Here is a 57671-nt window from a genome sequence, read left to right as displayed (position 1 = left end):
CCAAATATTGGTTTCAGTATGATAACATAATGATCAACAACTTGTTTATTTCTTGCTAGGTTTGCCAAGATGAGTATTGCAGCACAGTTATCGCCACAATTATTAGCTCAATTGACCGAAATTGTCGGTGAAAGTCGAGTGAAAACAGATGCCAGTAGTTTAGAAAATTGGGGTAAAGATTACACCAAACATTTTGAACCGAATCCATCCGTTATTGTTTTTCCTTCATCTACAGAACAGGTACAGCAAATTGTTCAGTTTGCCAATGCAAATCAAATTGCAATTACGCCATCGGGTGGTCGTACAGGGTTATCTGCAGGGGCAGTTGCAAGTAATGGTGAAATCGTTGTTAGCTTAGATAAGATGAGCCAAATTTTAGATTTCTTCCCAGCAGACCGTATGGTTCGTATTCAAGCAGGTGTAGTGACTGAGCAACTTCAAGAATATGCTGAATCTAAAGATATGTACTATCCTGTCGATTTTGCATCTGCGGGTTCAAGCCAAATGGGTGGCAATATTGCAACCAATGCGGGTGGTATTAAAGTCATTAAGTATGGCATGACACGCAACTGGGTGTTGGGCTTAACGGTTGTGACAGGCAAAGGTGATGTATTACGCTTGAATAAAGGCATGATAAAAAATGCAACAGGCTATGCATTACAACACTTATTTATTGGTAGTGAAGGTACTTTAGGTATTGTGACTGAAGCTGAAATTAAGCTAGAGCGTAAGCCACATGACCTACAGGTGATGGTGCTTGGTGTACCTGATTTCGATGCAGTGATGCCAATTTTACATGCATTCCAAAGTAAAATTGATTTAACAGCATTTGAATTCTTTGGTGAGGTTGCAATGCAAAAAGTACTTGACCATGGTCATGTACAACGCCCATTCGATACAGAGTGTCCATATTATGTGTTGCTAGAGTTTGAAGCACCATATGAGCCAATTATGGATGCAGCAATGGAAATTTTTGAGCATTGCATGGAAGAAGGTTGGGTACTTGATGGTGTTCTGAGTCAAAGCCTAGACCAAGTTGAAAGTTTATGGCGTTTGCGTGAAGATATTTCAGAGTCTATTGCACCATTTACACCATACAAAAATGATATTTCTGTGTTAATTACGCATGTACCTGCATTTATTAAAGAAATTGAAGAAATTGTAGAGCAGAACTATCCAGATTTTGAGATTTGTTGGTTTGGGCATATTGGTGATGGTAACTTACACTTAAATATTCTAAAGCCTGAAAATTTAGATAAAGATGACTTCTTTGCAAAATGCAAAGTGGTCAATGAACATGTGTTTAATACAGTTCAGAAGTACGATGGTTCAATTTCAGCAGAGCATGGCGTAGGTATGACGAAGAAGCCTTATCTTGCGATGACGAGAAGTGCAGAAGAAATTGAATATATGAAAGTATTGAAAAAAGTTTTTGATCCAAACTCAATTATGAATCCGGGTAAGTTATTTGACTAACCGAATCTAAATAAAAAAGAGCGATATGATATCGCTCTTTTTTATGTTTTAAATGGCTTTTGTATGTTGAATCAGCCAGTTTTTTGCCTCTCCTGTGAGGTGAGGGAGTAACGTATTTTGAACTTGCTCATGGTATCTATTGAGCCATTGTTTTTCTTGATCTGTTAAAAGATTTTGCTGAATGCATGCAGTACTAATTGGACAAAGTGTAAGATTTTTAAAACATAAAAATTCACCATATTCTTGTGTTTCATGTGGAACAACCTCATTTACAATAAGGTTTTCGATACGAATACCCCATTGTCCCTCTCTATATAGACCCGGCTCATTGGAAGTAATCATTCCTTCAAGCATCGCGGTATTTTTATTTACAGGTGCATAGTAAGAAATGCTATGAGGTCCTTCATGCACATTGAGTGCAAAGCCAACGCCGTGCCCTGTACCATGTCTAAAGTTTAAGCTTTCTTGCCAAAGGGGTTGTCGTGCAATGCTGTCTAATAGTGGTGCGGGTAAACCAATAGGGAAAATCGCTTGTGCAAGTGCAATGTGGCTTTTTAAAACAAGTGTGTAGTCATGCTTTTGTTCATCTGTTGGTGTGCCAATTGGAATAACACGGGTAATGTCTGTTGTGCCATCAATGTATTGTCCACCTGAATCAATTAAGAGTAATCCATTGCCTTGAATATAAGAAAACTGTTCTTTCGTGGCTCTATAGTGTGGCAGTGCCCCATTGGCATTAAATCCTGCAATAGTGGCAAAGCTTGGCCCAAGAAAACCATCTTGTTCTGCACGATAAGCAGTAATTTTCTCATCTATCGTGAGTTCAGAAATAACTTCCTGATTTTGAACCGCATGCTCAAGCCAACTGAAAAAATGGCATAAGGCAATACCATCTTTGAGCATCGCATTTTGAATATGCTGAATTTCACTTGGTGACTTGACTGCCTTAAAGCGTGTTGTTGGGTTAAGGTTTTTTACAATTTCTGTTGCTTGAGGTAATGCATTTGCATGGTAAATCGAGACTTTGTTGGGGTCGAGTAGAAGTGTTTTATCTGTAATTTGTGCAAGAAATTTTGCACTGTTTTCATACGGTAAAATCTCAATTTTATCTTTTAAAAGCGCTTGTTTAAGTTCGTGTGGTATTTTTTCTTCATAAATAAATAAAGTGGTCTCACCCTCTTTAGAAATATACATATGGGCGAGAAAAATAGGGTTATATTCGACATCTTCACCACGACAGTTAAGTAACCAAGCAATATCGTCTAGGCTAGAAATGAAGTGTCCATCTATATGTTCAGTTGAAAGATATTGGCTCACTTGTTGTATTTTTTCTAAACGAGTGAGGTGGTTTAAGCCTGCTTGCATTTCATACATAGGTTGTTTAGGCAGTGCAGGACGGTTTTTCCAAAGTGGTGAAATAAAATCTTTTGTCGTTTCGCAAGCAATATTTTTTTTACTCAATGCTGCTGAAAGTTGTTGGTATTGTGAGATTGAAAGGGTCTTTCCATCTGTTGCGACAATATCATTTGGATTTAGGTGTTTGGCAAGCCATGAAATATGTGTAGAGGCAGGGTCTGCATTCAATTTTTGTAATTTTATTTCTGTATGACGAAGTTGTTGCTCTGCTTGTACCCAATAGCGCCCATCTACCCATAGACCTGCTTCATTTTCGGTAACGACCAATGTACCGACGGAGCCTGTAAAGCCCGACAACCATACACGAGTTTGCCAATATTCAGGCAGATATTCAGACATATGTGGGTCTGCACTTGGAATGATATAGGCATGAATATGATGTGTCTGCATTTGCTGACGCAGTTGTTTTAATTTCTCTTGTATCGACATATCTTGCATAAAGCATCAGCCTTTATTTGTAAAATAATAAATAATATAACACTTAGTGATCTTACGATTTTGATCTCAATCGTATGCTTTAGAATATTAAAATTGGGTTGAACTCTAAGGTTAGGGTAGTTATAGCGATTCGACCTTTATATAAAAATATGCTAATGTTGCGCTCCTTGAATTGATCAAAAAATGTCACTGTTTAGTTCATATACATGAAAGCAAATTCAATGCCGCATTTATTTCCAATCAGTTGGTGCTGTATACGTAATTTGTGAATTCCCATAGTCTCTCGTTCAGCAAATGGCACCCTCTGACAGTTTTAAGATGCTCTTGCTGTACCTCGTTATTTTTTAGAAAAAAATGCAAAATACTCAAGCAAAAACATTAGGTCTTGCGACGTTAATGTTCCCTCTCGCGCTTGTTCTGTTTGAATTGGCGACTTACATTTGTAATGATTTAATTCAGCCTGCGATGTTGCCAATTACGCAGTATTTTGGCGTGAGTCCAACATGGGCTCCTTCTGCAATGTCATTCTATTTATTGGGTGGTGCAGGGGTTGCATGGCTTTTTGGCCCTTTGTCAGACCGTTATGGCCGTAAAAAAGTATTACTGGCAGGCGTATTATTCTTTACTGTCTGCTGTCTTGTAATTTTAGTCACCCAAAATATGTATCAATTCCTTATTTTGCGTTTCTTGCAAGGTTCTGGGTTGACCATTGTTTCAGCAGTAGGTTATGCGGCGGTACAAGAGTCATTTGAAGAGCGTGATGCGGTGAAAGTCATGGCGCTAATGACCAATATTTCATTGCTTGCACCTTTGTTGGGACCTGTTTTCGGTGCATTCCTCATTGATCATATTTCATGGCATTGGGGCTTTATCTTTATTGCATTGATGTCATTGGTAAGCTGGTTTGGTCTTAAGGCATATATGCCTGAAGTGAAGCCACCTGTTGAAAAAAAACCAATGAGCGATTTGTTTGGTGACTTTAAAAAAGTGTATGCCGATAGCCACTTTTTAAGTCTAGCCATTGCTTTACCATTGGTTGTTTTACCATTGATGTTATGGATATCCATCTCTCCTGTCATGTTGGTGAATGAGCTTGGTTTATCGAGTCTACAATATGGCCTATTTCAAATTCCTATTTTTGGTGGTTTGATTCTAGGTAACATTGTTTTAATTAAAGTTGTCGATCGTTACCCACTAGGTAAAACCATTCTTGCTGGTTTTCCAATTATGCTTGCAGGGGCAGTGATTGCTGCATTGGGGCTTGTTGTTCCATCGCTCACATTACCTTTCCTTTTAATAGGTTTAACACTTGTAAGTTTTGGGGAAGGGATTGCAGTATCTGTGGTTTTCCGTTTTGCATTTTCTTCGTCAGATATGCCAAAAGGAACCGTTGCAGCAGCAATGTCTATTTTAAATATGCTTTGCTTCTTTACAGGGATTGAAATTGTCCGTGAGCTATATAGTCACTTCCATATGGCGGCTTATTTACTTGCAAGTATTTTAATTATATTAATTTGGTTTACGTTCCCACGCCGTGCTTTGCTTAAAGGTATGCGTTTAAGAGCAGAGGCCGAAGCCAAAGAGCAAGCATAAATAATCATCATACAATGCTAAATAAAAGGGAGTCTTAGAACTCCCTTTTATTTTATCTCTTGTGCAAGAAGTGTCTGTTTTAGTGTGCTAATTTCAGGTAGCATTTCAATAAGTAAGGAAATTTGTTTGAGTGTGAGTTGAAGCTGTGCAGATAAATTTGCTTGAGACGATAGTTCTTCAATTTCTAAAATTTTTGCTTCAATATTTTGCTGAGATAGCGGATATTGCTTAATTAAAACTTCTCGAAGTATTTGACCACACCATTGCATGAGCGACAGAATCTTTTCATCATCGACAGTATGACGGTGTGCACCGAGTGCAGAAATATAGCTGAGTTGACTATGGCTTAAAATAAGATAACGAAAGGCATCATGAATGAGTGTTTTGTTAGGGTTCGGTTCGGTACTTAAACTTGAAATCATATTTGCAAGCTCAGTCTGCCTGTTATGCGCAAAACGCCGTGCGGTACGGTAGCTCATGCCATTATCACGACCATATTCATATTGGTAGCTAATTTCATCGAAGTAGTCGAGTGTTGCAATGTCACTATTAATAATATTTTTAGAAATATTACGACATTGCCAATCAGGCCAAATAAAACTCACAGCAAACCAAGCAATAAAACAGCCAAGCAATGTATCTATAATTCTAGGCAAAATAATATCGTATGCAGAGCCTTTTAGACTAAAAATAAGTAAGACCATGAGTGTTGCCATAAGTGTTGCCATGGCATATTTCTTGACACGCAAATAGAAAAATAGCACTGCACAAATGACTGTGAGCATAAGCTGGCTTTCTGTATTTTGTATAAAATACAGGATAGGAACACCAATAATAACGCCTGAAATAGTACCCAATGTTCGCATTTTTAGGCGACTTTTTGTTGCAAAATAACTGACTTGGCAAACGAAAAGACTTGTTAAAAGTATCCAATAACCATTCTTAGAAAATGGAAAAAGTGAAATGCTGTAACCTACACAAAAAACAAAAGCAATGCGTACTGCATGGCGGAATAAGGCAGACTGAGGTGTAAGGTGTTGTCTAAACTTTAGAACAAGATCTCCCCAATCTTGAATGTCATTGTCTAAGAGGTTTGTATTATCTGCGGTTATATTATGAATAGCGGGTGGGTTTTCTACCTGCTGTGTAAGTGTAAGCTGAAAGAGCTGTTCATAAATATTTTTTAAATTGTTGAGAATAAGGCATAAATTTTTTACTTCGCGGTTATTCGGGTTCTCTTCAATCCAATCATGCATGGAACTTTCTAGTTGAGAAAGTGCAATAGTATGTTCTTCTTTTACTTTATATGCAGTGTGCTGCAAAATAGATTGTGCAAGATCTGTACATGCTTGAGATGTAAGTTGAACAGTTTTTTGTATTCTAAAAATAAGGTCACTACGGCTAAAGTTTGTACCAATACGTTCGTAGTTTAAGTAGTTTGATGCAGCTTGTTCATGAATATCTTGTGCAAAAAAATGGAGGTGCAGCCATCTTAGGGTGTTTTTATTTGCACGTGATGCTTTAAGCCGTGTCAAAAGTGCACTTTTAGTTGTATCTAGATGCTGAACAAGGTTTGCATTTTTAATTGAAAGGGTTAAAAGAAGATTGTGAATCTGTTCTTTATTATTGTCTGGGTCAAAGAGTTTAGATTTATGGGTGAGAAGATCTGAAATGGAAAGAAAGGTTGTTGCTAAGCTATCTTGAACAAAAAGTGTGGGTTTTAATAAGTAGAATATAATGGAGGTGACGCCATACCAAAGTGCACCAAAGACAAAGCATGTGGGTTGAAAATACCAAATGGCATGGTCATCTAAACCGAACATTGTATAAATAGAAAGTAGAATTGTACCAAAGGAAATGACAGCGTAGCGTTGCCCTAAGCTTCCAAGCAAAATAAGAAAGCCACTAGAAAGTGAAAGATAGAGAATAAAAAATAAGGGGTAGGGTGCAAGAAACTCTAAAATACTACTGGTAATAAAAAATAAGATACACACATAGAGTAAGTTACGAAGCCTAATGCTAAGCCGATCATCAAAGTCGGTCAGTGCAGCCGCAATTGCGCCAAGGGTGACAGGCACAATATATTCGTTATAGCCTATATAGTATAAACCGAGTAGTGTGCCTGAAAACACAATAAAAATTTGTAGGCAATAAATGAAAAGTACATTCGATTTATACTGATTTAATTTCTCTAGAAAGCTGCTCACAGACGTTAAAACACCTTTAGTTTTTCTAAAGATTGTTCTTTTTTTAATGTGCTGTCAAATCTTTTAACGTCTAAAGAAGCATCAGTTTATTTGACTATATTTGCATTAATTACATTCCATGTTGTATCTGGTGTAAATTGTATTGCAGACATATTCATTTCTATGGGTGTACGTGCATTTACACCATTAATTATAACCTTTCCGGGAGTATCTGAGGAAATGTCATGGTAATTTAAGTCATGCCAATAGGCTTGATCATAACCAGATTTCTTTTCATAGACTGTATCAATCACAATAGGATATTTTACATCATGCATGTGCACATGATTGTATGAGATATTGGCAACTTCACCTGCAGCAGATTGATCACTTTTAATTCTTAACCCATTGGTTGTATGATCCATTGTTAAGTCATCGACTCGTATGTTAAATACGCCGCCATTGGTTTCACTTCCAATAGACATACCATGTCCTGTTCCGAAATAGTTATGGATGAATAGCATATTTTCTGCGGGTGCAGTATTGGCTTTAATTGCAACATTGTCATCGCCTGTACTAATTTGGCTATATGCAACGATCACATTTTTTGATGATCCCGGATCAATACCATCTGTATTTCGTGCATTTTCAGGCGTTTTTATATTTACCCCCCAAGCCGTTAAGCCATCACTTTCTTTAAATACGACATGAAAGTTAGGGGAGTTAATGAGATGAATATTATAGAGGGTAATATCTTGGCTATGATTCATTTGAATAAGCCGAGGATTATTTTGTTTGAGTTTCGCTTGTTTTGCATCGGTTGCCAATGACCACCATGTTGTACTTGGTATATCAGTGAGTGGAATGCCTCCCTGTCCATCAATTGTTCCCGGGCCATATAATCCACTATGTTTAACATGATCAAATGTAACGAATGGTTGGCAGCCACTGCCATGATGATCGAGTGTGCCACATGTTTCTTTACCTTTATCAAAAGAAGCAGCACGATTGATTGCTTTAAGTGTGACGCCTGATTGAATTACTAAGCTACGGTCAGATGGTATAAAGAGAGGACCACTAGTGAATAAATGCTGTTCACCATTTGGGGCTAAGTAAACTGCTTTTCCTTTTTCACAATGGTTTAAGGCTTGTTGAATAGTTTGTGTTGCATCTGTATTGTTTGCCATGAGTACATCGCAACTATTTGGCGTTGTAGGCTCTTGAAGTACAAGGTCTTTTGCAAATAATGAGCTTGTTGGTGAAAGTAGATTGATACAGGTAAATACAGATGGAATAAGAGTGCGATATATGGCTTTAAGCTTCATTTATAATGACAAGTAATATATTGAAAATAATAGCTTAAATGAGGAATATGTAGTGCTTAAGAGAATCACTTTATTTTTTGTAATAGATCAAACATGCTTAGGAAAGATGCTGTACTTTCTAAAAAGTACAGCATCTTTAAATGAAATTAGTAGCCAACAGTAAAGCGTTCGCGGATATATTGTTTTTTCTCTAAAGCATCAACAAAAGCAATTGCATAATCTTCCGCAGAAATTTGACTACCTTGCTCATTACTTATTAGCGTATCTTTAGCTATACGGAACTTTCCAGTACGTTCACCAGGTTGAAATAATGCAGATGGGGAAACAAATGTCCAATCTAGGTCTTGCACTTGTTTAAGTTGGTCTAGATACACACAACCCGGCTCTGCTTCACTGCGGTATTCCTGAGGAAAGTTTGGTGAGTCAATCAGACGTGTTTGATCTGGTAAAAGTAGACTGCCTGCACCACCAACAATAAGATAGCGTTTTACACCAGATTCTCTTACCGCATCAATGAGTGCTTCACCATCAAGGTCTGCAAAACGTACAGCGCTAATAACAGCATCGTGACCTTTTAAAACTTCAATCAGTGCTTTTTGATCTTTAATATCTACAGCTTTTGCTGTTACAGCATCATTTTTTTCAACTTTATCGACATTTCTTGCAATCGCAGTGACTTGATTTCCACGTGAAACAAGCTCATTGAGAATGCGAGAACCAGCCATACCTGATGCACCAATAATAGCAACTTTCATATTTCTACTCCTATATTTTATTCTTAGATTATCGTGTTGAATTTAAGATTTAAACAGACCAAATTAAGATAAACTGTTACATATATTGAAACAGTACTTTGCTTATTGGAAGTGGTGTAAATCTTTTATATTCTAGTGAATTTATGAGTATTCATTGATATTAAAGGGTGATAAGTACGTAGAAAAATGTAAATTATGATTATTTATTTTGTATGGTTAGATTCGATCTCTCAAAGGACTCTTTCCAAATAGCTAGTAAAATTGCAAGAATAACAGGCCCAAGAATAAGACCAATAAATCCAAAGCTTGTGACACCACCGAGCACACCAAACATAATAATTAAGAAATGAATATTTGTTGTTTTTGAAATAAAAAGTGGTCGAATAATATTGCTAGAGGGTGTTACAACACAGCAACCCCATACAAATATAATCAGTGCAGATACTGCTTGGTTTTGTGATAGTAACCAAAGTGCGATACTGCCGTAGCAGATAGGTGTGCCTAGAGGAACAAAGGCAAATAAAAATGTGAGTAAAGTGATGAGTAGGGTATTGGGGAGACCTACAAAAATATAACTGAGCCCAGCCAAAAGCGATTGGATAAAAGCAGTAAACCCAATGCCATAAATGACAGCATGTGTTGTTTGTGCAATTGTTTTTAGATAAGGTTTTGAACGTTCACCAAGTAAGTTTTCTAAAATAGAATAACTTTGCACACGTAACTTATCACCATCCCTATACAAAAAAAACAGTGAAATAAGCATGCAAAATAAATAAAAAACACGTTGGCTCAATTCACTTAAAATGATGCCACCATAATTTAAGTGGGCTTGAAGCCAAGACATAATTTTTTGAATAAAAAGATGCGGATTGGTATTTATTTGCAATACGAGCTTTTGTAATATTTCGCTGAGAATAGGGATATGCTGTAAAGAAGAAGGAAGAGCTAATTGACCAAGTTGTAAAGTATGTTGTGCCTCAATAAATAAAACTTGAGCTTCTTTTTGTAGTGTAAATAAAGCAATAAGGAAGGGAAAACCAAAAATAGTCATAAACAATACAAGCATGATTGACGCATTCATTATTTTATATTGGTGACCGAGTTTACGTTGAATAAGTGTATATAGTGGCCAAGTCATGTAGGCAATAATCAATGCCCATAATATAGGAAAAATAAAATATTTAAGAACAGAAAAACTCAAATATATAAAAATGAGCAGTATAAGAAGAATTACAATATGTTTGAGTGATGGGACTGTATCTTTTTGCATTTTTGCTCTGTTATTTTCTCAAATGGAAGTAAATAGGCAATAAGCAAGGCATAGAAGATAAGTCCCTTAATATTTATGAGTAATTTAGTGGCTTAAAACCATTCCGTATCATCTTCAATAATACGATCTAAAATGGGCTGCCATTGTTTTTGAATATCTACAAAACGTTTTTGTTGATGGTCAAAAATACTTAAACCTTGCATTGCTTGCTGTCCGTAAGCGGTACGTTCAGAAATCCATGCGATTGGTTCATGCTCAACCTTTTTAAAGAAATCTTGAACTTCTTGCGATTTCATACTGTGATATTTCACACGATTGGCAAGCAGTAAGATATCTACTTTTCCTTTACGAATTCTTTTAATATCTTGTAAACGTTTTAAGAATTTTTTTGTACTATTTAGATCGAAAAAAGAAGGTTGTAATGGTGTAATAATTGCGTGGCTTTCGCTAATAAGCTGTTCTGCATGTTCTCCAGAAACAGCACCAGGAGCATCAATAATCAGATATTCGATATCTTTAGGTACATCACCAATTGAATTCTCATTTCTCCAATCGAGTGAGCGAATCTTATATGCTGTATCTGGGCGTTGCTTCAGCCATTGTAATGTTGATTTCTGAGTATCTGCATCTGCTAAAGCGACTTGATAGCCTTTTGCAGCCAGTGCAGTTGCAATCGTAATTGCTGTATTGGTTTTTCCACATCCGCCTTTTTGGTTTGCAACTAAAATTGTTTTCATGAGAGATCGTATATTCTGATTTGTAATAATGTAACATCTTTTTAACAAAAAATTAACATTTATAACAACTGAGGATCTAGATTGTTGTGATGTTAAAATTTGGGAGATTAATTTCTTTCACTATGAATAACAGGAAAAATAACGAATGTCCATCTGGATTTCAGCATTAATTGGTGGCTTTATTGGGGCAATTCTAACAACAATATTTTTGTCTAGTTTCAGAAATGGAAAAATTCAGGCTGAATATGAGCAATATATTGCAGAATTAGAACTAGAACATCAGGAAGCTTTAGCAGAAGCTAGAAAAAGGAGTGTAAATACCAGTCGAGCTGTTTTAAAAGGAAAGATGGCAGAGCAATTTGCACCGTTATTTCCTGAGTTTGAATACTTACCTGCAGATGCTCGATTTTTAGGAGATCCAATAGATTATGTTGTATTTAATAACTATAGTGATTTTCGTGATGGAGAGGCACATGCTGATGAAATCGAAGTGGTGCTCATTGATATTAAAAGTGGCGGTGCACGCTTAACTAAAGGTCAGCAAGCTATTGCAAGAGCAATTCAAGCAGGTCGAGTGCGCTTTGAAATGATTAGAATTAACCAATTTTGATAGGTGAAATTTAATGTAAAAATAATCTATTTTTATTTACTCAAAAGTCAAATTTATAGATTGAAAAGTTTCATTGCTTGGGTTTAATGTATTATATTCTGAGAGTGTCGTAGGTCAGTGACGATGCTTTTAATAATGGAATAATGATATAAAAACGAGTGAGCAAAAATGAAATATGCACTTTGCATCAGCGCGCTCTGTATGGGATTGTTATTGGTTGGCTGTTACAGCAGTAGTCCAACTGTGGATGGGAAAACACATGTTTTCACATTAAAGCAAAAATGCCCTGCATTGCTAGAAATGAAAGTTGGACAAAGTTTAATGTTCCATGCGCCTGAAAACCCGAGTACAGGATATCAGTGGCAATTGGTTGAACCATTAAAACTTTTTAGTGTAGATGAAGAGGAGCAAAAGCCCAAACAAGAGGAAGATAAACCGCTTGTTGGACAAACCGCAGAAAAAATTTATCAGTTTGATGCAGAGCAACAAGGGGAGGAAGAAATACGTTTGGTATATGTCCGTCCATGGGAGAAAACTGCAGCTCCTGCTGAGAGCTGGCAATGTCGTATACGTATTTCTTAATGTTTAAGTCGTAGATTGTTTTTTCCAAGCAATAAGCTGTTGCTCTGCTTGAGTTAAAATTTGAATATTGGCAGGAGTAGGGTGCTCATTGGTCAGTTGAGTCTTACTTTTTAAAAAAGCCGCCTGCTGTTGCCAGTATTGATTTAATAAACCTTGAATATAGTGTCCTTGGTCAGTTTTTAAATCAAGATCATCTAACATATTTACTGCTGCACGTGCCTGCTCATATTTCCTTTGTAGTATATAGTCTTCTCTTAGAATATTTTGTTGTTTAAGTTGGACGAGTTCATTGTAAATACCTTGAGTGGTTGTACTAAAGTCATCATTGAACTGGTCAAGCTGCTGAATATCATCGATATCTTCTTGAGTCGCTTTAAATGAGCGTATATTTGTTTGTACACTAACTTCTTTTTTAGTTGGGTTAGCTGAAGGCTTTGTATCTTTTTCTTGGCAACCCCCAAGGTGAATTGCCAAGATACTGAATAACAAAGTTGTGTATATTTTTGGATGTTTCATAGAGCTATGTTCAAGAACCTTTAATTTATTCTAAACGGATAAAATCGTAAGTATAAGTACAGTATGGAAAGTCAATAATATCTGTAGGTGTCTTGTTAAGATAATCATAAACAATACTTTCTAATGTTTTCTGAATACGTTCTTGTTCGTTTAAAGGTAGGGCAGCAATAAAGCTTGTAGAGCGAAGGCGCTGACAAACAACTTTTTCCACTGTACCTGTATGAGTATAGCTAAATTCTTTCTCAGATTTTTTTAAAAATAAGTTTTGATGCTCGAAAGCATATTGCCATTTTTGGTGATGAAACCGAGGGGTATTGTCTTCAAATGAAGCGATTACCTCTGAAATGGCCTGCACCCATGGATATGATGTATCGCGATAATTCCAAATAAGACCAAAATGTCCTTCAGGCTTTAAAAGGCGATGTACTTCTTGTAAGGTATCTATATGAGCAAACCAATGAAAAGCCTGAGCAGATACAATGGCATCGACACTTTGGTTTTCTAAAGGAATATCATGACTAAAAGCTGAAATGAGAGGAATGTTAGGGTGTTGTTGCTCAAATTGTTCTGCCATTGCTTTGACTGGTTCAACAGCGATTATTTTACTTTGTGTTTCTGCTAAATAGTGTGTGAATTTACCTGTACCAGCTGCGAGATCTATAGCTGTTGTTGATGAGTTTAAACCGATATCTTCTGTTAACCATGAAGTAATAGCAGATGGATAGTTTGGTCGCGCATACTCATACATTGAGGCATCTTGACCAAAACCCTGTTTAGCTGTTGGATGAATTTCTTGTTTCATAATAATGTTTTTAACCTGTGTCTCTTATTTATTCTTTCATCATAATTGGTTAAGCTGAAATGAGGATTGATGTATAGAAATAAACAGGAACAGATATACTAAATATTCTTTAGCAGAGAATTTTATATAGTCACTAAAAGAAATATTACTTTTTTAATATATAAATGATGGAGTTGAATATGGCATTACAACAGAGTATTCCTGTTCATACATTACATGATGGATACGGTATTCCCGCAATTGGGTTTGGTACATACACTTTAAAGGGAAATAATGGTGTAGAAACGATGCTTGGCGCGATTGAGCAAGGTTATCGTATGCTAGATACAGCATTTAATTATGAAAATGAAGGTGCTGTGGGGCAGGCTGTACAACGCTCGGGTATAGAAAGAGAAGAGTTTATTATTACTTCTAAATTACCGGGAAGACATCATGCATATGATGCAGCACTTGAAACAATTGAAGAATCGCTCTTTCGTGCACAACTGAGTTATTACGACTTATACCTTATTCATTGGCCAAACCCAAAACAGGGGCTGTTTGTTGAAGCATGGCAGGCTTTAATAGAAGCACAGAAAAGAGGTCAAATTAAGTCGATTGGCGTAAGTAATTTTTTACCTGAACATATAGAGTTGTTAAAGCAAGAAACAGGAGTTGTTCCTGTTGTTAACCAGTTGGAAATCCATCCATTTTTTAATCAGCAAGAAACCAGAGAATATAACCAAAGAAATGGTATTGTGACTATGGCATGGAGTCCATTAGGTCGCGCCAGTGATATTTTACATCATCCTACATTAGAGAAAATTGCGGCAGATGTTGGTAAAACAGTGCCACAAATTATTTTAAGATGGCAGTTTCAGTTGGGTGTGATTACTATTCCAAAGGCAACCAGTACGAAAAATCAGGTTGAAAATAAGTCTATCTTTGATTTTGGTTTAACAGATGAGCAAATTACTGAAATTAATGCTTTAAGTAAATCGACTGGGCGTTTGCAAGACCAAGATCCAGCAATATATGAAGAGTTTTAATATATTAAAAAAGCAATGAGAGGAAAATCTCATTGCTTTGGAATCTTATAACAGTTTTTTATATGATGATTTATGCAGTTTCACTACTAAGTTGATAAAAACGCTGTAAAATTTTTGTTAGGCGGCGTATTTCAGGCTGAGGCATTCTGCTTTCTTGTAGTAATGTAACAACTGTCATATGTGAACGTTTTAGTTCTAAAATTGTAGTACAGCCATTAATATATCGAATATGTGCTTTACCCATTAAGCCACAATGTTTTTGCAGCGCATCGACCATCATCTGTTTCATGTTGTCGAAACTAAATTCAATATCATATTCTTCTGCATCTTTTGCAACAGGTGTTGCAATACTTGGTGCAGGTTCAGTTTTAATAGCTGCTGGTTGAGTTTCCTCCGTAAGAGTTGGTGTATTGACGACTTCTTTTGGCTTTTCAATAGGCTCTACAACAGCAGTAGTTTCCTGATTTTTTCGAATGAACCCTAGTGAAAGTAATCCACCTAGTACTTCAGAAGTACATAGTTTTTCTTTGACAGCAGATGAAAGTTTTTCGAAATCACTTGTGCCGATAAGAAGAAGTAGTTGTCTTTGTTTAGAGGAAAGAGCGCGGTCTCGATTTTGTAATGCCGCAAATCCTTCAGATGTTCTTATATATTGCATGCCCCAGATTCCAAGATGGACAGATGATTAACTTTGTAGCAATACTCTTACAAATTGATATGACATTTTCATGAAGTTGCTGAATTCCATTGTCTTTTTTATAGGGAAAAAATTGTATTTATTTTTTAAATTTGATGAAAATGTGTACTAGTATGCATTAATCTTGCTTTATGTGTGACTTCTTAGCAAGAATTTCTCTTTTACATAAGTTTGAGCAAAAATGTTATATTTATACAATTCATTTGATTTGGCACTATAAAAAAATAGTTTTGCCCTTATATCTTTCTATTATGGCATCTGATTTTTAGGTCGCCATTCATTTTTAAATTTCGGTGTGTAATGGATAAGCAAATAATTTTTGAAGACGAACAAATCAGAGTTATTTTTCTGAAAGGTAACTCAGAAGAGTTGATTTTTTCGTTTGGTGATTTAATCACTCGTGCGAAAGGCTTAAGTATTAATGCCGAAAAATCTTTAATGAAATATGACTACAATGTTATTGGCATTATGCCAAAAGAAAAGTCATGGTTTCCTGTAGAAAGCATGCAGAATATGATGGAGGCAGTCGCACCATATTTAGCCCAATTTAAAACGGTTGTTGGCTATGGCGGTTCAATGGGGGGCTATGCTGTCTTAAAATATTCCAAATTGTTGAATATGTCACGTGCAATTGCATTTGTTCCACAGTTTACGATTGATCCTCAAGAAGTTGAAGATCGCCGTTATGCAGAGTTTTTTGATGTCAGTCTGCATCGTGATATGAAAATACAAGAACAAGATGTCTCTAAAGACACGGACTATATTATTGTGTATGACCCATATTATGAGAATGACCGAGAGCATTATTTAAAAATAAAACAAATTTTACCTGCTGTGATGACACTTAATCTTCCATTTACAGGACATGAAGCTTTGTCAGTTTTGGCAAGTTCGAGCTTGTTAAATGATTTTATTCGACATGACCTAGACCAGCCTTATTTCTATGAGCAAATGCGTCAGGTGAAAAAGAAAAGTAAGTTTTACTATCGTAATGTAATTGGTAATTTGATGTCACGCCATAGTAAGGCACTGGGTCGTATTTTAAAGAATAATGATTTGCAACTCGATGCACAATATTTAGACCCAACCCTTAAACAGCTCATTACTCGTGTGATGCTAAGTCGCCGTCAGGTGACAGAGCAAGACTTACAAAAACTTGGAATTAAAGTTAATTTGCCACAAGAAAGTCGTCAACAGCTACAAGATAGCTTCGGCAGTTTTCTAGTATTTAATGTGATTAGTAATAAAGTGGAAAGTTATTCACAAGATGCGATTGATTTAAACCATAAATACTTACTTCCTTTAATGGCAAAATCGAGCTGTCTGGTGAAAGTAGAGCTAAATAGCGAGCGTTATTTAATTGCAATGAATGATCGCCGTGTCATGAAGTTATTTAAAGAAGATGATGCTCTGACAAGTGATATGAATCCGTTGGTACTTAAAAAATATTTAGATTATTATGTGATTAGTTATAAAAATTTAAATTTAAATACTGATGATCATGGACTATGCAGTTTTGTAGAAGCACCTGTCAGTGATAATGAAAAATTAATTTTAGTTTAATATTAAATATAGAAAAAAGCGCTCAGATGAGCGCTTTTTTACTGATAAGTATGGACTAGTTTTGTAAAACTGAGATGTCTGCAATTGCTGTAAATAACTGGCGTAGGCGAGTGAGTAAGCGTAAGCGGTTAGCTTTTAATGCTTCATCATCTGCCATAACCATTACATGATCAAAGAAAGCATCTACAGGCTCGCGTAATTGTGCAAGGTGTGTCAATGCCTCAGTGTAGTTCTGCTCTTTAAGTAATGGTTGAACAATTGGTTCAATATTCTGAATGGCAGCATAAAGAGCTTTTTCAGCATCTTCAATCAGCTTATCTTCAGCAATGTTGTCTTCAGCCACATTCTCTTTTGCAAGAATATTTGCAACGCGTTTATTGGCAGCAGCAAGGGCGCTTGCTTCGGGAAGCGTACGGAAGTGATTGACTGCATTTACACGGCGGTCAAAGTCTAATGGTGAGCTTGGAGAAAGAGCTTGTACCGCTTGAAGTACATCTACAGCCACACCTTGGTCTTCATACTTTGCACGATAACGTCCTTCTAGGAAAGAAACTGCATCGGTACGTGTTTTTTCATGGTCTTGAATTACGTCACCGTAAGCATTGAGTGCAAAGTTAACTAACGTTTCAATCGTTACATTCAACTTATTTTCAATAATTAAACGTAAGATACCAATAGCAGAGCGTCTAAGCGCAAATGGATCTTTTGAACCTGTGGGTGCTTGTCCAATGCCAAAGATACCAACAAGGGTATCTAGGCGGTCTGCAAGCGCAAGTGTTGTACCTGTTTTTGTCTTTGGTAAAGCATCACCTGCAAATTTAGGTAGATACTGTTCACCTAAAGCTTCAGCTACTTCATCATTTTCACCTTCGATACGTGCGTAATATGTACCTGCAATTCCTTGTAATTCAGGAAATTCGCCCACAAGTTCAGAGGTTAAGTCACATTTTGCAAGGTGTGCTGCTTTTTCTGCATCTGCTGTATTTGCACCTGTAATTTGTGCAATTTGTTGAGCAAGCTGTGCAATGCGTTTAGATTTATCCCAAAGTGTACCAAGCTGTGCTTGGAATACCATTTTTGCAAGTTTTTCTGAACGGCTTGCAAGTGGTTGTTTCTGGTCTTGTAGAAAGAAGAATTCGGCATCACTTAAACGTGGGCGAACAACTTTTTCGTTCCCTTCAATGATCTGACTTGGGTCTTTCGACTTAATGTTCGATACAGTAATGAAGTAAGGTTGTAATTGATTTTCGCTATTGATCAAACAGAAGTATTTCTGGTTGTCTTGCATGGTTGTAATAAGTGCTTCTTGTGGTACAGCAAGATAGCGCTCTTCAAAAGTTGCTCTTAATGCTACAGGCCATTCTACAAGTGCAGTTACTTCATCTAGTAAGTCATTTGGTACAATAGCAGTTGCATTAACTTCGTCTGCAAGTACTTTCACTTGAGCTTGAATCGTTTCTTGGCGTTTTGAAAAGTCAGCAACAACATATGCTTTTTCTAGTGCTGCAAGGTATTCATTTGCATGTGCTAGCGTAATTGCCTCAGGGTTATGGAAGCGATGTCCATAAGTGATAGCACCTGTAGGATGATCTTGAATTGTCGCTTGAATCACTTGATCATCTTTAAGCAAAACAACCCATTTTACAGGTCGTACAAATTCTGTACGGCTTGCAGCAGAGCGCATGCGTTTAGCAATAGGTAGTTGATCTAAAGCATGTTGTAAAATCGTAGGAAGTAGGGTATCTAAATCTTGCCCTTTAATTTCTTTGTAATAGCAGACTTTCTCAACTTTACCTGCTTGAAATTTTTCTACTTGGTCTAGGGTAATGCCTTGACCACGCATAAAGCCTTCTAATGCTTTTGTTGGGTTACCTTCAGCATCATATGCAGCAGGTACAGCAGGGCCATCAAAGCGTTTTTTTGTATCTGCTTGTGCACTGTCTACATCTACAATTTTTAGTGCAAGACGGCGCGGTGCAGCATATGCCTCAATTGTAGAAAACTGAAGCCCAGCATCATTTAAGCCTTTTTCAGTATTGGCTTTTAACGCATCGCGTAATTTTTTTAAGCTTTTCGGTGGAAGCTCTTCACAGCCGAGTTCAAATAATACAGTATGTTTAGTCATTATTTTTTCTCCGCTTTTGCTGCTTCATTTTCAGCTTGTAATTTTAACTCTGCGAGTACCTCATCTCTTAAATGAGGCTCAGCCATTGGGAAGCCTAATTTTGCACGTGCTTCCACATAGCTTTGAGCAATTGCACGAGAGAGTGTACGAACACGTAAAATATAGCGCTGACGTTCTGTCACAGAGATAGCGCCACGAGCATCTAATAGGTTAAATGCATGAGATGCTTTAATCACTTGTTCATAAGCAGGTAGAGGTAAATCTACTTCTGTTAAGCGTGTTGCTTCTGCTTCGTAGAAGTCAAAAAGTTCAAAGAGTTTTTCAACAGGTGCATATTCGAAATTATATGTCGATTGTTCAACTTCATTTTGATGGAATACATCACCATATGTCACTGTACCAAACTGTCCTTTTGTCCAAACTAGGTCATAGACTGAATCGACACCTTGTAAATACATGGCTAAACGCTCAAGACCATAGGTAATCTCACCTGTTACAGGGTAGCATTCAATCCCACCGACTTGTTGGAAGTAGGTAAATTGTGTTACTTCCATACCGTTGAGCCAAACCTCCCAACCAAGTCCCCATGCACCTAGTGTTGGAGATTCCCAGTTGTCTTCAACAAAACGAATGTCATGTACAAGTGGGTCTATACCAATCGCTTTAAGAGAGTCTAAATAAAGCTGTTGTATATTGTCAGGATTTGGTTTTAGCGCAACTTGGAATTGATAGTAATGTTGTAGGCGGTTTGGGTTTTCACCATAACGTCCATCTTTAGGGCGACGAGAAGGTTGAACATAAGCAGCATTCCAAGTTTCTGGCCCTAGCGCACGTAAGAAAGTTGCGGTGTGGAATGTTCCTGCACCCATTTCCATATCGTAAGGTTGTAGAACAACACAGCCTTGCTCAGCCCAGTAGTTTTGAAGGGCAAGAATTAAGCCCTGAAATGTATCAATATGAGAGATGGCGCGACTCATGTGGCATCCAATTAATTATAAGAAAATATTACCTATAAGTATAAGGATTTTGATGAGTGGTGGCAAAGTTTAATATAGATGTGAAAAGGTAAAGCCTCTACTCAAAAGTAGAGTAGAGGTCAAATATTTAATGTGCACTTTCTTCATGTACAGTACGCATCGTGCCATTGGTTGTTCTGTATTGATCGATTGCTATATTCTCTTTAGGTATAAGAAGCCATAAAACTAAATAAACAAGAATTCCGGGAAATGCTGCACTTATGACAGAAACTAAGACAAAAATAACGCGAAGGAGATTTGCATTCCAGCCAAAACGCTCTGCTATACCTCCCATTACCCCTGCAATCATATGACGCTTACGTGAGCGATATAAACCTGAAGATTTCATAAATAAGTTCCTCTAAAATGAACTGTTATGGCATGCCATGTAATTATAATAGGGGCAAATTTAGATAATTAAATATATACATAATTGTAAAGCGTTAATTTATGTAAATAATTTAAGTGTTTGTATAAATGTTTATTAAAATGAAAAATAAATATTTTGATGAAACTACATTTTTATAGCCAATATATTGAATATATAAGACTTATTAAAAGTGGTTTTGCAGCTTGTAACATCAATGAAGCCATACTATGTCAAAACCTACATTTTTAAATGCTAAAAGATCATTAAATACAATTCTTTTATTAAGTTGTATCGTGACGCTAACAGGATGTAATAAAAATGAAGACTTACCGAAGGATTCAAGCAGTCACACTACACAAAGTAGTATAGAAGATAAAAATTTATGGAATGTTGCGGGGCAGAGTGTTGTACCTCAAAGCTTTACTAAAAAGGGTTATTCGCGTTCATTAACACATAGTGAAAAAGCACTTGTTGGTCGTTATGTTGTGACAATTCCTTGTCATGACCCTGTTGCACGTTGTGGGAGCAGGCATAATGGTTCAGTTGACTTCATATTAAACCTTGCATCTGATGGTTCTGTATATCGCCTGATTAAAGGTTTAGGAATGATACAGGTAGATACAAGAAAAGCTCTAGATGATGATGTGGAGTATGATCATTGGACTGAGGTTTCCATTCATAATCAAAAGTATATTGTAACTTCTTATGCGACGGGTATGAGATTCTTTTATAAGGTACTTTCGAATGATCGTCTAGTAATGGATATCAATAGAACGAAGCTTGTGAACTTGCAAGAATACAGGCAAGGATTTCCTTTTCCAATGGAAAATTATCAGTTAAAGAAACAAGCATAAAAAAACCTCTTAGCAAAACTAAGAGGTTTTTTTGAATCTTGGTGGGTCGTCCGCGACTCGAACGCGGGACCAATGGATTAAAAGTCCACTGCTCTACCAACTGAGCTAACGACCCATAACAGGTTTCAAGATAAGTGGTGGGTCGTCCGCGACTCGAACGCGGGACCAATGGATTAAAAGTCCACTGCTCTACCAACTGAGCTAACGACCCATCTCGTCTTGATGGAGCGTATTGTAGCAACTTATAGAATGATGACAAGTATTTTTTAAGAAAAAAGCGATTGGTTGTTTATAAAAAAGGCAAAAACCAATTTTTTAGGCAAAAAAACAGCAATTATTGATGATTTTATATATTTAAAATTAATTCTATTCTGTTTTATAAAAGATCATAGATGATTTTCTTTATATTTATATGACAAAAAAATAGCTACTCGAAAGTAGCTATTTTTTCTTTTGAAGTATTATTCTTCAGTTGGTTCAACAGGTGTTACTGCTTTTTTAGGTGGTCGACCACGAGGACGACGGGGACGAGCAGCTTTATCTTTGCTTGTTGCTTTAGCTTTCGTAGTTTTTTTAGCCGCAGGCTCTACTTCTGATTCAGAATCTGTATTGTTAACAGATTCTTCTTCAGTAGCTTTTACAGGCTCTTCAGTAGTAACAGCTTTTGTACTTCCTTTCTTTTTGGAAGCCGGTGCTGGTTTTTCCTCTTTAGCAGCTTCAACTGGTACTATTTTATCCTGTTCAGGAGGCGTTACTTCAGTAGTATTGGCTTCTACAGCTTCTACAGCTTCTACAGCTTCTACAGCTAAAGGCTCGTCTATAGATGGTGTAGTTTCTTGTATAACCTGTGCTTTTTGCTCTTCCTCTATGTGCTTCGCTTTTGCTTGCTCTAAAGCTTGTTCAGCAGCAAGTTTAGCTAAGCGACGACGTTCACGAGGATCATTTGCAACACGTACTTGCTGTGATTTTGGAGGTGTTAATGGAATAACAGCAGCAGGAGCTTCCTCTTGGATCACTTTTGTTGGAACTTCAACGTCACGTGTTACAGGTGCTTTTTCTTCATCCGTTACTTCTTGAACATCTAATGATGTATTGACCTGAGTAGAGTATTGCTCAGTAAATTTAAGTAGTGCACGGTTGAAAGTTTGCACTAAGCCAAATTGCTCAATGAGTACTGTACAGTCTTCACCATAAATATGGCGAATTAAACTTCCCATACTATATTGTGCAAGCTCAGGGATTTGAGTTGGCTTCAGCTTCACTGCCTGAGTTGTTACTTGGGGCTTTTGACCTTGCTTTTGACGACGGCGTGAGCGTGGATCATTACTTGCACGCTGCGGCTTTTGAGCAGGTTTTGAAACTTCAGCAACTTTTTCCTTTTCTACAGTTTTTTGAGACTGTGTCTCAGTCACTGTATTTTGTTGCGGTTTTTTGCTTGGTGCAGTTTTTGGCTCAGAAGCAGTACTAGGCGCTACTTTTTGGATTACTTCTTGCTGTGTCGAAGCTTCAGATGCCGTGTTTAAAGCAACAATATCCTTAGTTTCTTTATCTACGTTAACAACAAGCGCTGTTGGCATTTCCTCATGACGAGGTGTATCAATCAGTTCTACTTTGACTGCTTGATTTGAGTTTGCTTTAGGTGCTTGAGTAGGTTTTTCTGCTTGCTGCTCTAAAACACTCGTATCGCGCTGGCGGTTTGGTCGGCTTGGACGTTGTTGATTACGGTCACGGCGAGGAACTGCTTGGGCTTGATGTTCAGTATTTGCATTTTGCTCGACTTGTTGAGGAGCATCTTGCTGTTGCTGACGTTTTTGTTGACGTTTAAGCTCACGCATTTCTTGACGAGAAAGTTGTACAACCTCTTCATGCACTTGATGGTTAGCGGCTTGATCATTGTTGTTATAGTCACGTTGATCTTTTGGCTTATTATTTCTTGGTTTTTTATTTCTTTGCTGTGGCTTTTCTTCTTTTTCAACAGGCGACTTTTCATTTTTTGCAGGCGCTTGGTTACGTGCCATGTAAGCATTGTTGCTTGGTATAGCTTCCGGCGTAGCTACTTGTGTCTGCTGTGTTTGAAGCTGACCAAATTGCCCACGACTTACAGCACCATTATTCACCATTTGTTCAATTGCAGCAGCAGCATTATTTGCTGTACGTGATTGATCAGTCGTATGAGCTTGCTTTTGTACAAATAAGTTTTCTAACCAAGCACATGGACTATGGTTTTGCTGTGTAGGCTGTTGTACTTGGGGTTGTTTACTTGAATGCGCATTGTTTGGACTAGATGCATTTACGCTAGGTTTTTGCCCATTCTTTTGCGTTTCTTTTATCGCTTGATGATGATGCGTGTGTTCCGCTTCATCTAAGTGCCACTGAGATGATTCATAACCCAATTCTTTTTCAGTAGAACGAGTCGCTTCAGTACGTTCGTAGCTTGTTGGCGCAAAACCTTCAGGATTGTACTGAATTTCGTAATGAGGTGTTTCTAAGTGAGGGTGCGGAAGTACTGTAATTCGTACATTCGAAGTTTGCTCGAGGTAAACCAAGCTATGACGTTTTTCATTGAGTAAGAATGCTGCAATTTCTACAGGCACTTCTATTTGTACTTCACCTTGACGCTCTTGTAATGCAATTTCTTCAACTTTACGCATAATAGATAAAGAAAGAGAGCGTACATCACGTACCATACCTGTACCATGGCAGCGAGGGCAAACGTAACCTGTTGATTCTTCAAGTGATGGACGTAGGCGCTGGCGACTCATTTCCATTAAACCAAAGCGAGAAAGCTGACCAAACTGGATGCGTGCACGGTCACTTTGAGTGGCTTCACGAAGTTTAGCTTCAACCATACGCTGATTACGGTCTTTGCCCATATCAATGAAGTCAATAACCACTAAACCACCAATATCTCTGAGGCGGAGTTGGCGAGCAATTTCTTCAGCTGCTTCTAAGTTGGTATTAAGAGCAGTATCTTCAACATCTTGTCCACGTGTTGACTTGGCAGAGTTAATGTCGATAGAAACAAGTGCTTCTGTTTGATCGATAACGATAGAACCACCAGATGGCAGTTTTACTTCACGTTCATATGCTGTTTGAATCTGACTTTCAATGCCAAAATGTGCAAATAATGGTTCATTGAGGGTATAGGTTTTTAGCTTATCTAGTTGACGTGGCATCACAACTTTTACAAAGTTATATGCTTCGTTAAATGCTTGTTCATTGTCGATAAGAATTTCAGAAACATCATCACGTAAATAGTCACGAATAGCGCGCGTAACGACACCTGCTTCTTGGTGTACAAGCATTGGAGAAGGGCCAGAACTTGCAGTATTTTGAATTTGTGCCCAAAGGTCGAGTAGGTGTTGTAAGTCAAGTTGTAATTCTTCTTGGCTACGACCAATACCTGCTGTACGAACAATAACACTCATACCACGTGGCATATTTAAAGATGCCAGCATTTCTTTGAGTTCTTCACGAACTGCGCCCGAAATTTGACGGCTAATACCGCCACCTTTTGGGTTGTTTGGCATAAGAACAAGGTAGCGACCAGCTAAAGAGATGTAAGTAGAAAGTGCAGCACCTTTATTGCCACGTTCTTCTTTTTCAACTTGAACGAGTAGCTCTGTACCTTCTGTAATAAGCTCACGAATATTTGAACTGTCGCGTGCATCTGCGTTTAAATAGCTACGTGCAATTTCACGCATTGATAAAAAGCCTTGACGCTGTGCACCGTATTCAACGAATACAGCCTCTAAAGAAGGCTCTACACGTGTCACATGACCTTTATAAATATTTGATTTTTTTTGCTCTCTGGTACGGTTTTCAAGATCAAAGTCATATAGACGCTGACCGGTGATAAGTGCAACACGGACTTCTTCAGCATGTGTTGCATTGATCAACATACGTTTCATGGGGTAATACCTAATCATTGAAACATAACGATAAGTCAGCCTATTTATGGGGCAATTTAAATGAAGAGAACAAATATGTCTGGTTGTAAGGCAGAGCGATTAGACCATTTAAAGGGGCTTGGTTCTCTTTTATATTTTAAATTGCTTAAGCATCCTTTTGACTAAATTCACCTAAATTTTACCGCCACATTTGTTGTATTGTGAAAACCACCTGACTGTAGAAAGCATTTTCGTCCTTGATAGGCGTTTAATACGGAATGTTCATCGCATTAAGGCTATAACTACAGTATTTCAATACATCAAATGCTTAAGCCTGAGTAATATTCAGGGAGTGACTTATCTGATGTGTTTCAGTTTACATTAATAAACCAATCGAAATTGGCAACAAATCTTTTTGGGGTAGACTATTTTGTATGCAAAAGCATTATTTCACGCGATAGTCTACTATTTTGCCGATATAATAAAGCCTTTGGCATCGGCATATTCTTTTGGGACCACTCCGAGTTTATGATGAGTATATTAAAGCTGCATGATTCATCCATTAAGCTAGGTGAATATTTTTTGTGCACATTCTCATTTACGGGGGTATCCGAGCGCTGACTATATCAAACCTTGCGGCATCTGCCTATGGGTTTAGCAGATGTTTATTGTGAAATAATCTCTCTAAGTGGTCATATTTTATTCAAAAATGTTAAATAAGGTTTTAAAGTAGTTGTATGAATTCCAATCAGCAATGGCAAAGTGTCACTTGGTTTGAGGTTGATGAAAATCAGCTAGATCAGCGTATCGATAATTTTTTATTTTCACGTTTAAAAGGTGTACCTAAAAGTAGAATTTATCGCTTAATTCGTGAAGGGCAAATACGTGTAAATAAAAAACGTATTAAGGCAGATACACGGCTAAGTATTGGCGATCAAATTCGGGTTGCTCCAATCCGTTATGAACAAAAGCAAGATACAGATGTGCCTGTAAGTGATGATGTGGCTCAAGGGCTGCTCAATCGCATTGTTTATGAAGATGAAGGTCTTATTGTAATTAATAAACCATCAGGTATTGCAGTACATGGTGGCAGTGGTATTGCTTATGGACTCATTGAAGCTTTACGAACAGTGACAGGAAAGAAGTATTTAGAGCTTGTGCATCGCATCGATAGAGATACTTCTGGACTAGTGATGATTAGTAAAAAAAGAAGTGTTTTAAAAGCTTTACAAGATTTATTGCGTCAGCACAAAATACAAAAGACGTATGCTGCGATTGTAAAAGGTCAAGTGAGTTTAAATGAGCAGCATATTAATGCGCCATTACTACGTTATGAACTTGCAAATGGAGAGCGAAGAGTTCGTGTAAGTAAAGATGGTAAGCCAAGCGAAACTATTTGGAAAGTGGCACAAAGATTCAAGACAGCCACACTTGTGCATGCCTCGCCATTGTCGGGCCGTACGCATCAAATTCGTGTACATGGTTTAAGTATTGGTCATCCCTTGTTAGGTGATGAAAAATATGGGCATAATATAACCTATCATGGGGTTGCACCAAGAAGATTATGCTTGCATGCAATGCGTTTAGAAATTCCAAATTATCCAGCAATTGAGGCACCTTTGCCTGAAGATATGCAGGATGTTTTGACTCATTTAAGTAAAGAATAAAATGGATAAAACAAAACTTGTTGTTTTTGATTGGGACGGTACATTATTTAATTCAATTGATCAGATTGTAAATAGTTTGCAGTTTGCTGCAAAGCAATATGATCAGCCACTCAGCTATGCAGATGGGAAAGATGTTATTGGTTTGGGGTTACCTGAGGTCATGCAACGTCTTTTTCCTACAGTGCCACATTTGCATGAAAAACTCCTTGAGAGTTATGCAACGCATTATGTGGAATACTCTAAAAATGATCTATGGTTTGATGGTGTTGCAAATATGCTGTCTGATTTAAGACAAAAGGGAGTACGACTTGCTGTTGCAACAGGAAAGAGTAGACGAGGGCTTGATCGTGTTTTAGAGAAAACTCAAAGTACGGATATCTTCGAAATTACACGTGCTGCAAGTGAAACAAAGTCTAAGCCTGACCCACTCATGCTACAAGAAATTTTAGCCTATACAGGGGTATCTGCAAGTGAAGCGATTATGGTTGGTGATACCAGTTATGACCTTCAGATGGCACAGAATATTGGCATGCCTAGAATTGGGGTAACTTATGGTGTGCACCCTCAAGATATTCTTTGCAAGCATGACCCTCTAGTGGTTGTTGAAAATATTGCAGATTTACATCAAGCATTATTAAATTATATTTAATTGCATTTATTAATTAGATCTTTGGTGCATATAGCACCAAAGATCTTTTTTCTACTCTTTCTTAGTTATGTGAAAGGTCAAAGAAAGTTTGCATCATATCTAATAGGCTTTTGAGTGCAATTGAGTCATTTTCTTTTTTATAACTCATAATAATATCTAATGTAGGTAGCTCTTTTTCAAGTGACCGAACAGCTAGATTAGGTAAGCTGCTGAAAGGGTCGACATATTTGGGTAAAATAGAGCATCCTTTACCTGCATTAATGAGCGCGAGGCTATCGACAATGGTTGCTGAGTGTTGAGTTACATTAAGTTTAATATGGTTTTGTTTTACGAAATTATTTACTGCTTGATTCATAATATTAAATGTTGCAGTTGTTGGAACAATAAATTCTAATTCTTCTAGTGCTTTGAGTGGTATACGATCTAAAGCTGCTAAAGGATGCTTTTGAGGTAAGATCAGGGCGAGTTCATCTTTAAAAATAACTTGATCTGCAATTTTTGGTTCATTTACTTTCTTACGGCTAAAAATAATATCTAAATCGCCTTTTTTAAGTGCTTTATGTTGCTCTAAGTCATCTAAGATTTTTAACTCAATTTTAAAGTTGGGGTACTGCATACGAAAGTGTGGGAGTACTTTAGGTAGAATACGGATTTCTGCTGCTGTAATGAAACCGATTCTAAGAATATGTTGTTTAGATAGATGAACTTGTCTTGCCATATGGATGGCTTTTTCTGCTTGAGCAATAGTTAAGCGAGCATGTTCTAAAAAAACAACGCCTTCTTCTGTAAGTTCGACTTTACGTTTAGTACGGTTAAATAACCGAACACCAATTTCTTCTTCTAAATCTTTAATTTGCTGACTTAATGAAGGTTGTGCTGTATATAATCTTAGTGCTGCTTTACTAAAATTTAATTCTTCTGCAACTGTTATAAAGTATCTTAGATGGCGCAATTCCATGAGATTGACCTAGGCATTTTGTTATTTAATTAAATACTTAGTATAGTCTAAAGCTTGTAAATTTAAAGTAAAAAAGTCTTAAATTATTTGAAAAATAATAGATATTTTTTTTGTTTAAATAATTTTTTAGTAGATTTTTTCTATAAGTGAAAGATGTTTTTATATCTATATGTTTTTTTTGAGACATGCCTTTGAATTATAATTATTTATAATAAACATGTAGCAAAAATGTACCAAATTGAAGGAGAGGATATAAAACGAAATATTAGAGTGATATGATGCATTTCACTTAAAATGTTGCATTATTTATGCATAACATTCGCATGAATGAGAATATCGTATAAGAATATAAAAGAAGAAGGTATGACTAAATCTAAGCCATTGCACTATCAGCTTTCTACAAAAAACTGTTGGTCTCATACGCTAACTAAACTAGATCAACAATTTGACCATTCGCCACATTATCATGATGGTCGTTTTCATAATGAACATGAATCGGAGAAAAAATCGGGTAAATATAAACTCTTTAAATGGCTTATAGGGCGTGATGCTAAATCGTGGAATATAGATATTGAGCGTGAGTTTAATGAGATACTTGCTCAATCTATAAATATGCAACCGATTAAATCAAGTACTGATCCTAAACAATGGAAAGTCTGGTTTGTCGGCCATGCAACAGCACTGATTAAAATAGGCCCATATAACTTTTTAACAGATCCTGTATGGTCAGAATATGCAGGGCCAAAGAGTGGTACGGGGCCTAAACGTGTGTGCCCAGCAGGAATAGCTCTTGAAAATTTGCCTCCTATTCATGGTGTGCTGTTAAGTCATAATCATTACGATCATATGGATATTGCGACATTGGAGTGGCTGCATGAGCAATTTCAAATGCCAATTTATACAGGGTTAGGAAATAGCTATTATTTACCTAAGCATTTTCATGTGATTGAGCTAGATTGGTGGCAATCTGCATATTTAGATGATTTTGAAATTATTTATACACCTGCTCAACATGGTTCTGGCCGTGGTTTACGTGACCAAAATCAGGCATTGTGGGGGAGCTTTTGTCTTAGGAAAGATGGTCAGTATTTATACTTTGCTGGAGATACAGGCTATTCGACGCATTTTAAAGAAATTCATACGAGGTATGGCGCACCACGTGTTGCTTTATTGCCTATAGGTGCTTATGAGCCAAGAGCATTGATGAAATATATGCATATGAATCCTTACGATGCTTTGAAAGCACATATGGATTTACAAGCACAGCGATCTATAGCAATCCATTATCGTACTTTTCAACTGACAGATGAAGACCGTAATCAACCTGAGGAGGTGCTTGAGCATGCGATAGAACATGCTTCTAAGCTGATGAATCCTTTTTATTGTATTCATGAAGGTAAAAAATTGATTGTATAACTTCATAAATAAAAAAAGCCTATCATGAGATAGGCTTTTTTTTGGCTTTAAAGCTGACTTATTCAGAATGACCATCTGTTTGTTCTGTAATATGCCCATCTTGTTGTTGATATGAGCTATGACCACTTGCATGTAAGGCTTTGCGCACGCCTGTTTCATAATCAGGATTAATACGAGAAAAATGTACAAGTTGGCGTTCAATAATTTCTTTAGGAACACCTTGCATTGCATCAGCAATATTACTGAAGAGACGTGATTTCTCACCATCATCAAATAGGTTGAATAGACCAGTGACTTGGATATAGTCATTGTTGCCTTCATCTTCACGATGATTAAAGCGATCTACAATGTTTGAATTTAATTTTAATGGTGGTTCTTTGACATCAGGGTTTTGAGTAGGGCCACCAAATGAGTTTGGTTCATAATATGCATCTGGATTTGGGAAGTGTTCCTGAATGTTCATTTGCCCATCTTTATGATAGTGATGAACAGGACAAATAGGACGGTTTACCGGAATGTTTTCATAATGTGTACCTAGGCGGTAACGATGTGCATCAGCATAACTAAAGACACGTGCTTGTAGTACTTTATCAGGAGAGAAGCCAATTCCTGGTACAGCATTTGAAGGAGAGAAAGCAGCTTGTTCAATTTGTGCAAAATAGTTTTCAGGATTGTGATTTAGTTCGAGTACACCAATTTCAATAGGTGGATAATCTGCATGAGGCCATACTTTTGTTAAATCAAAAGGGTTATATGATGTTTTTTCTGCATCTAATTCAGGCATGATTTGAACTTGAACTGTCCATTTAGGATAGTCACCATTTTCAATGCTGTAATACAAATCTTCTTGAGTTGTTTCACGGCTTTCACCAACTTTTTGTTGTCCTTCAGGGTTTGTCCAATGACGGTGCCCTTGCTGAGTTTTAAAGTGAAATTTCACCCAAAAACGTTCGCCATTTTCATTCCAAAAAGAGTAGGTGTGTGAGCCGTAGCCGTTCATGTGTCTTACATCAGTAGGTAAACCACGATCTGACATTAAAATAGTAACTTGATGTAGACTTTCAGGAGATTGTGACCAGAAATCCCACATTGCTGTTGGTGAACGTAGGTTTGTACGTGGGTGACGTTTTTGTGTATGAATAAAGTCTGGGAACTTTAATGGGTCACGAATAAAAAATACAGGTGTATTGTTTCCTACGAGGTCCCAGTTTCCTTCTTCAGTATAAAATTTTAGGGAAAAACCACGAACATCACGTTCTGCATCTGCAGCACCCATTTCTCCTGCAACTGTAGAAAAACGTGCAAGCATTTTTGTTTCTTTTCCAACGCCATTAAATATTTTTGCGCGTGTGTATTCAGAAAGGTCTTTTGTCAGTTTAAATGTACCAAAAGCACCCCAACCTTTTGCATGTACAGTACGTTCAGGAATGCGCTCTCTGTTTTGGTGTGCTAACTTTTCAATGAGTTGCCAATCTTGTAATAGTAAAGGACCTCTAGAATCCACAGACAAGCTGTTTTGATTATCAGCAATGGGTGAGCCGGCTGTTGTCGTTTGATGGTATGGGCATTTGCTCATGGCTAACTCCTATATTTATATTGTTTAGGGCTTGCTATATATTTTTCTTAAAATAGTATGAATACTTATTTTGTGTGAATATTATACAGAGTGTAGTCTTTAGAAGTGTGTATTCACGTTGTTGTATGTTACTAAGTGTACAAAGTATATAAATATGAATAATATGTGCTTTTTTACGTTAAAATAAAAAATAATAAAGAGAAGTTGGTATTTTTAGATCAAAATACTGTCATAAAAATAACCTATATTTTGATAAGAATTGAGAAACATAGGCTTTGTCTATAAAGATGATCAAAAAATACGGATTCCAATTTAGATAGAAAAAAATTAGTTTAAACAATATCGTTTAGTCGGAGTGGTAACGTGAATAATAAATCGCAAGCTAAATGCCCATTTCATGCAGATGGTGCAAATACAAATGCAGCTAGCTCAAATACAGATTGGTGGCCAAACGCCTTAAACCTAGATATTTTGTCGCAGCATGATCATAAAACAGATCCAATGGATCCAGACTTTGACTATGAAAAAGCATTTAATTCATTAGATATTGAAGCAGTTAAAGCGGATATTCGTGAATTGATTTCTTCGAGCCAAGATTGGTGGCCTGCTGACTGGGGAAGTTATGTAGGTATGTTTGTACGTACAGCTTGGCATTTGGCTGGAACATATAGAAAACAAGATGGACGTGGTGGTGCCAATACGGGTAACCAACGTTTTGCACCTTTAAATAGCTGGCCTGATAATGTGAATACAGATAAAGGTCGCCGTCTGTTATGGCCAATTAAGCAAAAATACGGGAATAAAATTTCTTGGGGTGATTTAATCATCTTAGCTGGTACAGTTGCATATGAAGTTGCAGGATTAAAAACTTTTGGTTTTGCAGGTGGTCGTAAAGATATTTGGCATCCTGAAAAAGATATTTATTGGGGTGAAGAGCGTCAATGGTTAGATGCAACAGAAAATCGTTATGAAAATGACCAAGATCGTAGTTCTTTAGAAAATCCGCTTGCGGCTGTGCAAATGGGCTTGATTTATGTAAACCCTGAAGGTGTAGATGGTAAATCTGATCCTTTAAAAACGGCACAAGACATGCGCGTTACCTTTGACCGTATGGCAATGAATGACGAAGAAACTGTTGCATTAACAGCAGGTGGTCATACTGTAGGGAAAGCACACGGGAATGGTAAAGCAGAATTACTTGGTGCAGATACAGAAGCTGCAGATGTTGAGTTCCAAGGTTTAGGTTGGCATAACCCTGAAGGCACAGGTAATGGTACAAATACCATGGTCAGTGGTATTGAAGGTGCTTGGACAACGAATCCTACCAAATGGGACAATGAGTTTTTTTACTTACTCTTTACATATGATTGGGAACTAACGAAGAGCCCAGCAGGTGCAACACAATGGGAACCTGTAAATATTAAAGAAGAAGACAAGCCGATTGATGCTCATAATCCAAATGTTCGTCGTAATCCAATTATGACTGATGCAGATATGGCATTAAAAATTGATCCTGAATATCGTAAGATTTCGGAACGTTTTTATAAAGACCCTGCTTATTTCTCTGAAGTGTTTGCACGTGCATGGTTTAAACTGACTCACCGTGATTTAGGGCCAAAAGCAAGATATCTAGGGACACATATTCCTCAAGAAGATCTAATCTGGCAAGACCCTGTTCCTACAGTAGATTATGTTTTAACTGAAGATGAAATTAAATCGTTAAAAGAGAAATTACTTGCAAGCGGTTTAACACATGCAGAGTTAATTAATACAGCATGGGACAGCGCACGTACATACCGTGGTTCAGACTACCGTGGTGGTGCAAATGGTGCACGTATTCGCCTTTCACCACAAAAAGATTGGGCAGGTAATGAGCCTGAACGTCTTGCAAAAGTAATTGCTACACTTGAACAGTTGCAAGGTACATTAGATAAGAAAGTAAGTTTAGCCGATCTTATTGTACTTGGTGGTACTGCTGCGGTAGAGCAAGCTGCAAAAGATGCTGGTGTAACTGTAACTGTACCGTTTACGGCAGGTCGTGGTGATGCAACACAAGATCAGACTGATGAATACTCATTTAAAGATCTTGAGCCAAAACATGATGGTTTCCGTAATTGGATTAAAGAAGATTACTCGGTTCAACCTGAAGAAATGTTACTTGATCGCACACAGTTACTGGGTTTAACTGCTCCTGAAATGACAGTGCTCATTGGTGGTATGCGTGTACTTGGTATGAATCATGGTCAAACAAAACATGGCGTGTTTACAGAGAAAGAAGGCGTACTTACAAATGACTTCTTTGTAAATCTTACAGACATGAACAATACATGGAAGCCTGTAGGTAAGAATTTATATGAAATTCGTGACCGCGCAACGGGCGATGTAAAATGGACAGCAACACGTGTTGACTTGGTCTTTGGTTCTAACTCTATTTTACGCTCTTATGCAGAAGTTTATGCACAAGATGACAATAAAGAAAAGTTTGTCAAAGACTTTGTAAAAGCATGGACAAAAGTAATGGATGCTGACCGTTTCGATGTGAAAGCATAATTATTTGAATAAAAAGCCCTCGCATATGCGAGGGCTTTTTATTAGTTAGTCAGTAGCCGATTGGTTTTTACCATATCTTCTAAGCCATTATTCCTAAAATAGTGCTCAATCCAACTTTTTACAAGTAATGGATTATTGAGTGTGAGGACATGATCAAGGAGAGCTTTTGCATCGACCATAGGGGTATGACAAATTGCTTTTCGTACACGTAAGATGTTGCTTGAACTCATAGAAAGGGTATTGAAACCCATTGCCATAAGTAAGATTGCAGAAAGAGGATCCCCTGCCATTTCACCACAAATACTGACAGGTTTATTGTATTTATGACACTCATCGACCAAGTGAGAAAGTGCTCTTAAAATTGATGGATGATAATGAGAGTAGACACCTGATACATGTGGATTGTTACGATCTACGGCTAAAAGATATTGAATGAGATCATTTGACCCAACTGAGAAGAAATCAACTAACTCTGCAAACTCATGAATTTGAAAGAGTACGCTTGGAACTTCAACCATAATACCAATTTTAGGTTTATTAATTTTTACCTGTTCTTCCTCTTGTACAGCGAGCCAATCACGCTCAAGCAGGTAGAGTACTTCTTCAACTTCGCTAACACTAGTCACCATTGGCAAAAGGATATGTAGGTTATTTAATCCAATACTTGCTTTAAGCATGGCGCGAATTTGTGCTGAAAAAATTTCAGGGTGGTCAAGTGTAAAGCGAAGTCCTCTCCAGCCTAGTGCAGAATTGTTCTCATGAATAGAAAAATAGGGCAGTTCTTTATCTGCACCAATATCTAATGTACGCATAATGACAGGTTTGTTAGCAAAATGGCTCAACTGTTGTCTGTATATAGCACGTTGTTCTTCTTCTCCAGGGAAGCGATCTCTAAGCATAAAAGGAATTTCACTACGGTATAAACCGACACCTTTTGCACCACGCTGTACACCGCGTACAACATCAATCATAAGACCTGTATTTACAAATAAACGAACTTCTACACCATCGGGGGTTATAGAGTCTTTAGTTTCATAAAGCTTTAAATCTTTAGCAATTTGTTCTTCTTCTTTTTGAATCTCTTTATAGCGTTGACGTAAACGACGAGGTGGGTTAACAATGACTTTACCTTGGTAAGCATCAATAATCATTTCGACATCATCTAGCGTATTTACGGGTAATTCTGTTACGCCGACAACAGTTGGAATGCCAAGTGCACGTGCAACAATGACCATATGTGAGTTTGCTGCACCTTCACTGGTTACAATTGCTGCAATTTTATCGACAGGAAGTTCAACAAGTGCCGCCGTACTAATTTCATCACCGACTAAAATACTGTCGGAACTAAGTTCTTTATGTGTTGAATCTGCTTCTTGTAAGTATGCCAAAATACGGCGACCAAGGTCTTTTAAGTCGGAGACTCTTTCACGTAAGTAGTCATCTTCCATTTGTGCAAAAAGGGCACTGTGTTTATCAATGACCCGTTTTACAGCACCTTGTGCCCAACTGCCTGCCCGAATTTCATCTTGAATTTCTTCGGGCAATGCATTTTCATCGAGCATACGTAAAAATACACTAAATAATGCACGTTCCTCTGACATGAGAGAATCTTGCATTTTTTCATCAAGTGATCGTATTTCATGACGTACCGATTCGACGGCTTGTTCGAGTAGCTCTAACTCTTCACTAATATCTTCTGCTTCACGCTCGGGAACAGCGGAGAGGTCGGCAGGTGGGTATAAAATAATGGCACGACCCAATGCAACACCACCAGATCCTGCAACACCTTTAAAAATTTTATAATTAGATGTATTTGCAACTTTACGAAATACATCGGTTGAACCGACAGCATGCGCATGTGCAATGACACCTGATAGTTGTGCGCAAAGCGTAACAAGGAAAGACTCAGCAGCTTCGCTAAAGTCTTGTCTAAGCTTACGTTGCACAACAAGTACACCCATCACTTTTCTGCGGTACATGACGGGTACACCAAGAAATGAATGATATATTTCTTCGCCAGTTTCAGGAAAGTAAGCAAATCGTTCATGCCCAGAAGCATTCTCTAGGTTTACAATTTCCTCACGTTGCCCAACTAAACCAACTAAGCCTTCACTCAAAGGAATAGATATATTGCCAACAGCTTCAGCATTTAATCCCTTGGTTGCCATGAGAACATAGCACTGGTTACGTTCATCAAGTAAGTAAATAGAGCATACATCAACATCCATTGCAGCTGATACCTGATTTACCATGATTTCTAGCGATTCATGTAAACCATTTGAAGCATTGATTTCTTGGACAATCCGTCTTAATGTATCTAACTGCATGTTGGACATGTACTGCATGCTCCGAAGTCAAGTAGAAGGCGATTTTTTATTTATATCAGTATCTAAATTTAAAATCATTCACAAAAAACATCTCTTTTAAGTTTTTTGTATGGGGACTTTGTTGCATAACTCTAACATTGCCTTGCGATAAACATCGCGCTTAAAGTTTACAACCTGACCGAGTGGATACCAGTAGCTTACCCACTGCCATTGATCAAACTCAGGTGGGTCTGATAAATGAAGTTGAATATACTTTGTTGAAGCAACAAGCTTCAGCAAAAACCATTTTTGTTTTTGACCGATACAGACAGGTGAAGAGTCTGAACGAATGTATCGGTGGGGCAGACGATAACGTAACCAGCCTTTTGTTTGTGCAACAATTTGAACGTGCTCTGGCAATAAGCCAACTTCCTCTCTTAGCTCACGAAAAAGTGCCTGCTCCGCAGTTTCTCCATAGTGAATACCGCCTTGAGGGAATTGCCACGCATTGTGACCAATGCGTTTTGCCCATAAAACTTGTCCGTTATCGTTTGCCAAAATGATCCCGACATTTGGTCGGAAACCTTCGGAGTCGATCATTTGGCTACCTTAATATATTATTTCTTATGGTCTTTCTTAAGGTGGGTTGTTAGGGCAGAAACCTCTTCATAAAAAAGACGACAGAATATTGTTAAAATTGCTATGATCTTAACGAATTTCTTGCCGTATGCGGTGATTGATTTACATTTTTTTTCTTTATTTTTCAAATTAAATGAGAATTTTCATGAAATTGGCTTTGTTTGACCTTGATCATACTTTAATAGATACCGACTCTGATCATTCTTGGGGTGAATTTTTGGTGACAGCAGGTCTTGTTGATGAAACATACCATCGTCAAATGAATGATAAGTTCTATGAAGACTATAAAGCAGGGTGTCTAGATCCAATTGCATATAATGAGTTTGTTTTTGAATTTCTAACAAAAAATAACCACGATACTTTGCAAATACTACATGCACGTTTTATGCAAGATGTGATTCGTCCAATGATGCGAAAAGAAGGCTTTGAAAAGATTGAATACCATAAGCAACAAGGTCATGAAATTGTAGGGATTACAGCGACGAGTGATTTTATTACAACGCCTATTTTTCATGAGTTTGGCATAACGAATGTTATTGCAACTACAGCAGAACAAAACAATGGTATCTATACAGGAAAAGTAGAAGGGACGCCATGTTTTCAAGATGGAAAATTGGTTCGCCTTAAACAGTGGTTAGATGGGCAAGAAGTAACTGAAAGCTGGGCATACTCAGATTCATTTAATGATCGATTCTTACTTGAATATGTTGACCATGCCACAGTGGTAACGCCAGATGACAAACTTACTCAACTTGCCCAACAAAAAGGTTGGCCTATTTTAGATTGGTCTATTTCAGTCAAGTAAGTTTAGTTATTTAAGCTTGTGTCATTTTTACCAGTTGAATGAGAGCTTCAGCTGCTTTGGATTGGCTTCTTGAGGGGTGCCAAACCAAACCAAGAGTTCGCTTTAACTCTAAATCTAAATCGAGTTGTTTCAGATCTTGATTAATGAGGGTTTTAGGTAGGACAGACCAACCCACGCCAATTGAAGCTAACATACGAATAGATTCTAGTGGGTTGTTGGTCATGCTTGTTTTTGGACGTAAGCCGCGCTTTTCAAACTCAGCAAGTGTAATTTGACTGGTATATGTTTTTGCAGATGGCAATAAACTTGGATAATGTGTGAGCTGTTCTAAGTTTAGATTAGACATTTGCGCAAGTGGGTGAAATGGTGCGGCAACAAAGACTAAAGGGTCTTCCCAAATAGGAAGATAATTGAGTCGTTCATCTCCTGTTGGTGGAAGTGTCAGAAAGGCAAGTTCCAAATCACCTGTAAGTACTTGTTCGTGTGCTTGTTCTGAATCTACAAACTTTACGTCTAAGTCGACATGTGGATACTGTTGCACATAACTTTTTAAATATGGGGGTGCATGATGTAGACCAATATGGTGGCTTGTACCAAGCTTTAAACGCCCTTGTACCTGTTCATGCTGATGACTTAAGTTATGATGAATATCGCCCAATTCATTAAGCCATGTTTTTACTTTTGGAAGAAGTAAATGAGCTACATGAGTGGGTTGAATTCCACGTCCTGCTGATTCAAAAAGTGAAACACTGAAGTATTCTTCTAAACTATGAATTCTTTTGGTGACTGCTGGTTGAGTAATAAAAAGATGTTCAGCAGCAATAGATACTGAACCAGTTTCCATAACTTTAACAAATGCTTCAAATGCAGCAAGATTCATAAGAGTACCTTGTTTAAGAATAATATAATTTTATGTTTGTTGATTTTTAATATAACTTTTTTTTATTTAAATGTGCAAATACATTTTGAAGTGAAAAACTACTGTGAATAAACCTTTTATTAATTATAAAATTTAGAATGAAAAATAAATTATTCCAAAAAGTTTATTAATGTATAAAAATGATAAATTAGATTTATCATTTTTAATTTATATAATCGAAGATAACAACCAACATAAACACCCAGTCCAATGGAGTATAACGACATGGCAGGCAAAACTTTATATGACAAATTGTGGGATGACCATTTAGTTAAGCAAAGAGATGATGGCTCAAGCTTAATCTATATCGATCGTCAGTTATTACATGAAGTAACATCACCACAAGCATTTGAAGGCTTACTGCTTGCAGGTCGTCAACCTTGGCGTTTAAGTGCAAATGTTGCAACACCTGACCACAATGTACCAACATCTAAAAAAGAGCGTGACCAAGGTATTGCGGGTATTGAAGACAATACCTCACGTATTCAAGTACAAACTTTAGATGATAACTGTAAGTCTTTTAATGTTGTTCAGTTTGGTATTAATGATGTTCGTCAGGGAATTGTGCATGTTGTTGGCCCTGAGCAAGGTTTAACATTACCAGGCATGACAGTGGTATGTGGTGATTCACATACAGCTACACATGGGGCATTTGGTTGTTTAGCTCATGGTATTGGTACATCTGAAGTTGAACATGTATTGGCAACACAATGCTTGGTTCAGAAAAAAATGAAGAATATGCTTGTCCGTGTTGATGGTACATTGGGGCAAGGAGTTACACCGAAAGATGTTGTACTTGCCATTATTGGAAAAATTGGTACAGCAGGTGGTACAGGTCACGCAATTGAGTTTGGTGGTCAGGTATTCAGAGATATGTCTATTGAAGGACGTATGACAGTATGTAATATGGCGATTGAAGCAGGGGCACGTGTAGGTCTTGTTGCTGTAGATGAAAAAACCATTGCATATGTAAAGGATAGACCTTACTCGCCAAAAGCTGAAAATTGGGATAAAGCGGTTGTATATTGGAATACACTTCACTCTGATGAAGATGCTTTCTTTGATACTGTTGTTGAAATTCAAGGCGAAGATATTGAGCCTCAAGTATCTTGGGGGACTTCACCTGAAATGGTTATTCCAGTTTCACAAGCAGTACCTACATTAACGCAAGCGAAAGATGATGTGCAACGTAATGATTGGACACGTGCGTATCAGTATATGGGGTTAACTGCGGGTCAGCCATTATCTGAAATCCATTTAGATCGTGTATTTATTGGTTCTTGTACCAATTCGCGTATTGAAGATATTCGTGCAGCAGCGGCTGTCATTAAAGGTCGTAAAGTGGCAACAACCATTAAACAAGCGATGATTGTTCCGGGCTCAGGAATTGTGAAAACCCAAGCAGAGCAAGAGGGCTTAGATAAAATCTTCTTAGAAGCAGGGTTTGAGTGGCGTGAACCAGGGTGTTCGATGTGTTTAGCTATGAATGCAGATAAATTGCAGGCAGGTGAGCACTGTGCTTCAACGTCAAACCGAAACTTTGAGGGTCGTCAGGGTAATGGTGGCAGAACACATTTAGTTAGTCCTGCAATGGCAGCAGCAGCAGCAATTGCTGGTCATTTTGTTGATGTCAGAACATTCTAAGGAGTCCAATAATGAAAGCTTATACAACGGAAGAAGGCATTGTTGCACCATTAGATCGTGCAAATGTTGATACCGATTTAATTATTCCAAAACAATTTTTAAAGTCGATTAAACGTACAGGCTTTGGTGATAATCTTTTTGATGAATTACGTTATTTAGATGAAGGTTATCCGGGACAAGATAATTCTAAGCGACCAAAGAATCCTGACTTTGTATTAAATCAGCCGCGTTATGCAGGTGCAACCATTTTAGTAACACGCAAGAATTTTGGTTGTGGTTCTAGTCGTGAACATGCACCTTGGGCATTAAACGAGTATGGTTTCAGAACGGTGATTGCACCAAGTTATGCAGATATCTTTTTTAACAATAGTTTTAAAAATGGTATGTTGCCTGTCATCCTGTCTGAAGCACAAGTTGATCAAATTATTAAAGCATCTTCAGAAATCGAAGGGTATCAACTTGTTGTCGACTTAAAAACACAAGAAGTACGTCTCCCGTCAGGAGAAATATTTAATTTTGAAGTTGATCCTTTTCGTAAGCACTGTTTGTTAAATGGTTTAGATGATATTGGTTTAACATTACAAGACAGTGAGGTAATTCGTGAGTATGAAGCACGAACTCAGCAATCACGTCCTTGGGTGTTTCAAGACTTAAGTGACTAAATTGCTATATTTAAATGATGGCGAAGTGATAGAACTGTTGCTAACATAATGTGAATTAGTTTTACTTTTATGTTGTTGGGTTGAATATTCATCATGCAGAAAATCATTGGTAAGGGTGCGTTTATTGGAATATGTATTGTGTTATTGACAGGTTGTCAAACCATGAGACATGCAATAGAAACAGTAAACATTCGCTCTAAAGCCCCTAAGCAGGAATCTGCATCGACAGTCATAGTGGAGTGTGAAGGAACAATAAATTGTGAATTTGAACGTGTAGATAATGTCATGGTTGTAGATGAGTCTACACATCTTATTCGTAGCGAAGCCATTGAAAAAGGTTATGTACGTTTAAAAGATAAATCGACATTTGGTTCAAATGCAATTTTTCTAGCACTTCCTGCACAACAACATGAAGTTGTTATTCGTTTTTATCCGATTTCTCTAGATCGGGCAGAAAAAATAAATGTTATCCAACAATTTAAGCCAAATAAGCATTATAAGTTTGTGATGTATAGAGAGCGTGTAAAACGTTCAAATCGCTTATTAAGTGTTTCTGTACCAGATCCGTTATGTGTACAGTTGCTTGAAAATGACAAAGCAGTTCGTCGTTTTTGTAAGCCTTATAATGTGCTCAATGGATTGGGTGAGTTTATTGAACAAAAAAATGATTGATCTGTATATCTAAATGCTATTCATGGTTTGTTTTGATATATAGCTCATGACTGAACTTTAATTTTGGAATATCTATGTCAAAACAAATTCTTGTATTAGCGGGTGATGGAATTGGCCCTGAAATTGTTGCAGCTGCAGAAAAAGTATTAGAAACAGTAAATAATGCATTTAAATTAGATCTACAGTGGGAACATGGCTTGCTTGGTGGGGTCGCAATTGATCAATATGGCGAGCCGTACCCAGAAGCAACCAGTGAGCAAGCCAAAAAAGCAGATGCAATTTTATTGGGTGCTGTTGGTGGGCCAAAGTGGGATCAGATTGAACGTTCAATACGTCCTGAGCGTGGCTTATTGAAAATTCGTAGTGAGCTTAATTTATTTGCAAACTTACGTCCTGCAATTTTGTATCCACAACTCGCAGATGCTTCAAGTTTAAAACCTGAGGTTGTTGCAGGGTTAGATATTTTAATTGTACGTGAGCTTACAGGTGGTATTTACTTTGGACAGCCACGTGGTATTCGTGAGTTAGAAAATGGTGAAAAGCAGGGCTATAACACAGACGTATATGCTGAATCTGAAATTAAGCGTATTGCAAAAGTTGCATTCGATTTAGCAGGTCTACGTGGTGGGAAAGTATGTTCGGTAGATAAAGCGAATGTTCTTGAGGTGACTGAACTTTGGAAGCAAACAGTCAGCCAAGAACAGCAAGAAAACTACCCAAATATTCAGCTCTCACATATGTATGTAGATAATGCAGCAATGCAATTGGTACGTGCACCGAAGCAGTTTGATGTGATTGTGACAGGTAATTTATTTGGCGATATCTTATCTGACGAAGCAGCAATGCTTACGGGATCAATTGGGATGTTGCCATCTGCTTCTTTAGATGAGCATGGAAAAGGTATGTATGAGCCTTGTCATGGCTCTGCACCAGATATTGCAGGAAAAGATATTGCAAACCCGTTGGCGACTATTTTGTCTGTCGCGATGATGTTGCGTTATACATTTAGAGAAGAAACTGCTGCGAAAGCGATAGAAGATGCAGTAGGTCAAGTATTAGATCAAGGGTTAAGAACGGCTGATATTTTGTCTGAAGGAATGACAAAAGTAGGTACAAAAGCAATGGGGCAGGCTGTTGTAGATGTATTAAATCGTACATTAAAATAAAAGTGCTATGACAAAAAAAGCCACTCAATCGGAGTGGCTTTTTTGCTTCGACTAATACTTAACGTGCACGGTAAGTGATACGACCTTTCGTTAAGTCATAAGGTGTCATTTCAACTTTTACATTATCGCCAGTTAAAATACGGATATAGTGCTTACGCATTTTCCCTGAGATGTGAGCGATTACTTCATGACCATTTTCTAAACGGACACGAAACATTGTATTAGGAAGCGTTTCGGTGACAACGCCTTCGAACTCAATTAGTTCCTCTTTATTGGCCATAGCCTACCTGAATGAATGAATTAACAAGGCGCAAATTATATACAAATTACTTCTTAAAAACAAGCAAGCCCATAGCCGATCAAAAGAAATATACGTACGGTATTTGCCAAAAGTTTGCAATAAATACACACATTCTCATTGAGTGTTTTTTTAATAATCGCTAAGCTAGATGAAATAATGATAATAAATAAGGATCATCGTTGTGAATCAACGAACAGATGGCGCCGTAGTGATACGTCTTGCCTATGAAGCGGTTTGTCGATCAGGCTTGCCTGTAGAAAATATTTTTAAAAATACACATCTTATGCAAAAGCAGATGGGCGTATATCAAAGAATACCACAACAAGCACAGTATTCTTTTTGGAAAGAGATGGTTGCAGTGAGTCAAGATGCAGATATTGGTCTACATCTTGGTGAGCATTTACCCTTATTTCGAGGGCAGATTATTGAGCAATTGTTTGTGAGTAGCTCATCTTTTGGAGAAGGTCTACAACGTACTTTACCTTACCAACGGTTAATTAGTGATGCATTTCAAGCAACATTAGTTGTAGAAGGGAATGAATGCTATTTAAAAAATAATAAACAGCCACATCCTAATAATTTAGTGAATCGCCATTTCTCTGAATGTGCGATGTTTGGTGTTATTCAGTTTTTTAAATTTATGACAGATGGTGCATTTAAGCCAAAGCGAATTGATTTTGACTTTAGAGAGGGTGCACAAGCGAGCGAATATGTGCGTGTTTATCACTGTCCTGTTTCATTAGGACAAGTTGAAACACGTCTATATTTTGATACTGAAATTCTTAACTATCAGTTATGGCAAGCTGAACCTGAGCTTCTACATTTGCATGAAGGTTTTGCGAGTAAAAAATTAGTAGAGCTGACATATTATGATTTGATTGATGATGTTCGTGCAGTGATTGCAAGGTCTTTAAAGCAAGGTGAAATTACGCTTGAAATGATTGCGACAGATTTGGGAATGAGTGCACGTCAGCTTAGACACCGATTACAAGAAGCAAATACGAGTTTTCAGCAACTTTTAGGCGAGTATCGGTGTCGTTTATCTAAGCGGCTTCTTAAAGACAGTAGTGAAAGTATTGAGCAAATTGTAGTTTTAACGGGATTTGCTGAACCGAGTACTTTTTACCGTGCTTTTAAGCGATGGACCAATGAAACACCTATTGAATATAGGAAGCGTAAACAAAGCCCACCGTCTATTTAAATAGGCCAGTTTAGCCATTGTGGCCCAAGTGCAATATTGGGTAACTGAAATTGTTCAGGGTAATAGGCTTGTATAAAGTATAGACCATCGGGAGGTGCAGTTACTCCAGCAGCTTTCCGATCTTGTGCAGCAAATATGGTATCGATATGCTCGACATCATAGCAGTTTTGCCCAACCTCTAATAAACAGCCGACGATATTGCGTACCATATGATGTAAAAAACCATCAGCTTGAATATCTAATACTAAAAATGGGCCATGGGGGGTAAGTGTACAGTGTTTGACATGGCGCACGGGCTGATTAGATTGGCACGCTGCTGCACGAAAGCTTTCGAAATTATGTGTACCTTCAAACTTCTTGGCAGCTTCTTGCATCTTAGGTATATCTAGTTCGTGATATACATGTGTGACTTGCTTATTGAGCAATGCAGGGCGTTGTGGTGCATTGTAAATGACATAGCGGTAACGTCTTGCTATTGCTTTAAAACGTGCATGGAATTCTGTATCCATGCGTTTAATCCACTGAATAGATATATCTTTAGGGAGTTGGCTATTTACACCCATAATCCAACTACGATCTGTACGCTCTGATGGACTATCAAAATGTGCAATCATATTCGTTGCATGCACTTGTGCATCTGTACGTCCTGCACCATGTAATTGAACTGCATGGTTAGCGACTTTACTTAAAATTTCTTCTAAGGTTTGTTGGACACTAGGAACACCTTCTTGTTGAGTTTGCCACCCTCGATAGTGCGTTCCACAAAATTCAATACCTATTGCATAGCGTTGCATATATAACCTCAAAACGATTTACGATGCATCAGACCAATGTAAGTAGCACTGATCTGCTGTTTCATATTTCAAATATAATCGTAAAATTTTTGCATATAGGTCTGCATGACCTAGCGTATCTGTCGCAATGATTTGTGCATCTTTAACCCATGCACTAATAGCATAGCGTTGATCAATTGCTCCAAAAGTCACTTGAGTCGTTAAAATAGGTAAGCAATTCTTTTCGCGTAATTGTTTGAGTAAATGAACAATAGTTTGATTTGTAGAAATATTTCCCGTACCAAAACCTTGTAAAACTAAAAATTGTGGTGGGTTTGCTAGTAGCAAATTTAAATTGCTTGCTAAGTTTTCTACGGAGATCGGCTGCATCATCCAACTCATTATATTAAGCTGTCTAGATCGTTTGATATCGTGCTCTGTAATATGATGCGGAGTAGTCACATGCTTGGCAGTTTCTGTAACTGATGAAATGCCTTCAAAAGCATGTAGTGCTGTTGTATGGTGCTTTATTGCAGTGTGACCATAATATAAATGCTGATTAAATGCGAGGTACACGCCTTGATTGCACTTTTTAACTTGTTCTAGCGCAAAGACTAGATTATTAAATGCATCGGTCTCTTCTCTAGTTTCTATACCATCTACATCTAATAATGGATATTGGCTGCCTGTAAGAATCGTGCAACATGACTGAGCCAAGAAATATGAGCAAACAGCGCTCGCATAACTGAGCGTATCTGTACCGTGGATAATAACAAACTGATTATATTGTGTTTGTAGGTCTTGGATAAATTTAACAGTTTGAAGCCACTCGACTGCTGTAGATGCACTACTGTCAATAATATGTGGGGCAGCAAAGCAATCTGTACTATGGATATATTCTTTGGGTAATAGGCTTTGTAATTTAGGGATAAATTCATGTTCTGACATTGGTTCTAAAGGTGTCCCAACACAGCCAAATGTCCCGCCCATATAAATTAATGCAGTTTTTTCCATAAATATAAAATAAAAAAGCAGCCAAGAATGACTGCTTATATTAAAACGAAGCGACTTAAGAAGCTATTCTATTTAATAAATTATCTACTCTTTGTTGTTCTTCTGCCGAAAAGCTTTCTTTAGGCTGAGTTAAGAGTACTTTTGCACGTTGTGTTTCACCAAATTTAATATATTGTTCAGCAAGGTCAATATTTAATGTATTTTCATTGACCGATTTTAGCTCAGGAAAAGCTTCAGCTAGAATATCTTTTTTCTGAGCAGTTGGCGGTACAATCTCAGCTTTGGGTTCTGTTTGCGCAGGTACAATATCAACTGGATCTAACTGTAAAGTGCTTTTTTGAATGTTATCAAAAGAAGCTTTATCTGTTGATGTATTTGTATCTACTTTTACTTCTTGTTTAGGCTCATCTGCTTTAAAGTCAAAGTTAAGCGCTGGTGCTTCTTCTGTCTTTGCAGGTGTAGTCGTAGGTTCTTCTTTTTTCTCTGTAGGTTGCGGTGTACTAAATGTGAAGTCTAAAGGAAGTAAGTCCTCTTTAGGCTCCTCTTTTTTTGCAGTTTCAGGAGAAGCTACTTTCTCTTGTGGTTTATTTGGTAAGTCTAGAAGCTCTTCATGGTTAATTTGATTTTCAGTTTTCTTTTCTGAAAAATGCTCTGACTTTCCAAGAAGCTCTTCATGGTTAATTTGGTTACTTACAGGTGCTGACTGCGGTTGCTCAGTCTTAGTAGTTGCGGCAGTCTGCGTTATTTCGACATGCTGTTGAGCTTCTTGCTCTTTTTGCTTTTGTAACTCTTTATGAGCATTATTTTTATCTTTAACAGCATTTAGTGCTTCAAATAGTTCTAATGAACGTAATTGACTCATTAACTGATTAATTGCAAACTCATCGTCTTGCTGTTGGTAAATATCCAAAAGCAATAAATAGAGGTTTTGTTGTTTAGGGTTTGCATTGAGTGATTGGTTAATTGACGCTTCAGCAGCAGAATAGTTTTTTTGTTCGATAAGCGATTCAATTTGACTGTATTGTTCCGCACTTGCTTTTGGTTTAGCAGGCTCAGGAGCTGCTTGCGGTTGAGTATCTTTTACTTTTTTTATATCGGAGGGTTTTCTAGCTTGCGTTTTTGGCGCCTCAGTATTATTGCGTTTTCTTACAATAACGAGTGCAACGATCAAAATTAGAAGGACTGGAATGATATAAAGCAACATAGTATTAATACCCCATAAAATTTTAAAGAATCTGAGAAAAAATCAGGTTCTATTCTGCTGCATGTTTTTGCACATTTTGCTGTTGAAGCAACTGCTGAATCTTAGCTAGTTTAGCATCTAATATCTCAAGCTTTATATTTTTATTTTGCAAGCCTTGTTCAAGCTGTGCAACCTCTTTATCTAAACTCGAGACTTCTTCGCGCTGTAACGCAAGTTGCTGCTTATTATGTTTTGCGGAAAATGGCTCATTGCTGGTTGTTAGACTATTTGCATTTTTATCTGCAATAACAGTCATTTCAGTATTTGAGTTCTGAGAGAGAGTATTAATGTTTTTGATTTCGCTTATATCAAGAGTTGCACCTTTTTTGATGAGGTTTTTATTTCCTCGAATAAAAGCATGCTGATTCATTTGCTGTATTTGCTGCATTACTGAGTAAATCGATTGATTTGTTTGCTGTGCAATACGTGCAGAAATAGACCATAAAGTATCTTGTTGTTTAACAGTATACGTATTTCCTGATGCGATATTAGTATGTTGTTGTTTCTGTGGTATGACAATTGATTTTTGTACGCGATTTCTTTTTACATTATTTGATAATTGGGGCAGTTTCTTAATTTGGCTTTCGCTGCTAATTGTAATTGGTATAAGTGGCTGATCTTGTATTTGGCTATAATTTGAATGTATTGGTTGTGTTGTAGGTGTAGAACTGACTTTAAATGGTAGGTCAATAAGTTTTAGATACTGACCATTTCCATCTTTTGTTTTTAATACAAAACGAACATGATCATTTTGAATAGGTTGTGACGAAGTTACCGTAATGATGCCGTTATTCGGGCCTGTTGACCGAATAAATATGTTCAGATCATCTGTAATCTCAGCTTGTAATGCATCGAAACTTTTTAGGTCATCATCATTTGCAACTTCTACTTGTATATGTTGGGTGGTTGCATCATGAAATGGAATTTCCATATACAAAAGTTGAGCTTTTGTAGACAAAATTTGAGGCTGGTCAAATGTAAGAGCATGACCGAGTTGAGACATACCAAGACAAAGTATGGCATAGGTAAGTTTATGGTAAGTCGTCATTACGCATTACTAAACAAAAAATAGGCATCTGCTATAATGTAGCGATATGTTAACGGAATGTAAACTGTTTATAAAAAAAGCTGGCACATTGACCAGCTTTTTGCATTATTACTTCGATTGATGCTCAATTAGAATACGTAGCATACGACGTAATGGCTCGGCAGCACCCCATAAAAGTTGGTCGCCTACCGTAAATGCACCTAAATATTCTTTACCCATATTTAGTTTGCGCAGACGGCCAACAGGAACAGAAAGTGTACCTGTTACCGCAACAGGCGATAAGTCATGCATAGATGCTTCGCGTGTATTTGGAATCACTTTTGCCCATTCATTTGATTGTGCAATCATGTCTTCAATTTCATTTAAAGGCACATCTTTACGCAATTTAATGGTTAATGCTTGAGAGTGGCAACGCATTGCTCCAATACGAACACAATGACCATCAATTGGAATGATATTTGTATTGCCTAAAATTTTGTTGGTTTCCGCTTGTGCTTTCCATTCTTCTTTTGATTGACCATTTTCAAGCTGTTTGTCAATGTACGGAATGAGTGAGCCTGCAAGAGGAACGCCAAAGTTTGCTTTAGGGAATTGGTTGTCGCGTTGTAATTCTGCAACTTGACGGTCAATATCTAAAATTGCTGACTTTGGATCATCTAGTAATGATTTTGTATTGTTATATAGATAACCCATACCTGTAAGTAGCTCACGCATATTCTGTGCGCCTGCACCAGAAGCTGCTTGATAAGTCATGGCACTCATCCATTCAACAAGGTTGTTTTGGAATAGAGAACCTAAGCCCATAAGCATAAGAGATACAGTACAGTTACCACCTACAAATGTAGTTGTACCTTTAGTTAGTGCATTCTTAATTACGTTTGAGTTTACAGGGTCTAGAATAATAACTGAGTCATCTGCCATACGTAGGGTAGATGCTGCATCAATCCAGTAACCTTTCCAGCCAGTCTCTTTGAGTTGGCTATACACTGATGATGTATAGTCTCCACCTTGGCAGGTAATAATAACATCCATTTGCTTCAGACTCTTAATGTCTGTTGCATCCATAAGTGCTGGGGCGGTCTTACCGCCAAAAGCAGGGGCTTCACCACCTGCATTACTGGTAGAAAAATAAAATGGCTCGATGTGAGCGAAATCATTTTCTTCAACCATACGTTGCATAAGGACAGAACCAACCATCCCACGCCAACCGACCAGACCTACTTTCATGTCATTTTGCCTCGGTGCTGTGTTTAAAAATTAAATGTGATCTTTGAGTGTACCAAACATATTTTTAAGTGCAAATGATATATCGTCGAAAAAAACGATAATTTTTAAGTAAATAGATGAGTTTTTATAATGTTGAGATACATGTAGAAAAATATGATGAATTTAAAAGACTTAGCAAAGAGAATTGCTAAGCCATAAAAGTATTTTGAGGTAGTTCTTATTTATTAATAGATGTGATCGTAACCTTCAGGACGTGTTTTAAAACGACGGTGAAACCACATGTACTGTGTTGGTGCAATACGGAGCTGTGTTTCAATTATTTTATTTACACGTGTTGCATCGTCTAATTCATCTTGAGAAGGTAAATTTTCTACAATGGGTTCAATGAGAATGTGGTATTTCGGATTTTTTTCGCTGCCATAACGATAAAAATAAAGTGGTATTGCAACAGCTTTCGAAATTTTTAATAAGCGACGATGTGCTGTTACAGTTGCAGCAGGTACATTAAAAAAAGGCGCCATAATACCTTGCTTTAAACCAAAATCTTGGTCAGGGCTATACCAAATTGCATCACCATCTTTTAAGTGACGAATAAGACCCCGCATATCATCATGGTCTATTTGGGATTTATAAATAGTGGCACGACAACGGTAAATAATTAAGTCGAGTAGAGGGTTGTTTTGGGGTCTATAAACAACATCGGGTTCAAAGTATTGTGAACATATATAGCCACCTGCATCAAGTAAGGTGCTGTGTGTGCCAAGTAACAAAACGCCTTTTCCTGTAGCCTGTGCTTGCGTAATATGTTCAAGTCCTTCAATCGTCACACGGTTTTTAAACCAATAGGGTTTATACCAAGCGTTGAGCGTTTCAAATGTTCCAAGCATCATGTCGACAAAGACTTGTTGTGCTTGTTGATAGACTTCTTCTTCTGACCATTCTGGGAAACAGACTTCTAAATTACGTATAGTCGTTTTTCTTCTTGACTTTAAAAGTGTCCATGCAAGTTTTGCAAGTCCATGAGAAATTAGACGTTGGACTGACCAAGGTAAAATGGCCAATAACATAAGTAGGCAAATGGAAATCCATACATTCCAATATTTTGGTAATAAAAAAGACCAATAAAATTTACCCGGAATATAGTCAGTTTGCGTACTCATATACGTGTCATGAACCAGTTTAAAGTGAGCGTGATTTTAGCACGATATACTTTTGGGGTTGATATTCAAAATGATGAATTTTATAGCTTAAACCTCTACTTTATAGTGAAGCGTCAGTTCTGTGGCAACTTTACCTCGAATACCCCAATTTTCTAATGGGGTTTCAAAAATAGTTATTTCAATATCTTGAGGTGAAATATGGCAATCCATTTCTATCTTTTTAAATAGAGATTGGATTAATTGCTTTTTGGCAAAATTAGAACGTCCTTCAAACATAGATATTTCGATAATAAGGTAGTTCTTACTGCGGTCTTTTGGGAAAATAAAGTCTTCAGGTTCAAACTTTATAAATCTTTGGAAAATTTTTTCATTTGGATAGTTTAAACTTTCAACGAGAGATTGATGTATTGCTGAAGAAAGGGTTTCCCTATATTTATTTATTGTATCTATTAAGCCGTAAATTTTAATTTGTGACATTTTATATATCCTGTATTTAGCAGAAAATATTAAATGATTTATATTTATTTTAAAAGAGTGTATTTGGGGTGGATAAATATACTGTAGTTATCAATAAAAAATATTATATCGCTGAGTTATAGTTTATTTAAATTATATTGATTCGATTACGCATGATGGCTAGAGTAAAATTAAGCTCTAACCACTTTAGCATTGGTACGCAGATTAAGACCTGTTTGTATCGTGAGGAATAAATCCACCTTTTCCATGTGTTGGATCTGATACGTTATGTGTAGTTGTGCAGCCAGTAATGCCAAGTATTAGTACAACCATACCTAAGTATTTCATATCATTTCCTTATAGAGTTTTACTAATTTATGTCTTTAAAATTAGTAGGAGAGCTATTTGCTTATTAAAAAATTAAGCAGATGTGTAAAGCATGAGTAATGCTACTTGTTGATAAAGTATACATATAATTGCATACATTGTTAACATTAAATTAATATTAAAAATAAAAAATATTTTAATTTATTTTTTAAAACAATATGTTGCTTGATTTTTTTTAAGCTCTTGGGTGCGATGTTAACGTTATTTAGGAGATGAAGTGAGGAGGAAGTAAGGAGTTTCATAGTGAGGCTACCCCCACTATAAATTATAGTTTTCTGTTTTAGAGTAGGAGTTAGAGGTTTAGATTTTCTTTTTCATAACTTTGGAAAGCATTCTCTGCACCCATAATCACATCTTTAATTTTAAAATAACCCTGTGTATAGGGAGTGGAGTCACGAATTTCTTCCCACATAAAATGATAAGACTTTAAGTTCTCAGTTTCACAGATCAAAAAGTCTGTAAAATTACTTCCCGGAAATGCTTCTGAGTCACAAAAACGTACCTTCACATCAGGGTGTTTTGCAATAATTTCTTCAAGCCCTTGTGCATAGGCACGTCTTCTTTCACGTGGAAGTGCAAGCCAAGATGGATAAAACTCAAGGAGAACAATTTGGATAATATTCATTATATTTCATTTTATATATAACAGGAATTATATATTGATATTCAAGTATTAAAAATGAGTTAAAGGCTTGACCATTTTTTTTGAATAAATAAATCGACTTTACGGTAGTTTATACCTAATATAAAAAATAAAGAAAATATACTGATTTGTTTCAGCATTTTTATATGTTCAGAAAGCATCAGTTGGTGATTATAAATATCTGTAAGGTAAAGATAGATGCTTGCGACTATACATAAACCGAAAAGAATATTATAAAATATGATAAATTTTCTAAACCAATTTGGGATTATTATTTTCATATAGGTATATTGTAGAGATTATTATAGCTAGCTCAAATGAGCCAGCTATAATATATAAAAGACTTATTCAGTATGACCTTTTACCATACTTTCTAATGTATCCCAACGTTCTAACTTTTCTAACAAAAGCTCTTCAATTTTTGAAAGACGTTGACTTGCTTTTGTTGCTGCGTCTGCATCTTTAATAAATAAAGAACCATCAGCAAGTTTTTCAGTCAGTTCAGCTTGTTCTACTTCAAGTTGTTCCATTTCTTGTGGCAGTTGCTCAAGCTCACGTTGATCTTTATAGCTCAGTTTAACTTTCTTCTGCGCAGATTTATCCGATGCATTGGCTTTTGGTGCATCTTTCTTCACAGCTTCAATTTTGAGTTCAGGACGTTGAGCAAGATAGTCTTGATAACCACCAATGTACTCTTGAATATGTCCTTTACCATCAAATACCCATGTAGATGTAACAACATTATCCATAAATGCACGGTCATGGCTAATTAGAAGTAACGTGCCTTTATATTCAGCAAGCATTTCTTCAAGTAGCTCAAGTGTTACCATATCTAGGTCGTTGGTTGGCTCATCCATAACAATGAGGTTAGAAGGCTTGAGTAGAAGCTTCGCCAATAGAATACGGTTACGCTCACCACCAGAAAGTGCTTTTACAGGTGTACGTGAACGCTCAGGAGAGAACAAGAAGTCTTGTAAGTAGCTCAAGATATGACGGCGTTGACCATTAATATCAATAAAGTCTGAACCTTCTGACACGTTGTCTGAAACAGATTTCTCAAGGTCAAGCTGGTTACGCAGTTGGTCGAAGTAAGCCACTTCTAACTGTGTACCTGTTTTCACTTCACCATGGTGCTCAATTTCACCAAGAATGGCTTTAACAAGTGTGGTTTTACCTACACCGTTGTCACCCACAAGACCAATACGATCGCCACGTACCACAACGGTAGAGAAGCCTTTAATGAGTGATTTGTTGTCGTAATCTACACCAAGGTTTTCAATCTCAAAGACCAGTTTTCCTGAGCGCTGCGCTTCTTGTACGCCCATATTGACTTTACCTTGCTGTGAACGTCTTGCTTTAGATTCTTCACGCAATGATTTTAATGCACGTACACGACCTTCATTACGGGTACGACGTGCTTTAATGCCTTGACGAATCCAAGCTTCTTCTTCTGCAAGTTTTTTATCGAACAACGCATTTTGCTTTTCTTCAGCTTCAAGCTGCTGAGCTTTAAGCTCGAGGTAACGAGAGTAGTTGCCTTCAAAGCTACGTAATGTACCGCGGTCAAGTTCGACAATGCGTGTAGCAAGGTGATCGACAAAAGAACGGTCATGCGAGATAAAGAGTAGCGTAAGATTGTTTTGTTCGAGCAAGAATTTTTCTAGCCATTCAATGCTTTCTACATCTAAATGGTTAGTTGGTTCGTCAAGTAGTAAAATATCTGGTTGTGTAAGTAGTGCGCGTGCTAAAAGTACACGGCGTTTACGACCACCCGATAAATCTGCCAAATCGGCATTCGGGTCTAAGCCCATTTTACCTAAAATTGTATTAACTTTGTTTTCAAGCGTCCAACCATCCATTTGGTCAAGCTTGTGCTGGAAGTCACCCATGCGTTCACAAGCTTCCATGTCACCCAATACACATGCATCGCTTGCAGTATTGTACTGTTGCAGTACGTGAGCAACTTCACCTGCACCTTCAGCGACGATATCGGCAACTTTGCCTGAGTCCATCGGTACATCTTGGGTTAACATTGAAACAGTTAAGCCATTTTGAATCAAAACTTCCCCATTGTCGGCATGAAGGCTTCCCTCAATAAGTTTGAGTAAAGTAGACTTACCTTCGCCATTACGTCCAATTAAACATACTCGCTCGCCACGTTCTAATGTAAAATTTGCGCCGTCGAGGAGGGCAGGCCCACCAAATGCAAGTTGGACATCCCTTAAAGTAATATAGGCCATAATGTTTCCTAGTGTCTCAAATTGAGGAGTGTTAAATGACTAAACCACCTTATGATGATCATGCGTCATTTTCCGCACCCATCGAAGATTTGCAAGTACGAATTTCATTTTTAGATGATTTAGTTGAACAGTTAAATGAACAGTTGGCTCACCAAAGCCAAGAAATTACCGATTTAAAAAAGCAAATGCAGCTTTTATACCGTCGTGTAGAGGCTTCTGATTTGTCAGAAGGCATTGCTGAATTTGATCCAATGAGCAATAGACCACCACACTATTAAGTGATATTTGAAGAATAAAGATTGAAAATCTGTTATTCAATATTACTATACACACCTTAACGGCGAGAGTTGCATGTTATATGAAACTTGCCTTTTTTATTCATCTTATGTAACTCTAATAATGCATTAGAGGGAGATAACACAAAAAATGGGTCTTTGGGTCGCCATTATTATTATCGTGTTTGTTACAGGTTCTATCTTTAGTTTACGCATCAACCCTAGAGAAAAAGCCATTGGTATTATGCGTGATAAAGCAAGACAGATGTCACTGCATCCACGTTTGGTGCCTGCACCTGAATGGACAAAAATACCAAAAATGACAGAAACGCGTGTGAGTATGGTCGCGTTTTATAGCATTCTTTTACCACAAGCAACGATGCCACTCATGCGAGCATGTGTTGAAAATAACCAGTTGGTTGTGGTAAACGGTTCAGATAAGTTTCAGCATCTTCAAGTTGACTTAAAAGGTATTTATGCTGTGGAGATGCAGTCGAACTATGTTGGACTTTATTGGGATGAGGATGCAGATATTCATGCAACTCAGCTTGAACAAATGAAATCGTATTTAGTTTCTTTAGCAGAAATTTAATTTTTAGTGATAGGAAAGATATAACATTATGGCGAATGCTCCTCGATCCACATCAAAACGCACCACAGCAAGTGCTGAGTCGGCTGCAAAAAAACGCGCTTTAGTGATTGTGGAGTCGCCTGCTAAAGCAAAAACAATTAATAAATATTTAGGTTCTGAATATATTGTTAAGTCTTCAGTAGGTCACGTACGTGACTTGCCTACGGGCGGTTCTGCAAATAAAACAACTGAAAAAAAGGCGGCACCAAGAACAAAGCTGACAGAAGACCAAAAACTCGTAAAAGCACAACAAGCACTTGTAAAGCGTATGGGTGTAGACCCTGAGCATGACTGGGATGCACATTACGAAGTGCTACCCGGTAAAGAACATGTGGTGGCAGAGCTTAAAAAGCTGGCTTCGCAAGTCGATGAAATCTATCTCGCAACCGATTTGGATAGAGAAGGAGAAGCCATTGCTTGGCACTTACGCGAAGTGATTGGTGGAGATAGCTCTCGTTATCATCGTGTTGTATTTAATGAAATTACAAAAAATGCAATTCAAGAAGCTTTTAAACAACCGACACGCTTAGATTTAGACCGTGTAAATGCACAACAGGCACGTCGCTTTTTAGACCGTGTGGTTGGCTTTATGATTTCCCCATTATTATGGGAGAAGATTGCACGAGGTCTATCGGCAGGACGTGTACAGTCTGTGGCTGTGAAATTGGTTGTAGAGCGTGAACGTGAAATTCGTGCATTTATTCCTGAAGAATACTGGCAAGTCTTTGCAGACACACAAGCAAAAGAAGATGCTATTCGTCTTGAAGCGGTTAAGCGCGCAGGTAAAACACTTAAGCTAAAAAATAAAGCTGAGACAGATGCCGTCTTAGACATTTTAAAGTCGGCTGAATATAAAGTTTCACAGCGTGAAGATAAGCCAACTAAGGTTAATCCAAGTGCACCATATATTACGTCTACGCTACAGCAAGCAGCGAGTACACGTCTTGGTTTCTCTGTAAAGAAAACCATGATGTTGGCTCAACGTCTGTATGAAGCAGGCTTTATTACTTATATGCGTACCGACTCGACTTTTTTAAGTGATGATGCGGTCAATATGGTGCGAGATCATATTCAAGCTGAATATGGTGAAAAATACTTGCCTGCAAAACCAAACCGTTATGGCAATAAAGCAGGTGCACAAGAAGCCCATGAAGCAATTCGTCCATCGAATGTGGCTTTGAAAGGCGATCAGCTTGCTGGAGCAGAGCGTGATGCACAGCGTTTGTATGATCTGATTTGGCGTCAGTTTGTTGCGTGTCAGATGACACCTGCTGAGTATTTGTCATCTACATTGCATGTCAAGGCATCTGAGATTGATTTAAAAGCCAAAGGTCGTACGCTCGTATTTGATGGTTTTACACGTGTCCGTGGTGCGAATAAATCTGACGATGATGTGTTACTACCAGCGGTTCAAGTGGGTGAAACACTCGTTCTGAATAAGCTTGATCCGAGTCAGCATTTTACCAAGCCACCTGCACGTTTTACAGAAGCATCTTTGGTAAAAGAGCTTGAAAAGCGTGGTATTGGCCGTCCTTCAACGTATGCTGCAATTATTTCAACTATTCAAGATCGTGGTTATGTAAAGCTTGAAAATCGTCGTTTATTCGCAGAAAAAATGGGTGAGATTGTTACCGAGCGTTTAAATGAGAGTTTTAATAATCTCATGAACTATGCGTTTACCGCAGATCTTGAAGGACAACTTGACCATGTTGCAGTCGGCGATCGCAATTGGAAAGAATTACTCGATACGTTCTATGGCGATTTTAAAAATCGTTTAACCACTGCACAAGGTGCAGATGGTATGCGCCGTAATGAACCTGTTGAAGTTGCAGATGTGCATTGTCCACAGTGTGAACGACCAATGCAGATTCGTACAGGAACAACGGGTGTGTTTTTGGGATGTTCAGGTTATAACTTGCCACCGAAAGAACGTTGTAAGGGTACATTAAATCTTGCACCTGTCGAGTCATTGGCTATTTTATCGGATGATGAAGGTGCAGAAACAGCCGACTTAATGTCAAAACGCCGCTGTCCAAAATGTAGTACGGCAATGGACAGTTATTTAATTGATGGCGGACGTAAATTACATATTTGTGGAAATAACCCTGATTGTGACGGCTTTGAGGTTGAAGAAGGCGAGTTCAAAATTAAAGGTTATGATGGCCCAACCATTCCATGTGATAAGTGTGATGCA

The 57671-nt window shown here is 37.5% G+C and carries 49 protein-coding genes and 2 tRNA genes (1 of these 51 only partly in view); 20 read left to right on the top strand and 31 right to left on the bottom strand.

The genetic code is table 11. The features are described from left to right. Positions 1 to 69: 69 nt before the first annotated feature. Positions 70 to 1476, top strand: a complete 1407-nt coding sequence (locus P256_RS09470; RefSeq protein ID WP_023273462.1) for an FAD-binding oxidoreductase — start codon at positions 70 to 72, stop codon at positions 1474 to 1476. 48 nt (positions 1477 to 1524) lie between these two features. Here P256_RS09470 and P256_RS09465 read toward each other — a convergent pair whose 3' ends face one another. Then, positions 1525 to 3330, bottom strand: coding sequence for an aminopeptidase P family protein (locus tag P256_RS09465; protein WP_023273461.1), 1806 nt, complete (start codon positions 3328 to 3330; stop codon positions 1525 to 1527). 354 nt (positions 3331 to 3684) lie between these two features. Here P256_RS09465 and P256_RS09460 point away from each other — a divergent pair, with 354 nt between their 5' ends. Next, the gene (locus P256_RS09460) at positions 3685 to 4923 is read left to right on the top strand and encodes an MFS transporter (protein WP_023273460.1); all 1239 of its coding nucleotides are present in this window, start codon (positions 3685 to 3687) and stop codon (positions 4921 to 4923) included. A 47-nt stretch (positions 4924 to 4970) separates the two neighbouring features. Here the strand turns inward: P256_RS09460 and yccS are convergent, their stop codons facing one another. The 5 genes from yccS to P256_RS09435 all read right to left on the bottom strand — a co-directional run bounded on the left by yccS (position 4971) and on the right by P256_RS09435 (position 11196). Beyond that, on the bottom strand, positions 4971 to 7130 hold the full coding sequence (yccS, locus tag P256_RS09455; protein WP_023273459.1) for a YccS family putative transporter: 2160 nt from the start codon (positions 7128 to 7130) through the stop codon (positions 4971 to 4973). Between the two features lie 86 nt (positions 7131 to 7216). Further along, positions 7217 to 8434: a glycoside hydrolase family 28 protein gene (locus P256_RS09450; protein ID WP_023273458.1), complete on the bottom strand. Its 1218-nt coding sequence runs from the start codon at positions 8432 to 8434 to the stop codon at positions 7217 to 7219. Positions 8435 to 8580: 146 nt separating this feature from the next. Continuing rightward, complete coding sequence (locus P256_RS09445) at positions 8581 to 9189, bottom strand: NAD(P)-dependent oxidoreductase (protein ID WP_023273457.1); 609 nt, start codon at positions 9187 to 9189, stop codon at positions 8581 to 8583. A gap of 199 nt (positions 9190 to 9388) precedes the next feature. After that, complete coding sequence (locus tag P256_RS09440) at positions 9389 to 10459, bottom strand: AI-2E family transporter (protein WP_023273456.1); 1071 nt, start codon at positions 10457 to 10459, stop codon at positions 9389 to 9391. A 92-nt stretch (positions 10460 to 10551) separates the two neighbouring features. Beyond that, positions 10552 to 11196, bottom strand: a complete 645-nt coding sequence (locus P256_RS09435; protein WP_023273455.1) for a ParA family protein — start codon at positions 11194 to 11196, stop codon at positions 10552 to 10554. Between the two features lie 145 nt (positions 11197 to 11341). Between P256_RS09435 and P256_RS09430 the strand changes: the two genes are divergently transcribed. Both P256_RS09430 and P256_RS09425 read left to right on the top strand, forming a co-directional pair. Beyond that, positions 11342 to 11806, top strand: coding sequence for a Holliday junction resolvase-like protein (locus tag P256_RS09430; RefSeq protein WP_023273454.1), 465 nt, complete (start codon positions 11342 to 11344; stop codon positions 11804 to 11806). A 168-nt stretch (positions 11807 to 11974) separates the two neighbouring features. Next, positions 11975 to 12388 (top strand): protease inhibitor I42 family protein, encoded by a 414-nt coding sequence (locus P256_RS09425; protein WP_023273453.1) that lies wholly within the window; start codon positions 11975 to 11977, stop codon positions 12386 to 12388. A gap of 3 nt (positions 12389 to 12391) precedes the next feature. Here the strand turns inward: P256_RS09425 and P256_RS13000 are convergent, their stop codons facing one another. Continuing rightward, the gene (locus P256_RS13000) at positions 12392 to 12904 is read right to left on the bottom strand and encodes a hypothetical protein (protein WP_023273452.1); all 513 of its coding nucleotides are present in this window, start codon (positions 12902 to 12904) and stop codon (positions 12392 to 12394) included. A gap of 25 nt (positions 12905 to 12929) precedes the next feature. Beyond that, positions 12930 to 13706, bottom strand: a complete 777-nt coding sequence (locus P256_RS09415; RefSeq protein WP_023273451.1) for a class I SAM-dependent methyltransferase — start codon at positions 13704 to 13706, stop codon at positions 12930 to 12932. A 179-nt stretch (positions 13707 to 13885) separates the two neighbouring features. Here P256_RS09415 and P256_RS09410 point away from each other — a divergent pair, with 179 nt between their 5' ends. After that, positions 13886 to 14734 carry an aldo/keto reductase gene (locus P256_RS09410; RefSeq protein ID WP_023273450.1) on the top strand — a complete coding sequence of 283 codons (849 nt, stop codon included), beginning with the start codon at positions 13886 to 13888 and terminating at the stop codon, positions 14732 to 14734. Between the two features lie 70 nt (positions 14735 to 14804). On the opposite strand, the gene P256_RS09405 is transcribed toward P256_RS09410, so the two are convergent. Further along, a complete protein-coding gene (locus P256_RS09405) occupies positions 14805 to 15392 on the bottom strand; it encodes a hypothetical protein (protein WP_023273449.1) in 588 nt (195 codons plus the stop codon). A gap of 339 nt (positions 15393 to 15731) precedes the next feature. Here P256_RS09405 and P256_RS09400 point away from each other — a divergent pair, with 339 nt between their 5' ends. Beyond that, positions 15732 to 16994 carry a hypothetical protein gene (locus tag P256_RS09400; RefSeq protein WP_023273448.1) on the top strand — a complete coding sequence of 421 codons (1263 nt, stop codon included), beginning with the start codon at positions 15732 to 15734 and terminating at the stop codon, positions 16992 to 16994. A gap of 55 nt (positions 16995 to 17049) precedes the next feature. Here P256_RS09400 and glyS read toward each other — a convergent pair whose 3' ends face one another. From glyS to P256_RS09385, 3 genes are all read right to left on the bottom strand, one after another. Next, positions 17050 to 19119 (bottom strand): glycine--tRNA ligase subunit beta, encoded by a 2070-nt coding sequence (gene glyS, locus P256_RS09395; protein WP_023273447.1) that lies wholly within the window; start codon positions 19117 to 19119, stop codon positions 17050 to 17052. Then, positions 19119 to 20096, bottom strand: coding sequence for a glycine--tRNA ligase subunit alpha (gene glyQ / locus P256_RS09390; protein ID WP_023273446.1), 978 nt, complete (start codon positions 20094 to 20096; stop codon positions 19119 to 19121). The genes glyS and glyQ overlap by 1 nt, the downstream gene beginning before the upstream one ends. Before the next feature lie 127 nt (positions 20097 to 20223). Next, the gene (locus P256_RS09385; RefSeq protein ID WP_023273445.1) at positions 20224 to 20484 is read right to left on the bottom strand and encodes a PspC domain-containing protein; all 261 of its coding nucleotides are present in this window, start codon (positions 20482 to 20484) and stop codon (positions 20224 to 20226) included. 248 nt (positions 20485 to 20732) lie between these two features. On the opposite strand from P256_RS09385, the gene P256_RS09380 reads away from it, so the two are divergent. Then, positions 20733 to 21359, top strand: coding sequence for a hypothetical protein (locus tag P256_RS09380; RefSeq protein ID WP_023273444.1), 627 nt, complete (start codon positions 20733 to 20735; stop codon positions 21357 to 21359). A 39-nt stretch (positions 21360 to 21398) separates the two neighbouring features. Here P256_RS09380 and P256_RS09375 read toward each other — a convergent pair. The 3 genes from P256_RS09375 to P256_RS09365 form a co-directional block, all read right to left on the bottom strand. Then, positions 21399 to 21474: transfer RNA gene (locus P256_RS09375), tRNA-Lys, on the bottom strand. A 20-nt stretch (positions 21475 to 21494) separates the two neighbouring features. Next, positions 21495 to 21570: transfer RNA gene (locus P256_RS09370), tRNA-Lys, on the bottom strand. Positions 21571 to 21820: 250 nt separating this feature from the next. Continuing rightward, positions 21821 to 25270 carry an Rne/Rng family ribonuclease gene (locus P256_RS09365; protein ID WP_023273443.1) on the bottom strand — a complete coding sequence of 1150 codons (3450 nt, stop codon included), beginning with the start codon at positions 25268 to 25270 and terminating at the stop codon, positions 21821 to 21823. A gap of 716 nt (positions 25271 to 25986) precedes the next feature. Between P256_RS09365 and P256_RS09360 the strand changes: the two genes are divergently transcribed. Together P256_RS09360 and P256_RS09355 are read left to right on the top strand one after the other, a co-directional pair. Beyond that, complete coding sequence (locus P256_RS09360) at positions 25987 to 26916, top strand: RluA family pseudouridine synthase (RefSeq protein WP_023273441.1); 930 nt, start codon at positions 25987 to 25989, stop codon at positions 26914 to 26916. A gap of 1 nt (position 26917) precedes the next feature. Further along, positions 26918 to 27565 (top strand): HAD-IA family hydrolase, encoded by a 648-nt coding sequence (locus P256_RS09355; RefSeq protein WP_023273440.1) that lies wholly within the window; start codon positions 26918 to 26920, stop codon positions 27563 to 27565. A 61-nt stretch (positions 27566 to 27626) separates the two neighbouring features. Here the strand turns inward: P256_RS09355 and P256_RS09350 are convergent, their stop codons facing one another. Next, positions 27627 to 28523 (bottom strand): LysR substrate-binding domain-containing protein, encoded by an 897-nt coding sequence (locus P256_RS09350; RefSeq protein ID WP_023273439.1) that lies wholly within the window; start codon positions 28521 to 28523, stop codon positions 27627 to 27629. Between the two features lie 363 nt (positions 28524 to 28886). Here P256_RS09350 and P256_RS09345 point away from each other — a divergent pair, with 363 nt between their 5' ends. Continuing rightward, positions 28887 to 29939, top strand: coding sequence for an MBL fold metallo-hydrolase (locus P256_RS09345; protein WP_040332106.1), 1053 nt, complete (start codon positions 28887 to 28889; stop codon positions 29937 to 29939). A gap of 58 nt (positions 29940 to 29997) precedes the next feature. Here the strand turns inward: P256_RS09345 and P256_RS09340 are convergent, their stop codons facing one another. Further along, on the bottom strand, positions 29998 to 31515 hold the full coding sequence (locus P256_RS09340) for a catalase (RefSeq protein ID WP_023273437.1): 1518 nt from the start codon (positions 31513 to 31515) through the stop codon (positions 29998 to 30000). A gap of 363 nt (positions 31516 to 31878) precedes the next feature. Here P256_RS09340 and katG point away from each other — a divergent pair, with 363 nt between their 5' ends. Further along, positions 31879 to 34065: a catalase/peroxidase HPI gene (katG, locus tag P256_RS09335; RefSeq protein ID WP_023273436.1), complete on the top strand. Its 2187-nt coding sequence runs from the start codon at positions 31879 to 31881 to the stop codon at positions 34063 to 34065. A 41-nt stretch (positions 34066 to 34106) separates the two neighbouring features. Here katG and ptsP read toward each other — a convergent pair whose 3' ends face one another. Both ptsP and P256_RS09325 read right to left on the bottom strand, forming a co-directional pair. After that, the gene (ptsP, locus tag P256_RS09330; protein ID WP_023273435.1) at positions 34107 to 36401 is read right to left on the bottom strand and encodes a phosphoenolpyruvate--protein phosphotransferase; all 2295 of its coding nucleotides are present in this window, start codon (positions 36399 to 36401) and stop codon (positions 34107 to 34109) included. Positions 36402 to 36488: 87 nt separating this feature from the next. Further along, a complete protein-coding gene (locus P256_RS09325) occupies positions 36489 to 36971 on the bottom strand; it encodes an RNA pyrophosphohydrolase (protein ID WP_023273434.1) in 483 nt (160 codons plus the stop codon). 184 nt (positions 36972 to 37155) lie between these two features. Between P256_RS09325 and P256_RS09320 the strand changes: the two genes are divergently transcribed. Further along, positions 37156 to 37815, top strand: a complete 660-nt coding sequence (locus P256_RS09320) for an HAD family hydrolase (protein ID WP_023273433.1) — start codon at positions 37156 to 37158, stop codon at positions 37813 to 37815. A gap of 10 nt (positions 37816 to 37825) precedes the next feature. Here the strand turns inward: P256_RS09320 and P256_RS09315 are convergent, their stop codons facing one another. Further along, the gene (locus P256_RS09315) at positions 37826 to 38695 is read right to left on the bottom strand and encodes a LysR family transcriptional regulator (protein WP_023273432.1); all 870 of its coding nucleotides are present in this window, start codon (positions 38693 to 38695) and stop codon (positions 37826 to 37828) included. Positions 38696 to 38959: 264 nt separating this feature from the next. Here P256_RS09315 and leuC point away from each other — a divergent pair, with 264 nt between their 5' ends. The 4 genes from leuC (at position 38960) to leuB (ending at position 42878) form a co-directional block, all read left to right on the top strand. Beyond that, positions 38960 to 40378, top strand: coding sequence for a 3-isopropylmalate dehydratase large subunit (leuC, locus tag P256_RS09310; protein ID WP_023273431.1), 1419 nt, complete (start codon positions 38960 to 38962; stop codon positions 40376 to 40378). An 11-nt stretch (positions 40379 to 40389) separates the two neighbouring features. Beyond that, the gene (gene leuD / locus P256_RS09305; RefSeq protein WP_023273430.1) at positions 40390 to 41040 is read left to right on the top strand and encodes a 3-isopropylmalate dehydratase small subunit; all 651 of its coding nucleotides are present in this window, start codon (positions 40390 to 40392) and stop codon (positions 41038 to 41040) included. A gap of 93 nt (positions 41041 to 41133) precedes the next feature. Then, positions 41134 to 41712: a hypothetical protein gene (locus P256_RS09300; RefSeq protein ID WP_040332104.1), complete on the top strand. Its 579-nt coding sequence runs from the start codon at positions 41134 to 41136 to the stop codon at positions 41710 to 41712. Positions 41713 to 41786: 74 nt separating this feature from the next. Next, positions 41787 to 42878, top strand: a complete 1092-nt coding sequence (leuB, locus tag P256_RS09295; RefSeq protein ID WP_023273428.1) for a 3-isopropylmalate dehydrogenase — start codon at positions 41787 to 41789, stop codon at positions 42876 to 42878. A gap of 58 nt (positions 42879 to 42936) precedes the next feature. Here the strand turns inward: leuB and infA are convergent, their stop codons facing one another. Beyond that, positions 42937 to 43158, bottom strand: coding sequence for a translation initiation factor IF-1 (gene infA, locus P256_RS09290; protein ID WP_004718087.1), 222 nt, complete (start codon positions 43156 to 43158; stop codon positions 42937 to 42939). Between the two features lie 202 nt (positions 43159 to 43360). Here infA and P256_RS09285 point away from each other — a divergent pair, with 202 nt between their 5' ends. Then, positions 43361 to 44380 (top strand): AraC family transcriptional regulator, encoded by a 1020-nt coding sequence (locus tag P256_RS09285; protein WP_023273427.1) that lies wholly within the window; start codon positions 43361 to 43363, stop codon positions 44378 to 44380. On the opposite strand, the gene truA is transcribed toward P256_RS09285, so the two are convergent. The 10 genes from truA to P256_RS09240 all read right to left on the bottom strand — a co-directional run bounded on the left by truA (position 44377) and on the right by P256_RS09240 (position 54571). Beyond that, positions 44377 to 45174, bottom strand: coding sequence for a tRNA pseudouridine(38-40) synthase TruA (gene truA / locus P256_RS09280; RefSeq protein ID WP_023273426.1), 798 nt, complete (start codon positions 45172 to 45174; stop codon positions 44377 to 44379). The two genes, P256_RS09285 and truA, sit on opposite strands and share 4 nt — an antisense overlap. Positions 45175 to 45192: 18 nt before the next feature. Beyond that, positions 45193 to 46167 (bottom strand): asparaginase domain-containing protein, encoded by a 975-nt coding sequence (locus P256_RS09275; RefSeq protein WP_023273425.1) that lies wholly within the window; start codon positions 46165 to 46167, stop codon positions 45193 to 45195. Positions 46168 to 46222: 55 nt separating this feature from the next. Further along, entirely contained in the window at positions 46223 to 47371 is a 1149-nt protein-coding gene (locus tag P256_RS09270) for a hypothetical protein (RefSeq protein ID WP_023273424.1), read from the bottom strand. 49 nt (positions 47372 to 47420) lie between these two features. Further along, positions 47421 to 48458: a type IV pilus assembly protein FimV gene (locus P256_RS09265; protein WP_023273423.1), complete on the bottom strand. Its 1038-nt coding sequence runs from the start codon at positions 48456 to 48458 to the stop codon at positions 47421 to 47423. A gap of 108 nt (positions 48459 to 48566) precedes the next feature. Continuing rightward, positions 48567 to 49685, bottom strand: a complete 1119-nt coding sequence (gene asd, locus P256_RS09260) for an aspartate-semialdehyde dehydrogenase (protein WP_023273422.1) — start codon at positions 49683 to 49685, stop codon at positions 48567 to 48569. Between the two features lie 224 nt (positions 49686 to 49909). Next, on the bottom strand, positions 49910 to 50845 hold the full coding sequence (locus P256_RS09255; RefSeq protein ID WP_023273421.1) for an LpxL/LpxP family acyltransferase: 936 nt from the start codon (positions 50843 to 50845) through the stop codon (positions 49910 to 49912). An 87-nt stretch (positions 50846 to 50932) separates the two neighbouring features. After that, positions 50933 to 51322 (bottom strand): tautomerase family protein, encoded by a 390-nt coding sequence (locus tag P256_RS09250; protein ID WP_023273420.1) that lies wholly within the window; start codon positions 51320 to 51322, stop codon positions 50933 to 50935. Positions 51323 to 51526: 204 nt separating this feature from the next. Then, positions 51527 to 51649 carry a hypothetical protein gene (locus P256_RS13450; RefSeq protein WP_023273419.1) on the bottom strand — a complete coding sequence of 41 codons (123 nt, stop codon included), beginning with the start codon at positions 51647 to 51649 and terminating at the stop codon, positions 51527 to 51529. A 331-nt stretch (positions 51650 to 51980) separates the two neighbouring features. Then, positions 51981 to 52313 (bottom strand): darcynin family protein, encoded by a 333-nt coding sequence (locus P256_RS09245; RefSeq protein ID WP_023273418.1) that lies wholly within the window; start codon positions 52311 to 52313, stop codon positions 51981 to 51983. A 362-nt stretch (positions 52314 to 52675) separates the two neighbouring features. Next, on the bottom strand, positions 52676 to 54571 hold the full coding sequence (locus P256_RS09240; protein ID WP_023273417.1) for an ATP-binding cassette domain-containing protein: 1896 nt from the start codon (positions 54569 to 54571) through the stop codon (positions 52676 to 52678). Between the two features lie 35 nt (positions 54572 to 54606). Between P256_RS09240 and P256_RS09235 the strand changes: the two genes are divergently transcribed. The 3 genes from P256_RS09235 to topA all read left to right on the top strand — a co-directional run. Continuing rightward, positions 54607 to 54849 carry a SlyX family protein gene (locus P256_RS09235; RefSeq protein ID WP_023273416.1) on the top strand — a complete coding sequence of 81 codons (243 nt, stop codon included), beginning with the start codon at positions 54607 to 54609 and terminating at the stop codon, positions 54847 to 54849. A 148-nt stretch (positions 54850 to 54997) separates the two neighbouring features. Continuing rightward, positions 54998 to 55438, top strand: a complete 441-nt coding sequence (locus tag P256_RS09230) for a hypothetical protein (protein ID WP_023273415.1) — start codon at positions 54998 to 55000, stop codon at positions 55436 to 55438. Between the two features lie 28 nt (positions 55439 to 55466). Beyond that, positions 55467 to 57671, top strand: partial view of a type I DNA topoisomerase gene (gene topA / locus P256_RS09225; RefSeq protein ID WP_023273414.1) — the 5' portion only. 441 nt of this gene lie beyond the right edge of the window; only the first 2205 of its 2646 coding nucleotides appear in the window; the start codon lies at positions 55467 to 55469; the stop codon falls past the right edge of the window.

Source organism: Acinetobacter nectaris CIP 110549 (assembly GCF_000488215.1).
GTDB lineage: Bacteria > Pseudomonadota > Gammaproteobacteria > Pseudomonadales > Moraxellaceae > Acinetobacter > Acinetobacter nectaris.
The sequence above is the reverse complement of the archived record's forward strand: the minus strand, read 5'-3'. Positions and strand labels throughout refer to the sequence as shown.

Excerpts from the sequence above, each read along its gene's own strand:
- P256_RS09470 (WP_023273462.1), top strand. The coding sequence starts at position 70 with ATGAGTATTGCAGCACAGTTATCGCCACAATTATTAGCTCAATTGACC.
- P256_RS09465 (WP_023273461.1), bottom strand. The coding sequence starts at position 3,330 with ATGCAAGATATGTCGATACAAGAGAAATTAAAACAACTGCGTCAGCAA.
- P256_RS09460 (WP_023273460.1), top strand. The coding sequence starts at position 3,685 with ATGCAAAATACTCAAGCAAAAACATTAGGTCTTGCGACGTTAATGTTC.
- P256_RS09450 (WP_023273458.1), bottom strand. The coding sequence starts at position 8,434 with ATGAAGCTTAAAGCCATATATCGCACTCTTATTCCATCTGTATTTACC.
- P256_RS09445 (WP_023273457.1), bottom strand. The coding sequence starts at position 9,189 with ATGAAAGTTGCTATTATTGGTGCATCAGGTATGGCTGGTTCTCGCATT.
- P256_RS09440 (WP_023273456.1), bottom strand. The coding sequence starts at position 10,459 with ATGCAAAAAGATACAGTCCCATCACTCAAACATATTGTAATTCTTCTT.
- P256_RS09435 (WP_023273455.1), bottom strand. The coding sequence starts at position 11,196 with ATGAAAACAATTTTAGTTGCAAACCAAAAAGGCGGATGTGGAAAAACC.
- P256_RS09430 (WP_023273454.1), top strand. The coding sequence starts at position 11,342 with ATGTCCATCTGGATTTCAGCATTAATTGGTGGCTTTATTGGGGCAATT.
- P256_RS09425 (WP_023273453.1), top strand. The coding sequence starts at position 11,975 with ATGAAATATGCACTTTGCATCAGCGCGCTCTGTATGGGATTGTTATTG.
- P256_RS13000 (WP_023273452.1), bottom strand. The coding sequence starts at position 12,904 with ATGAAACATCCAAAAATATACACAACTTTGTTATTCAGTATCTTGGCA.
- P256_RS09415 (WP_023273451.1), bottom strand. The coding sequence starts at position 13,706 with ATGAAACAAGAAATTCATCCAACAGCTAAACAGGGTTTTGGTCAAGAT.
- P256_RS09410 (WP_023273450.1), top strand. The coding sequence starts at position 13,886 with ATGGCATTACAACAGAGTATTCCTGTTCATACATTACATGATGGATAC.
- P256_RS09405 (WP_023273449.1), bottom strand. The coding sequence starts at position 15,392 with ATGCAATATATAAGAACATCTGAAGGATTTGCGGCATTACAAAATCGA.
- P256_RS09400 (WP_023273448.1), top strand. The coding sequence starts at position 15,732 with ATGGATAAGCAAATAATTTTTGAAGACGAACAAATCAGAGTTATTTTT.
- glyS (WP_023273447.1), bottom strand. The coding sequence starts at position 19,119 with ATGACTAAACATACTGTATTATTTGAACTCGGCTGTGAAGAGCTTCCA.
- glyQ (WP_023273446.1), bottom strand. The coding sequence starts at position 20,096 with ATGAGTCGCGCCATCTCTCATATTGATACATTTCAGGGCTTAATTCTT.
- P256_RS09385 (WP_023273445.1), bottom strand. The coding sequence starts at position 20,484 with ATGAAATCTTCAGGTTTATATCGCTCACGTAAGCGTCATATGATTGCA.
- P256_RS09380 (WP_023273444.1), top strand. The coding sequence starts at position 20,733 with ATGTCAAAACCTACATTTTTAAATGCTAAAAGATCATTAAATACAATT.
- P256_RS09365 (WP_023273443.1), bottom strand. The coding sequence starts at position 25,270 with ATGAAACGTATGTTGATCAATGCAACACATGCTGAAGAAGTCCGTGTT.
- P256_RS09360 (WP_023273441.1), top strand. The coding sequence starts at position 25,987 with ATGAATTCCAATCAGCAATGGCAAAGTGTCACTTGGTTTGAGGTTGAT.
- P256_RS09355 (WP_023273440.1), top strand. The coding sequence starts at position 26,918 with ATGGATAAAACAAAACTTGTTGTTTTTGATTGGGACGGTACATTATTT.
- P256_RS09350 (WP_023273439.1), bottom strand. The coding sequence starts at position 28,523 with ATGGAATTGCGCCATCTAAGATACTTTATAACAGTTGCAGAAGAATTA.
- P256_RS09345 (WP_040332106.1), top strand. The coding sequence starts at position 28,887 with ATGACTAAATCTAAGCCATTGCACTATCAGCTTTCTACAAAAAACTGT.
- P256_RS09340 (WP_023273437.1), bottom strand. The coding sequence starts at position 31,515 with ATGAGCAAATGCCCATACCATCAAACGACAACAGCCGGCTCACCCATT.
- ptsP (WP_023273435.1), bottom strand. The coding sequence starts at position 36,401 with ATGTCCAACATGCAGTTAGATACATTAAGACGGATTGTCCAAGAAATC.
- P256_RS09325 (WP_023273434.1), bottom strand. The coding sequence starts at position 36,971 with ATGATCGACTCCGAAGGTTTCCGACCAAATGTCGGGATCATTTTGGCA.
- P256_RS09320 (WP_023273433.1), top strand. The coding sequence starts at position 37,156 with ATGAAATTGGCTTTGTTTGACCTTGATCATACTTTAATAGATACCGAC.
- P256_RS09315 (WP_023273432.1), bottom strand. The coding sequence starts at position 38,695 with ATGAATCTTGCTGCATTTGAAGCATTTGTTAAAGTTATGGAAACTGGT.
- leuC (WP_023273431.1), top strand. The coding sequence starts at position 38,960 with ATGGCAGGCAAAACTTTATATGACAAATTGTGGGATGACCATTTAGTT.
- leuD (WP_023273430.1), top strand. The coding sequence starts at position 40,390 with ATGAAAGCTTATACAACGGAAGAAGGCATTGTTGCACCATTAGATCGT.
- P256_RS09300 (WP_040332104.1), top strand. The coding sequence starts at position 41,134 with ATGCAGAAAATCATTGGTAAGGGTGCGTTTATTGGAATATGTATTGTG.
- leuB (WP_023273428.1), top strand. The coding sequence starts at position 41,787 with ATGTCAAAACAAATTCTTGTATTAGCGGGTGATGGAATTGGCCCTGAA.
- infA (WP_004718087.1), bottom strand. The coding sequence starts at position 43,158 with ATGGCCAATAAAGAGGAACTAATTGAGTTCGAAGGCGTTGTCACCGAA.
- truA (WP_023273426.1), bottom strand. The coding sequence starts at position 45,174 with ATGCAACGCTATGCAATAGGTATTGAATTTTGTGGAACGCACTATCGA.
- P256_RS09275 (WP_023273425.1), bottom strand. The coding sequence starts at position 46,167 with ATGGAAAAAACTGCATTAATTTATATGGGCGGGACATTTGGCTGTGTT.
- P256_RS09270 (WP_023273424.1), bottom strand. The coding sequence starts at position 47,371 with ATGTTGCTTTATATCATTCCAGTCCTTCTAATTTTGATCGTTGCACTC.
- P256_RS09265 (WP_023273423.1), bottom strand. The coding sequence starts at position 48,458 with ATGACGACTTACCATAAACTTACCTATGCCATACTTTGTCTTGGTATG.
- asd (WP_023273422.1), bottom strand. The coding sequence starts at position 49,685 with ATGAAAGTAGGTCTGGTCGGTTGGCGTGGGATGGTTGGTTCTGTCCTT.
- P256_RS09255 (WP_023273421.1), bottom strand. The coding sequence starts at position 50,845 with ATGAGTACGCAAACTGACTATATTCCGGGTAAATTTTATTGGTCTTTT.
- P256_RS09250 (WP_023273420.1), bottom strand. The coding sequence starts at position 51,322 with ATGTCACAAATTAAAATTTACGGCTTAATAGATACAATAAATAAATAT.
- P256_RS13450 (WP_023273419.1), bottom strand. The coding sequence starts at position 51,649 with ATGAAATACTTAGGTATGGTTGTACTAATACTTGGCATTACTGGCTGC.
- P256_RS09245 (WP_023273418.1), bottom strand. The coding sequence starts at position 52,313 with ATGAATATTATCCAAATTGTTCTCCTTGAGTTTTATCCATCTTGGCTT.
- P256_RS09240 (WP_023273417.1), bottom strand. The coding sequence starts at position 54,571 with ATGGCCTATATTACTTTAAGGGATGTCCAACTTGCATTTGGTGGGCCT.
- P256_RS09235 (WP_023273416.1), top strand. The coding sequence starts at position 54,607 with ATGACTAAACCACCTTATGATGATCATGCGTCATTTTCCGCACCCATC.
- P256_RS09230 (WP_023273415.1), top strand. The coding sequence starts at position 54,998 with ATGGGTCTTTGGGTCGCCATTATTATTATCGTGTTTGTTACAGGTTCT.